Here is a 43,506-nt window from a genome sequence, read left to right as displayed (position 1 = left end):
AAATTTTTTATCTTGAGTAGAGCCGAAAACAAAAAGTTAACCGTCCTCCTCAAAATGGAAAAGGGAATGGAGAAATCTCCATTCCCTCTTCCATGCTGTGATTCCTATTGATTGGCCAGAAGTTCACACACCAGATCAGTATACGCCGTGGGATCATCCAGCGAAAAACCTGCGATCAGCTCTGCCTGGCTATACAGCACCTGGCTTAACTTAGCCGCACGCTCCTTGTCCCCGTCCACAAAAGCTTTTTGCAAAGCCTTAAACATCGGATGGCCGGCGTTAAATTCCAGGACCCGCTCTGCTTTGATAACTGGTTCATTCTTCATCTGAGCAAAATACTTTTCCATCTCCAGTGTAATGCCGCCTTCACTGGAGAGGCAGACCGGATGGGTTCCCGGTTTGGTGGAAACCTTCGCTTCCTTGATCTTTCCATCCAAACTTTCTTTGACAAAATCGAGGAGCTCCTGATTCTCTTTGGTTTGTTCCTCCGCTGCCTTCTGATCGTTCTCATCCGCAATATCATCACTGCTGACCGATTTAATTTCTTTACCGCTTTCCTCGTGAAGCATCTGCATCACAAAGTCATCCACTTCATCGGTAAGATATAGTACCTCATAGCCTTTGGCCTTAACCGCTTCTGTCTGAGGCAGACGGTCTACTTTGGCAATGGTCTCTCCACAGGCATAGTAAATGTATTTTTGATCTTCCTTCATCCGGGATACATATTCCCCTAAGGTAGACAGTTTTTGCTCTGTGGAAGAATAGAAAAGCAGAAGATCCTTGAGCATCTCTTTATGGGTACCATAATCACTGGCAACACCGTATTTCAGCTGGATTCCGAAATTCTTGAAAAATTCCTCATATTTTTCCCGGTCATTTTCCAGCATCTTTGTTAGTTCCCGTTTGATCTTTTTCTCAATGCTGGAGGCAATCACCTGGACCTGGCGGTCCTGCTGCAGCATTTCACGGGAAATATTCAGTGACAGGTCCTGAGAATCCACCACACCGCGGACAAAGCGGAAATGCTCTGGCAGCAGATCAGCACATTTCTCCATAATCATGACACCGCTGGAATAGAGCTGCAGCCCTTTTTCGTAGTCTTTGGTAAAATAATCCCGCGGCATATGCGAAGGGATGAAAAGCAGCGCCTCATAGGAAACGACGCCCTCCGTACTAATATGGATGGTCTTAAGTGGGTCCGCATAGTCAAGGAAACGTTCCTTATAGAACTGGTTGTAGTCCTCGTCGGACACCTCGCCCTTTTTCTTATGCCAGATAGGCACCATATCGTTAATGGTTTCCATCTCCTGATAGGTCTCATATTCTGGCGCTTTGCCCTTGTCATCCTCGTCTTTCTTTTCAATCGGACGGCTTTTTGTTACCATCATCCGAATGGGATAGCGGATATAGTTGGAATATTTTTTAATCAGCTCCCGCAGAGGATATTCCTCCAGATACTGAGAATATTTCTCATCCTCTGTGTCGGCCTTGATCTTCATGATAATATCCGTGCCCACTGTGTCCTTTTCACATTCGGTGATGGTATAACCGTCAGCACCGGAGGATTCCCATCGATAGGCAGTGTCACTGCCATAGGCCCGGCTGATAACGGTTACCGTGTCGCTGACCATAAAAGCGGAGTAAAATCCTACGCCAAATTGGCCGATGATATCAATATCGTCGTTTTTCTGCTCGTCTTTTTCGAGGTTTTCCTTAAACTGCAGAGAACCACTTTTGGCGATGACACCCAGGTTTTCCTCCAAAGCCTGTTTGTCCATGCCGATACCATTATCGGATACCATCAAAGTGCGAGCCTCTTTATCCTGTTGGATGGTGATGGCAAAATCACCGCGGCTCATACCTACGTTTTCGTCGGTCAAAGACAGATAGCACAGTTTGTCAATGGCGTCACTGGCATTGGAAATCAGTTCCCGCAGAAAAATTTCCCGGTTGGTATAAATAGAATGGATCATCAGATCCAAAAGGCGTTTAGATTCCGCCTTAAACTGTTTTTTGGCCATGGTTGGTCTCCCCTTTTATTGTATTAGCAATCACATGCTTAGAGTGCTAATATAAACTATACACTATACCTATCCGGTGTTTCATTAATAAATTGTGAACTTTTTGTGCCTGTTGCAAAACAATCTACAATCTTGCAAGACGTAGCTTAAAAATCTAACCCTTACTAAAAAAGGCGGCCAGCTGGCCACCTTTTTCATTGCTATTCCTTCACATTGATATGGATGCTGCCTAAATCCGCTTGAAGATCCAGGTCGTTTTCCGCCCCTGTGTCAAAGGTCAAACCACCCTGTTCTTCCCCATTCATATAGATTTCCCCCATCTCACAGTGGACATCATAGTTGTATTCATTCTTTCCCAAGGTGGTGGTAACATGGATGCTGCCCATCTCAGCATCAATTCCCGTACGGCCTCGAAGGGTACCCTCGACAACCACAGAACCATTATCCGCTTCAATCTGTAGTCCATCCGATTCCAGGCCCTGAATATCCACTTCTCCCATGCTGCAGGAAATCTCAGACTGCCGCAGCAGGCTGTTACGGATACTCAGACTGCCCAAATCTCCTTGAAAGTTCATTTGATTGGCAGTGATACCGCTCAATTGCGCTTCTCCAAGTTCGCACTGAATTTCCAGCGAGCCCACCGTACCGTTTGATATATTCAAGGAACCACTATCATGGTGAATTGTTAATTTCTCGGCCTCTATGTTTTCATAAACGCCATATCCAAGATCGAGGGAAAAGTCCGCTGTCTTCGCCTTTATATCCTTTACCGTCAGCTCACCCAAGCTGTTTTCTACCTGCACCGTATTAAACTGGGTTCCCTCTGGATAATAAATTGCAAGATAGGTCTTCTGCCGGTTCATCCATCCAAACAGGTCTAGGTTAAAGTGGATTCCCCCATTCGACCCTTGGGTCACATGAAGCGCGCCGTCTTTCACTTCACAGGATAGCTCTCCATCAGAACGGTTGAGCTGATACTCCACACCGTAATGGTCGGAGGGCACAAGACGGATCTCACTCACCCCTGCGTCAACATAAAGTGATTCAAAGGACTCCAGCACTTTTTGATCCTGAATCGTTTCTTCTTTTCCCATATCCATTACTTTTGTTTCGGCAACCTGAATTCCGTTGCCACCAATTACCACACCTGTACTGGCCCCGGCCACAATGGAAATTCCCATGGTAACAACTCCAACAGCGGACAGAATCCCGCCGATAATCAACAGATATTTAGAACTCTTTTTCATTGTACCTCCCCCTTTCTCGTCAGTCTACGGAACATTCTTACAACCCCATGCCAACTGATCACCATCAAACGCTTAACCGGGACAAAGAGGAGCAGTCCAATACCCGCGGCCAGAAGCCCTTCCCCCAGGACCATAAAGCCTGTGGGAATATTGATCAGCATTACGGCAATACCACCCAGGAAATAAATGACACCTCCTGCCATAAGGGATACCGGAATTATAAAAATCGCAAACAAAACCGCGGCAAACGCTATCAATAGGATAAGGATAATGGGACACAGGATGATACCTAGGATTATTTTTACTGCTAACGGCATCCCTTTCTTTTTGGGATACATCATCGGTGCTTCTGCGCCATTCTTGTAATAATAATCGGCGACAATCTCCGCTCCCAACTTCTCTGGCGATCCTAATTCCTCCAATACCTTTTGTTCATTTTCAATGCCAGCATCTGCAAAATAATCCCGGTAATAGGCCAGCGCATTCTCTCTTTCCCCTGGCGGCAGCTGCCGAAGCTGTACATCCAGCCTTCTCAAAAAATCACTTGCACTCATGATTGATTCCTCCACTCAAAACAAGATCTACTTTTTCCTTATACTCGCTCCAGTCCCGCATATATTGTTCAAGGCGCTGTTTTCCCTCTTCGGTAATCCGATAGTACCGCCGGTTGCGGCCCTGACAGGGCTGATCATATGTGGTCAGGCAGTTGTCCTTTTGCAGCCGCCGCAGCACCGGATACAAGGTGGATTCCGATATCTCGATGATGCTGCGGATATTTTGGGTCAAAATATATCCGTAGGTATCCCCTCGGGCCAGTACTGCCAACACACACGCCTCTAGAAGGGAAGCCCCCAACTGAAACGCCATGTCCTCACCTCTATTCTTATATCACTTTCTATATTATATTTAATATAATATAATTTGTCAATCTATATTATATTAAGCTATAAAAAAGCCCGGGATCATAGGATCCCGGGCTTTTTTATAGCTCTTCTGATGTATTAACTGTGGAAACGGTGAACTTATTCCGATCCCCCCGATATCTGGCAATAGAGTATTCCACCGGCCGGTCATAACAGTTATAGCCTGTCGTTCGAAACTGCAAAACCGCATGTCCTCGTTTGATCCGAAGGTGACGGGATTCAAAGGGCCCCGCGTTAATAGCTTCTATGGTTCTTTTGGCACGAACTACCTCTGTCTGAGGGTCAAGACTGGTAAACTCTGTCAAGGACCGCACCGACATGTCCATCTTCAGGATCGGAGCGCACAATTCATAAGGCAGATAGGTATCCACAATGACAATGGGATCCGATCCTGCATAGCGGAGACGGGACAGCTTGATGACCTTATCATCCTCGGTAATCTCCAACGCCTTCATAATGGAGTCTGTTGGATTTATCACCTCAAATTCCAACACTTCGGTTTTAGGTTCCAAACCGGCACGAGCCATTTGGGAACGGAAGTTATCCAGCTTATAAACAAATTCCTGGGAAATCTTCGGCTTGGATACAAATGTTCCCTTACTTTTAAGCCGGCAGAGATATCCTTCATTGACAAGTTCCAAAATCGCTTGCCGCACTGTGGAACGGCTGACCTTATACATTTGGGAAAACTCAACTTCAGTGGGAATCAGATCTCCCGTCTGCAAATTTCCGGATAAAATTTCGCTGAGGATGATTTCCTTGATCTGAAAATACAAAGGAACCGGACTTGTTTTGTCAATATGGTGCTTCACAAAGTCGATCAAACCAATTCCTCCCTTTCATCAAAAAAACATACAGATATATCAAATCACTTCCATACATATCATACAACTATTGTAAAAACTCAGTGGATTTGCGACTTTTTTATTATAACACTTGTATATTTTTACTGTCAATTTTTCTTCCGCTACTCTATAAAAAATCCCGACATATACGTCGGGATTTTACAATGATTTACAATGCAAAAATTAAAAAATACTGTTGAGGAATTCCCTGGTTCTTGCTTCCCGAGGATTGCCAAAAATCTGCTCCGGCGTGCCACTTTCCAATATCTCACCATTGTGCATAAAGAGGACCTGATTGGAAACCTCCCGTGCAAACGCCATCTCATGGGTCACAATAATCATGGTCATGTGCTCCTGGGCCAATTGTTTCATTACCGCCAGAACCTCGCCTGTCAGCTCCGGGTCTAGGGCGGAAGTGGGTTCGTCAAACAGGATGATCTCGGGTTTCATCATTAAAGAACGGGCGATCTCCACCCGCTGCTTCTGACCGCCAGAAAGATTAGAGGGATAAGCATCGATTTTGTCCGCCAGTCCCACCTTGGTCAACAAATTAATACACTGTTCCAATGCCTCTTCTTTCGGCATTTTCTTTACTGTCATCGCTGGCATCAATAAGTTCTGCTTAACCGTCATATGCGGGAACAGATTGAAAGATTGGAACACCATCCCCATCTTCCGGGTGATCTGCTTCACCTGGGCTGAGGGTGCATAATGTCCGTCGCGGATCATATCCTCACCATCTACAGTGACTGTACCACCATCAATCTGTTCCAGGTTAATAAGACAGCGGAGAATTGTACTCTTTCCCGAACCGCTGGAACCAATAATGGAAACTACATCGCCCTTATCCACATGAAAACTAATATTTTTTAGGACTTCTAATTTACCAAAAGACTTCTTCAGTCCCTGTATCTCAATTAACGCCATGACATCTGTTCCTTTCTTCCACAAGCCTATTTAAAACTGAATTTTTTCTCCACCTTTTTGAAGAAAAAGGTGAGCAGCATTACCATCACCAGATAAATAATCGCCGCTAGAATAAATGGAATCGTTGTCATATCCCGGCTTACCGCAAGCTTTGCGTAGTGAAGCACTTCGGGTACAGAAACCGCGTATAACAGAGATGTATCCTTCACCAAGGTAATAGATTCGTTAGCAATAGAAGGCAGGGCCACTCGGATCATTTGGGGGATAATCACCTTCACAGTTGTCTGCACCTTGCTCAGGCCCAGCACCTTACATGCCTCATACTGGCCTTTGTCAATTGCCAAGAGGCCTCCGCGATAAATCTCTGCAAAATAGGCCGCATAATTGAGGACAAATCCGATACAGGCGGCTGTAAAACGGCCAAATTTCAAATATTCGCCAATCACTGGTAGAATGGGGAGTCCAAAATAAATAAAGAACAACTGAAGCAGCAATGGCGTTCCCCGCATTAGCGTAATGTATGCATTGCCGATCCATCGAAGCACACGAAACCGGCTGCGCACCATCCCTGTAAACACAAAGCCCAAAGGCATCGCCAGGATTATGACAATAAAGAAGAGCAGTATTGTTGTCTGCGCACCGAGCAAAAGTGGTTGCGTCAGTGTCCATATATATTGCAAATCCAAAATATTCCCTCCTGCAAAGGCGTCCGTACCGCCGCTGTTTTTCTGCTATTCGTTCTAAAATGATACCATGTTATCAAACGAAAGCCACTGGGAATATCATACCATAAAAGATAAAAAAACAAAACCGGTTTTGTAAAAAAACCGGTTTTGTTTTCACACTTTGTCACATTTATAGGAGATGAGGTTATTTGAGGACAATATCCTTTCCAAACCATTTCTCAGAGATTTCAGCTGCGGTGCCTTCGGCAACAACCTCATCAAAGGCCTCCTGAACCTGCTGTGCAAATTCAGTATTATCTTTTTTAAAGCCGATAGCGTATTCCTCTTCCTGCAGAGACTCTTCAATAATGGTGAAGTTTTCCGGTTCCATCTCTACATAATAACGTGCAACGACTTCATCGATAATAACCGCATCAATTCTGCCGATCTTCAGATCATTCAGGGCAGAGACATAGTCGGCCATGGAAACAACCTCAGCTACCTCATCTTTAATGGGGTCATTGTTCAGTGCCAGCTCACCAGAAGAATCTGTCTGAACTGCAACAATCTTTCCTGCCAAATCTGCTTTTGTCGCAATGGGAGAATCCTTCGCAACAACAATCAGCTGGTTGTTTGCCATGTAGGGACGGAGGAGCAGCATATTTTCTTCTCTTTCCTCAGTTACTGTCATTCCATTCCAAATGCAATCAATGTTGCCGTTGTTGAGCTCCATCTCCTTGGCAGCCCAATCGATAGGCTGTAGCTTCAATTCCAGGCCCAATTTTTTGGCAACCTCTTTTGCCATGTCGATATCGAATCCGACAATTTCGTTATCTTCGCTCATAAATCCCATAGGCGGGAAGGAAACGTCCAAACCCACAATGAATTCTGTCTTTTCACCGTTCTGAGCGCCAGATTCGCTTTGGGACTGTGAACTGCTATCAGATTGGGAATCCCCTGCTGTAGAGCTTTCCCCCTGCGAGGCGCATCCGGCAAATACGGTAATGCACATAAGCATCGCTAACAAAAACACACCAATTTTTTTCATATTCTTTTCCCCTTCCTGCTCAGATGTCATCCTCCAAGCACGTGACTTATTATATACTTTATCGTGCTAAAATGCTACCTTGGCAATTTGAAAATATTCCTCAAATATTAAAAATACCGCTTAGTTTCTCTTTTTTTCACTGTTTTACTCAGTATTTCTTTTTTTACCTCCTATAAATAAAAAGGGACGCTCAAGCGTCCCTTTTTATGCAAAACAGCTTATTTTAGAAGTAATTGGCCGGATTCATATAGCGTCCGTTAATACGGATCTCGAAGTGCAGGTGTCGGCCATAGGCGTTACCAGTCTGGCCAACCTGACCAATCACCTGGCCTTGGCTTACCTGCTGTCCCGCTGTAACATAAAGGGCATTACAATGGGCATACAGCGTATAGACACCATTGCCATGATCGATCAGAATATGCCGTCCATAGCCTGTCGTCTGATTTCTCGCGTAGACAACCGTTCCTGCCATACTCGCATAAACTGGTCCATTGCCGGTTCCTGCGATATCAATAGCATAATGGCCTGCATAGCCGCCGTAACCACAGCTAATATAACCACCATTGGCTGGCCACAAAAATCCGCTAGCCGAGGCGGAACCAGAGCTGGAACTAAAGTTATTGCTGTTACTGTAGGAGGTCAAATTGCTGGCGCTGCCCACAATGACCTCTTGGGTCACAGGTTCCTCAATAGTTGTGGATTCAATAACCTCTCGGTCGACCTCAACTCCATCTACGTAGGTAACATTGGCAGTAACTTCAGCAGTACCGTTTTCACCCGCCGTTTTCACCTCGGAATAGCCTCGATAGTAGCGGTTGTCCTCGGTTTCCTCTGTCTGATAAGGAATCTCTTCCATATAGGTTTCAGTACGTGTTACCTGTACCCCAAGGAAAGGCTCCGATTTAGAAATGAGCACCTCCTGGCCGATCAGAAGAGATTCTTCAATGCCAGGATTCAGCGCTGTCAACTCTGTCAGGGATAGATCATTTTTCTCCGCAATGCCCCACGGATCGTCACCTTCCACTACCTCGTAGACCTTTTCTCCTTCTACATCGGAGGTAATGACCGTTTCGATATTCTTTAGATCAACAATGCTAGATTCAGGATACAACCCATCCTTTGTCTCGACATCGCGAATAAAGTCGACTTCCTCATTTTCCGCACCCGTCCTATACTGGGCTAACATGCCGTCAAGGAGATTTTCCAATTCCGCGCCCTTTTGGGTCGCTCCCATAAATTTCCCATCAACATAAAGCCCGGTAGCCTGATTAATGACGCTTCCAGAGGCGGCGATAATATTGTCGCACATTTTATCTACCGACAACACCTGCGTCGGTTCCACTACTTCTAATGTAAATTTAGGCGTCGTATTGATGGGGTCTTGATCTTCCTCATACACAATACGGCCCTGCATCATTTTTTCCGCCTGATCAAAGGAATCCTCGTTTTCAATATACCCCATTTCCATTCCCTGATATTCTACGTTGAGTGCGTAATCAAGGTTGGAAAAATAGGAAATTGTATAAACGAGCAGAAATGCCGCGCAAATTGGCGCCGCGTAATTCAAGAAGCCTTTGATGATGCGCATGTTGGCCCGCGCACCGCAGAAGAATACATAGAAGAACTCGCCAACAGCCCCTAAAAAGCCTTTCTGCCGATAGGCACCGGATACTTGGTTCTTAATGAGAACGCAGGAAGAACCCAGCTTTTTAAAGGGGAAGGTAAAATTCCTCCATATCCGTCTCCAGCCGATCCGAAAACGGTCTTTAAAACCGGCAAAAAAGTCTCGGTTAGCGTGGACAGCACGGAAAAATCCCTCGCGGTATTTGCTCTTCAGTTTTCTCAGAAAACGGAAAAACTGACAGCCAACAACATAAGACAGTTTATAAAAATACTGAAAAAGTGTCGAAAAAAATGCAGATAATATCGAAGCTGTCTTCTTTTCTGTTACGCTTTTTCTGTCGCGTACAGTTTTTTTCTTCTCTGTACAACCACAGTTTCTGCGTATCACAAACATCGCTCCTTTCTTATTTGCTACGAAGCCTGCACCTTCGTTTGAGCAGTTCTGAGAACTCCTCATTTCATCCACTCATCTGTGAACGATCATATTTTATTATACATAAATTCGTAAGAATTGCAAGGATTTTAGCCATTTTGAAACCTTTTGTACAACATTATTCATATAATTAATAAAAATTACAGAAATATTTTCATACATATTTTATATAAAATATGTATTATATTTTAATAACATCTTATGTCTGGATTCATTTTTCGGTTTATTTTTTGTCAAAAATATAACAAAATTCACTAATCCTAAGCGATTCCTACTATCTCTTCCATCACATTGTTCTCACCAGCCTTATGGAGATTTAGCCGCAATTCATTGGGCCTTATTAACCATACCACGGTCATGTGACAATTTTGTGACGGTTCCCAGAAAATACCGAAGCAAGAATGATTGTTATGTATCCTAACAATAACAGGACCCTTACCTGTTTCGGCAAGGGCCCTGCGGTTGACTATTTATGTGTTATAAAACTTTGGAAAGAAAATCGCGCAGACGGGGATGTTGAGGATTAGCAAAAAATGCTTCTGGTTCCTGCTGCTCTAAAATGAGGCCACCATCCATAAACAGCACCCTGGTTCCCACCTCACGGGCAAAGCCCATTTCATGGGTGACGACTACCATGGTCATCCCTTCCCGTGCCAGCTCTTTCATTAATTCCAGTACTTCTCCTACCATTTCCGGGTCCAAAGCAGAGGTGGGTTCATCAAACAGCATGACGTCGGGATTCATAGCCAAAGATCGGACAATGGCAATACGCTGCTTCTGCCCGCCGGAAAGTTGAGGTGGATAAGCATCCGCTTTATCGGACAAACCGATTCTCTCCAGCAATTTCAGCGCTGCTTCTTTTGCCTCTTCCGGTTTTTGCAGCCCCAGTTTGATAGGCGCCAAAGTAATATTCTCCGCTACCGTCAAATGAGGGAACAGGTTGAAATGCTGGAACACCATTCCCATTTTCTGGCGCAGTTTGTTAATATCACATTTGGGATCTGTAATCTCCTGCCCCTCAAACCAAATCTGTCCCTTTGTGGGCCTTTCTAGAAGATTTAGGCAGCGCAAAAAAGTACTTTTTCCCGAGCCAGAAGGCCCTACGATGACCACTTTTTCGCCCTTTGCAATCTCTTCATCGATACCTTTGAGCACAAGATTGCTTCCGAATGCCTTCTCCAATCCTTTAACGCTGATCATTCTTCGCCATCCTCCTCTCAAAGTGCCTGAGTACACGGGTCATACCAATGACCAGAATTAAATAAACAATGGCTGTGGCATACAGGGGGACATTGTTATAGGTTCGGCCACGGATCAAATTCGCCGCCGATGTAATATCCATCAGGGCAATATATCCAGCAATAGAGGTTTCCTTCAGCAAAGCTATGAATTCATTGCCCAATGCTGGGAGGATATTCTTGATTGCTTGTGGCAGTACAATATACCGCATAGTCATACTCTGGGTAAGGCCCAAAGAACGGCCAGCCTCCGTTTGGCCCCGATCCACCGCCAGAATACCAGAGCGGATAATCTCTGCCACATAGGCGCCGGAATTGATACCAAAAGTAAGAATCGCCACCGGGATTGCCTCGGTAATAAAAGCAAAGATGGAAAAATACATGATCAACAACTGTACCACAATCGGTGTGCCTCTGATCACTGTCAAATACAGATCGCAGATAAAATTAAGCCAGCCCAACTTTTTATTTTGGGCGGCGGCTACCTTCGCAATAGCCACCAGCAAGCCGATTGCCACACCAATCAAGGTCGCAAATACAGCAATTACCAATGTATTTCCTAACCCCTGTAATAACAGTTGCCAGCGATTTTCTTCAATCAGCCCTTCATATAGATAATCCCCTATGGAGGCAAAAAATTCTAGCATGGCGTCCTCCTCAACTCATTCTTGTCATTTCACCTAATCCATAATAAAACAACCGAACGGCAGCGGGCACAAATTCCCGCTGCCGTTGATTTTCCACAAGTAAGAGCAGCTATTTATGCGGCTGCACCCATATGATTGAGCACATACTCATCAATTTTGCCCTCATCCATCAACCGCTGCAAGGTAGCATTGATGGCTTCCAAAAGGGTGTCATTGCCTTTCTGTACCGCAATGGCATATTTTTCCTCAGTCAAAGGCTCAGCAATCAGCTCCAGATCGTCATTTTGCGCTACGATAGACTCCGCCGGAAGCTGATCGATGATTACACCGTCGATTCTACCATTTTTCAGGTCGTTAGCCGCTTCCAACGCAGTCTTATACTTCTTGACCTGATCTTCTGCCATACCGTTGTCATCTACACAGAAGAATTCGCCAGTTGTGCCAGCCTGTACGCCAATAGTCAGATCAGGAATCTGATCCGCAGTGATCCCACTATCCTTCTGGATAATCAAATACTGGGAAGACGTTACATATTCAATGGAAAAGTCCACCTTCTCCTGGCGATCGGGTTTGATGGTGATACCCGCTGCGCCGAAAGAACCTTTTCCAGATTTTACTGCATCAATAATACCGTCAAAGTCCATATTGACAACTTCCAGCTCAACACCCAGATCTTTGGCAATTTCGTTGGCAATATCTACATCAACGCCAACAAACTCATTATTCTCCACATACTCAAAGGGCGGAAAAGCAGCGTTGGTCAACATAACCAGCTTACCGTCCTTTTGAATTTGCTCCACAGTTGGTGTTTTTTTACATCCCGCCAGCGACAATACCATAAGAACTGCCAAGGCCAGCGCAAGAATTCTCTTCATAAAATACCCCTCCAAAATGTTACAAAAAACAATAAATTATTTGATGCTTAATATTATACAATCCCTGTGGAAAAAATCAAGGGGTTCATGCAAATAAATTCAGAAAAACTTCGATTTTATACATCATTATTGCATAAATATTCTTTTAGCAGCAAATTCATCATATCTTCTTCCAACGGCGCTGTCACCTCGACCCAATTCCGCAAAAACGGCTGAAAAAACTTCATCCAACCGCAATGGAGCGCTTGTCTTCCTATATCATCCCGTTTTCCCCCATAAAGGTCATCTCCCGCTAATGGGTGGCCTAGATAGGCGGTGTGTACCCGAATCTGGTGGGTCCTCCCGGTCTCCAATTCACACGAAATGAAACTATATTTATTATTTTTGCATAAACACTCATAGTGGGTGCAGGCGGTGCGTCCATCCGGCCGTACCGCTCGGCGCACCTTGCTTCCTGACTCCATACCAATAGGGGCATTAATGATGCCTCTTTTCCCTTCTAAAGCTCCTGAGACAATGGCCATATACCTTTTTTGTACCTGACGGGGATCCAGAGAAGCGGCCAGTACATGTTTTGCGCAGAGGACCAAACCAGAGGTATCCTTGTCCAGACGGTTAATGGGATGAAAGACCGGAGTAAAACCCAGCCTTTTTTCCATAATATGAGCCCACACATTGCCTAAAGTTGCCTCCTGATGTTGGTGAGCCGGATGAACCGGCATGTGGGCAGGTTTATTAAAGATAAGGAAATCCTCATCCTCATATATGATGGGGACGGGCAGGGTACATTGGGCCAGCACCGTCTCCTCCCGAGGAAGCTGAAGGCGAAGAATGCTCCCCTCCTTCACCCGATCAATGACCCGAGCAGGCTTGCCGTCTAGCTGAATTCCATTCTCTGTATTTTTCAGCATTTTTATGACGGTGGAGGATATATGAAATTGCGAGCGAAGCAGATCATAAATCTTCTTCCCGTGTTGTTCCTTTGTCATCATCCATTCCACAATTTTCATATCCTCACCTCCAAAAAAAGCCGGCGGAAAACGGCTGTTTTCCGCCGGCTTTTGCCTCGATCTATTTATTTGACTTCTACAATCCAATTGTAGCGATCCGGAATTCTACCCCACTGAATGCCAGTTAATTCATCGTAAAGTTTTTGAGAAATCTCACCAATTTCATTGTTGTTAATATCCATGACAAGATCTCCCCATTTAATATGGCCAATGGGAGAAATAACCGCCGCTGTGCCAGTGCCGAAAGCCTCATTCAGTTTTCCAGCTTTGTAGGCATCAGCAACCTCTTGGATAGAGAGACGGCGTTCAGCTACCTTATAGCCCATATCCTTCAGCATCTCAATGCAGGATTTTCTGGTAATTCCCGGCAGGATGGAGCCAACCAACGCAGGAGTAATAACCTCTCCATCAATGACAAAGAAGACATTCATGGAGCCAACTTCTTCAATATATTTTTTCTCCACGCCATCCAGCCAAAGCACCTGAGAATAATTCTGGTCATTTGCCTCAACCTGGGCTTTGAGAGAAGCAGCGTAATTGCCTCCTGTCTTCGCCATACCTGTACCGCCCCGGACTGCTCGGACGTAATTGTTCTCTACATACAGCTTTACCGGATTCAGTCCCTCTTTATAGTAAGGGCCAGAGGGCGACAGGATAATAACAAAAAGATATTTATTTGCGGTGCGGACACCCAAATGAGCGTCTGTTGCGATGATAAAGGGACGAATGTACAAGGATGTATCCTTAATATGAGGAATCCAGTCTTTTTCAATTTTTAAAAGTTCGATGAGGGCCTTAAGGGCAAATTCCTCATCAATTTGAGGAATGCACAAACGCTCGTTAGAACGATTGAGCCGGGCAAAATTTTCCTGCGGTCTAAACAACAGAATTCTGCCATCCTCAGCCCGGTATGCTTTCATACCCTCAAAAACTTCCTGGCTATAATGTAGCGCCATTGCGGCTGGATCCAGCGGCAATGGGCCATAGGGGACGATGCGGGCATCATGCCAACCCTGCCCCTCATCGTAGTCCATCAAAAACATGTGGTCTGTAAAGATATTTCCAAAGCCCAATTTGGTCTCATCCTGAGGCTTCGGCTTGAGATTTTTCGACAATTCGATTCTCAAGTTTTCCATGTCCGTTTCCTTCTTTCTTCTATTTTACCCAGATTGCGGGTATTTTTACTCTGTACCGTTTTAAGTATACCAATCCCGTTGGCAGAAAGCAAGGGGATCCTCCACAAATGCACGGAATCCCCAGCAAAATGCCGGGGACCCCATCATTATGAAAAGCGAATCACATTAATAAGCGACGCCCTGTGCCATCATGGCATCTGCCACCTTAATAAAGCCGGCAATATTGGCACCCATGACCAAGTTGCCTTCTGCACCATATTCTTTGGATGCATTATAGGCGTTGTGGAAAATGTTGACCATGATGTCATGCAGCTTGGCATCCACTTCTTCGGAGGTCCAGCTGTAACGCATGGAGTTCTGGCACATCTCTAAACCGCTGGTGGCAACGCCGCCGGCATTGGCAGCCTTGGCCGGCCCAAAGAGAACGCCGTTTTTCTGGAAGACTTCCACAGCTTCCGGAGTGGAGGGCATGTTCGCGCCTTCGGCAACTGCCATGACGCCGTTGTTGACCAGCATCTGTGCCTCTTCCCCATTGATCTCATTCTGGGTTGCGCAGGGCAGAGCCACGTCGCATTTGATGCTCCAAATACCACGGCAGCCTTCGGTGTAGGTGGAACCAGGTACGCGTTTTGCATACTCGCTGATTCTTCCACGCTCTACCTCTTTGATCTGCTTAACAACATCCAGCTGAATGCCGTTGGGATCGTAAACATAACCGGAGGAATCAGAAAGGGCAACAACCTTTGCGCCATACTCCTGTGCCTTTTCGGTAGCGTAAATAGCCACGTTGCCAGAACCGGAGACGACAACAGTTTTATCTTTCAAGGTTTCATTCTTCATGCACTGGAGCATTTCCTTGGTGAAGTAGAGAAGTCCATAACCGGTGGCCTGGGTACGGATCAGAGAACCGCCATAGGAAAGGCCCTTGCCGGTGAGAACGCCTACAAACTCATTGCGCAGACGTTTGTACTGACCGTACAGGAAGCCGATTTCCCGTGCGCCAACGCCGATATCACCAGCCGGCACATCGGTGTCTGCACCAATGTGTTTGGAAAGCTCGGTCATAAAGCTCTGGCAGAAACGCATGATCTCGCCGTCAGACTTGCCCTTGGGATCGAAATCAGAACCGCCCTTGCCGCCGCCCATAGGAAGGCCGGTGAGGGAATTCTTAAAGATCTGCTCAAAGCCCAGGAATTTGATGATGGAGGCGCATACAGAGGGATGGAAACGCAGTCCGCCTTTGTACGGGCCGATCGCGGAGTTAAACTGGACGCGGAAACCACGGTTAACCTGAACCTTACCGCTGTCGTCAACCCAGGATACACGGAACTGGATAAATCTCTCCGGCTCCACAATACGATCGATCACGCCGGATTTAACGATGTCAGGGCGTTTTTCTACCACTGGCTCGAAAGATTCCAGAACTTCCTTGACAGCCTGCAAAAATTCGGGCTCGCCGCTGTTTCTTTTGCATACTGTTTCGTATACGTTATTGAGGTACTCACTTTTAAACGCCATAGCTTAGCTCCCCTTTATCAAATTTGGTTATTATTATAACTACTTTAACGCGATAATGCAAGAATTTTTTGCAACTTTTTTTTAAATTCATGCAGATTCTCAGGATTAATCCTCAATTTTTGCGAAGAATGTAAAGTTTTACACAATTTATATGCAAGATTAAATTTTTTCGTTTCACCTTACTCTGTGATTTCATAAAAATGAATCAAAATTCAAACGCAGCTTTCCGAGAAAACTTGTATAATTCCCCGACGTATGTTATCATATCATCCATGAGCAGGCAAGACAACGGCGGGAACAGGGCCGTAAGGCCGTTTCCGAGGAAAGTCCGAGCTCCAAAGGGCGGGATAGCTGCTAACGGCAGCCGGAGGCGACTCTAGGGAAAGTGCAACAGAGAGATACCGCCAAAGCGTGGTTTTCCCCGCTGGCAAGGGTGGAAAGGCGAGGTAAGAGCTCACCAGCGTCCAGGAGACTGGACGGCTATGTAAACCCTATCCGGAGCAACACCACAGGGAGGGCATCAAGCGCCGGCCCGGCGTGTCCTCGAGAAGGTGGCTGGAGCCTTATGGCGACGTAAGGCCTAGATAGATCGTTGTCAAATACAGAACTCGGCTTATATGCTTGGTCATGCTACAAAACAAAAAGGCGTCCGCTTAAGCGGGCGTCTTTTTGTTTTGGGAGATGTAAACACAATGCTGTATCAAGTAATTAGCCGATGTCAATTTTCCGGCTTTCAGGCTTTTGCTCTGCCAGTTTGGGCAGCGTCAGTTCCAAAATGCCGTTGTTATAGGCAGCCTTGATATTTGCCGCATCAATGGTGGAGACATCGAAACTTCTGACAAAGGAACCGTAGCTGCGCTCCCGGCGGATGTAATTGTCCTTCTTGTCTTCTGTATTGGCTTCGTGTTTGGCGCTGATGGTCAATGTATCGCCATTGATATCGATGTCAATATCTTTTTTATCGAAGCCTGGCAATTCGGCTTCCAGGAGATAATGGTCCCCTTTGTCCATAATATCGGTACGGAATGCGGAGATCTGATCTCCCATTTCACCGAAGAAGTCCTTCCCCCAGTCACCAAAGAAATTCATCATATCATTTCTTCTGCGTTCAAACGGTAACAGATCAAACATAAGTCATACCTCCATTTATATCATTTGGTTCTTTTATGATTTTGTCTTTCGGATGTCCTTCATCCTTTTGACAATTGTCATTATAGGCCCCACTTGTTACAAAACAACACATAAAATAAGAACAAACCTTTAATTTTAGCACTCATTCTATAAGAGTGCTAAAATTCGCAAAAATCAGCAAAACAAAAAGAAATCCAGAGGAAGACCAACGTCTCCCTCTGGATTCAAATCTGCTTTTTCATGTGAATGTGAGGACAGTATTCTTCATAGTACTCATCCCCATATGCTATGTAGCCGCACTTTTCATAAAAGCCACGAGCCTGCTGTTGAGCGCCGATCAGCGCTTGTTTTCCACCCAAGGAAACCGCCTTTTTCTCCAGCTCCTCCATGAGGATCCGGCCTAGGCCTTGTCCCCGCCATGGCTTGCGTACAGCGATGCGGCCAAATTTATAGCTGTTTTCTTCCCAAGGGAACATCCTCGCTGTGGCGACTGGCTGGTTTTCCTCGTCATAGATGACAAGATGCAGCGCTTTCACTTCCATATCGTCATATTCATCCTGAAATTTCTGCTCCTTGACAAAGACCTCATCCCGAATCATCTTTGCATCTTCCGGCAGATGGAGGTCCTCATACCATTTGGCTTTGAACATCCTGTCACATCCTTGCTCTATTTTGTCCTTTTTTATTATAGCAAATCTTCTTTAGATTGCCCAGACAAAATGTAGGATAGACATGGTCACCACTCCAGGCAGCCCTAAAAGAGCTGTCACCAGACAGGTGAACAGGTTGATTCCGATGGCAATGCCGGTGTATCCTGTCGTCAGGTGAATCGCTGCGAGGCCTAGGAATCCACAAAGGGCATGGGTAAAATAGGCGGAAACCGGGTTTTTTCTTCTGGAATACAAGGCCACCAGCATCCCTGCGGACAAAAAAATGGCGGCGATGAGGACGATTTCACTTATCCCATGAGCTATACACCCCTTCCAATTGAATTCCATGTTGGGCGGGGTCCCAGGTGATACCCTTGCGTTTGGCTTCCTTGATCAAATAGCGATATCGAGCGGCCAGAGCTTTGTTTTCATAGATACAAGCCTCCAGCAGGTCTTCGTCCTGTTCCTGATTAAAGCGCTGTTCCGCGCGATCAATCATTTCCAGCACGGCCTTGATATCCTCAATAATGCGGTTGGTTTCTTCTGCTCTGGGCGTGGATATTCCTTTGCTCCATGGCATGATTTTTGATCGGAGAATACCTTCCATGATACAAGCCCACCCTTCAATTTCATTGTATGTGGGTAGCCTTGGCTGATATGCAAAAATTATACAGGATCACTGTAAAAAACTTCCTAACAACAAAAGGCTCCGAACCCGGTCCGGAGCCTTTGCTTATACAAATTCAAAATCAATTTTTCCCGCCGATACATCGGCTCCCAGCACCTTGACCGTGACTGTATCTCCAATACGGTATCTTCTGGGGGACATCATATCCTTATATTCCATCCGCCCATCATACTGGAAGGTTTCGCCCAGGGTCTGAGCCCGTACCAGACCCTCCACAGTATTAGGCAGCATGACATAGATGCCGAAATTGGTGGTAGAGGAAACGACGCCCTCCAACTCTTCCCCTAAGTGACGGAGGATGTATTCCGCCTTATAACAGTCCTCACAGTCTCGCTCGATGGTCATAGCGATGAGTTCCCGCTCACTGGATTGATTGGCGGTGGGACCTGCCACCTTGCCAAAGCGCTTTTGCAGCTTTTCCTCACTGGAACCTGCCAAATATGCCGACATAACCCGATGGATAAACAGGTCCGGATAACGGCGGATAGGTGAGGTAAAGTGTGCATAGTTTTGAAGCACCAGGCCAAAATGCCCGATATTCTTTTCACTGTATTTTGCCTTGGACATGGTGCGCAGCATCTGGCTGTTCACAATCATTTGGTACTTGGTTCCCCGGACACCCTCCAGCACCTGAGCCAGACGGGTCGGAGAAACGCCAGGCTGGATGTCCCGCTTACTCTGTCCGATGGCAGCAAGCAACTCCGCGAGATTCTGGAGCTTGTCGGGAGAAGGCGGTTCATGAACCCGGAAGCAGAAGGGAAGGTGCTTTTCCAGCGCAAAGGTGGCTGCTGACTCGTTGGCCAGGAGCATCATCTCTTCAATTATATTCTCACTGCGCCCAGTCCCTCGGGGCTTGATTTCCTTGACATTCCGGTTTTCATCCAAAATAATCTTGGATTCACTGGTCTCCAGATCCATGGCCCCTCTTTCCCGCTTCTTTTTCAACCGGAGGCTGCACAACTGGTCAATCAGATGGATGGAGTCCATAACGGCACTGTATTTTTCCAGAATTTCCGGGGTTGCCTCTCCTGCCAGGATGGCGTTGATCTCGCTGTATACCCCCTTGACTCTGGAACGGATCAGTGTCTTTTTAAAATCAAAACTGACGAGATTCCCCTGGGTATCCAAATTCATAAAGCAAGAGAATGCCAGCCGGTCCTCCTCCTCGTTGAGGGAGCAAATCCCATTAGAAAGGGCCTTGGGCAGCATGGGGATCACCTGATCAGCGTAGTAGATGGAGGTGCCCCGGGCATAGGCTTCGTTATCCAGGGGGCTTTGAGGATGAACATAATAGCTTACATCCGCAATATGGACCCCCAGCTCCCAGCCATCCTTTGTTTTTTGGATGGAGACTGCATCATCCAGATCCTTGCTGTCCGCCGAGTCGATGGTAAAAATGATCTCGTCGCGCAGATCCAATCGGCTGGCCCGCTCTTTGGGGTGGATTCCAGCGTCGTTCAGCCGCTGCGCCGCCTCAGATACCACGGCCGGGAATTCTACGTTGATCTCATTTAACCGGATCAGGGATTTTGCACAGTTGTCCGCTTTCAGGGAAGAGCCAAAGACCTCTATGACCTTAGCTCTGTGATTATAGTGGCGGGAGCCCCTAGAGACAATTTCACAGAGGACCTTGTCCCCTGCTTTGTATCGGCTGGATTTTCCCGATACCAGCCGCACTGGGAACCCCAGCATCTTATCCGGCACCACCTCAAGAAAATCCTGGTTCTGTGAGACAACACCGGTAAAACGGCAGGCTGCTGCTTTGGCAATGGATACTACCTCACCTTCCCCCAAAGAGCCCTCTTTCCGAGAAGGATAGGTCCTTAGCAGCACCACATCTCCCGGCAAGGAACCCATGAGAGCCCGACCGGGAACAAATAGGTCACCGTCCGCACCCACAGGGCGGGCAAAGCCGTAGGTACTGTTGACCCTCACCACCTGCGCAGGCGTCAGTCCCACTTCCCTTGGAAGGACAAACCCTTTCCGTTTATAATATAGCTCCCCAGCCTCTACCAACTGGGTCAGTTCATGCTCAAATGCCTTTTCCCCTGTTTTGGGCACCTTGAGTTTTCTTGTGAGTTCTTCCACATTCACAGGATTTCGCTTTCCCTTGGCCACAATGCCAAGGATTTTTTCACCATATCCGGGTTGATCTATATTTTTCACCATATTTCCTCCACACCGGTCTCTCCGGCTTTGTCACGCGTCAATCTCTGTCTTCATTCTAGCCTATTACCTTTGAAAAGGCTATCATTTTCTTATGCTCAACACCAGTTTTCCCAAAATTTTACCCATTCATTATAAATTCTATAGAAAGACAGAGACGTAAAAAAACCCTGCGGATTTCGCAGGGTTTTTAACAGATCGTCTTCTACATGAAAACGGCGATTGCATTTACTGCAATGGTCACGATAACAAAAATAATCGCTACCACTCTTGTAATGCGTCTGAGCATAGCGTCATAGGTACGGCTGTTGTTCTTGCCAAGGTAAGAATCTGTCGCACCTGTCATCGCGTTCATTCCACTGGAATTACTCTCCTGGAGCAATACAACGATAATCAAAATAATGCTGGTAAGAATGAGCAGTATGCCACCGGCTATCTCAAGAGGTCCCATTGTATCACCTCCAAACCCCAATGCTACCGAAAGCTAACTTGTAATATAATAGCATAATTCTCTTTACTTTGCAAGAGAAAAACTCACTTTTTGATATTTTATCTGGGAGTCCTCCCATTTTTTACTTGACTAAAAAGCACGAGGAGACACATACTATTACTGGCCTTACACATCATCCACTGCGTTTGCACGATATGTAAAGCTATCATCGGGCGGATCCGGTTATGCCGGACCGTCCGATTTTTTTGTTAGAAGGTCAACTGCTCTCCCAAATCCTCTGCCTTTGGCAGTGCACCGGCAGCTGGGTAGTTCTTTGCCCGGTAGCGGTGGGGGCTTGTGAGCATATCGTCCTTGTATTCTACCGCTTGCTCCACAAAAGCATTTTTCCGCAGTGTCATTACCTGAACGCCTTGGGTGCTCTTGGTTGTCTTGACGGGAATCAGCGCAGTATTCACAAGAAGCATTCGCTGGCTGGACGCCTTGAGCAAGAGTTCGCGGTCCTCTTTGACATAGAAAACCGCCACAAGAGGCGACTTGTCACTGTATGCAGTTGTCAATTTCTTCCGGCGGGTTTTTGTTTCATAGGCGGAGAGAGGCACCTTGGCCGCCTTGCCGTTTTGGAAAACAAAAACCAAGTATCCGCTGTAATCGGTGGTGACGATCATGGCCGCCACACTCTCTCCCTCGTCCATTCCCAGACGAGCAGGGATATATTCACCCAGGACACTGGCTTTTTGGTCATCAAACTCACAGGCTCTGGTCTTGTAAACTTGCTGACGATCCGTAAAGAAGAGAAGCTCAGCCGTGTTCGTGCTCTCCACAGAAGTGCTGATAGCGTCGCCCTCTTTGAGCTTCTGTTCGCCGCCCATCCGCAGGGAAAGGGGGGTGATTTTCTTAAAATATCCCTCCTGGGTCAGGAAAAGGTTGACTGCATAGTCGGGAATTTCCTCCTCCACCTCGGTTTCCTCTGCTTCATCCACATAGATAATCATGGTCTTTCGAGGCTGAGTGTATTTTTTCTTGACCGCTTTCAGCTCCTCAATGATGACCGCCTTGATTTTTTTCTTATCCGCTAGGATCTCTTCTGTGCGCTTAATATCCGCTTTAAGATCCTCTACCTCCGCGGTCCGCTTGAGAATATATTCCCGGTTGAGGTGGCGCAGCTTAATTTCCGCCACAAATTCAGCCTGTACCTCGTCGATACCAAAGCCGATCATCAGGTTGGGAACAACTTCTTCCTCTTCCTCGGTTTCCCGGACAATCCTCACCGCCTTGTCAATATCGAGGAGGATCTTGGATAACCCCAAAAGCAGGTGGAGTTTATCCTGTTTCTTTTTGAGATCAAAGTAAAGCCTGCGCTTCACACATTCCAGCCGGAAGGCCACCCATTCTTCAATGAGTTCATAAACCCCCATGACCTTCGGTGTGCCGCCGATGAGCACATTAAAGTTAGCAGAAAAACTGTCTTCCAAGGGGGTCATCCGGAAAAGTTTCTGCATCAGCTTTTCCGCATCTACCCCTCGTTTCAGGTCGATGGTGATTTTCAGTCCCGACAGGTCCGTCTCGTCCCGCATGTCTGAGATCTCTCTGATCTTACCGGATTTGATCAGATCCACTACCTTGTCCATAATAGCCTCTACCGTGGTCGTAGGAGGAATCTCGGTAATTTCAATCCGGTTGCCGGACTTATCATAGGTATACCGGGCCCGTACCTTTATGGAGCCACGGCCGGTACGGTACATCCGTTCCAGTTCCTTCTCATCATAGCGCATGAACCCACCGCCGGGAAAATCCGGTCCCTTCAGGGTTTCAAACAGGTCATGCTCTGGATTTTTCATCAGGGCAATGGTGCTGTCACAAACCTCCCCCAGGTTAAAGGGGCAGATGGCGCTGGCCATTCCCACGGCGATACCCACGTTGGAGTTGACCAAAATGGAGGGAAAGGTAACCGGCAGAAGGGAGGGTTCCTTCATGGTGTTGTCGTAATTGTCTACCAGATCTACGGTATCCTTGTCAATATCAGCAAAAAGCTCGGCCGCAATTGGAGCCAGCTTGACCTCCGTATAGCGGGAGGCGGCATAAGCCATATCCCTCGAATATGCCTTGCCAAAGTTTCCTTTCGAATCAATATAAGGATGCAGCAGAGCTTCACATCCCCGGGTCATCCGGACCATAGTTTCATAAATGGCCTGATCACCATGGGGATTGAGCTTCATGGTTTGCCCTACTACATTGGCAGATTTGGTTCTCGCTCCGTTTAATAAGCCCATTTTATACATTGTATATAAAAGCTTCCGATGAGAAGGCTTAAATCCATCAATTTCCGGAATGGCGCGGGAGAGTATGACGCTCATGGCGTAGGGCATATAGTTTTTTTCCAGGGTGTCGGTAATGGACTGTTCCACCACTACCCCTGCATTTTCCAGGTGAGCCTTAGCGTTTGTCTTCGGCCTCTGGGGCATCTTTTTTTTGGGAGACATGTTGTTCCTCCGTCCGATGAAATTAAGAGACGTCCGCAGCGTCTAAATAGAGATATCCATACTGGGAGATAAAGTCCTTTCTTCCCGCTAGGTTTTCTCCCAGCAGCAGGTCGAACATCTCGCTGGTGGCCTTGGCGTCATCGGGACTGACCTTGATGAGCCTTCTGGTCTCCGGATTCATGGTGGTCAGCCACATCATATCCGGCTCATTTTCACCCAGCCCCTTAGAGCGCTGGATGGTGTACTTATTCTTCCCGATTTTCTCTAGGATCGACGCTTTTTCCGCCTCAGTATAGGCAAAATAAGTTTCCCCCTTGGAATTGATCTCATACAGCGGAGATTCCGCAATGAAAACATAGCCCTGCTCAATGAGGGTGGGGGTCAAGGTATAGAGCATGGTGAGAATCAGGGTCCGGATTTGGAAACCATCCACATCAGCATCGGTGCAGATGACAATCTTACTCCATCGGAGCCCTTCCAGGTCAAAGGAAGAGAGGTCTTTATTGGCCTTGCTCTTGACCTCGACCCCACAGCCTAGCACCTTGATAATATCAGTGATTATGTCATTTTTGAAGATCTTATCATACTCTGCTTTCAGGCAGTTGAGGATCTTTCCCCGCACCGGGATAATAGCCTGAAACTCGGCATCCCGCCCTAATTTACAAGCGCCCAAGGCGGAGTCTCCCTCCACGATGTAGATCTCCCGGCGGGAGGTATCTCTGGTGCGGCAGTCGACGAATTTCTGAACCCGGTTTGCCAGGTCAATGGTCCCTGCCAGCTTCTTTTTGATGTTGAGCCTTGTCTTTTCCGCATTCTCGCGGCTGCGCTTGTTGATCAGCACCTGTTCAGCGATCTTCGCCGCATCATCCGGATTCTCAATAAAGTAAATTTCCAGCTGGTGCTTGAGAAACTCGGTCATACAGTCATAGATAAATTTATTGGTGATGGCCTTTTTGGTCTGATTTTCGTAGGAGGTCTGGGTGGAGAAGGAGGAAGAAACCAGAATCAGGCATTCCTCCACATCCACAAAGGAGATTTTCCCCTCGTTTTTTAGGTACTTACCGCTCTGTTTGAGATAAGCATCAATTTGACTGACAAAGGCCTGCTTTACCGCCCGCTCCGGAGAGCCGCCATGTTCCAAATGGCTGGAATTGTGGTAATATTCGATCAGCTTGGTTCGGTTGGAAAAACAGCAGGCCACCTGCAGTTTCACCTTATATTCCGGTTTGTCCTCCCGGTCCCGGCCCTTTCTCTCCCCAGTCCAATACTGAACCGGGGTCAAGAAATTTTCGCCGGCAATCTCTTTGACATAGTCCACAATGCCTTCTTCATAAAGGAATTCCTGTTCGTCAAAGCCCTTGTCTGTCTGTACCCGCAGCACAAAACGAAGTCCGGCGTTGACCACTGCTTGACGCTTGAGTATTTCGGTGTAGTATTCATCGGGCACATCAATGTCGGTAAAAACGTCCAGATCCGGCTTCCATTTGATTCTGGTACCCGTCCGCTTTTTCTTTACCTCTTGTTTCTGTAGTCCTCCGACATTTTCGCCTCTTTCAAAATGCAGATTATATTGATATCCATCTCGGAAAATTTCCACATCCATATATTCCGACGCATACTGGGTCGCGCAGAGGCCCAGTCCATTGAGTCCCAGAGAGAATTCGTAACTTTCCCCTTCATTGGTTCTGTACTTTCCCCCTGCGTAGAGCTCGCAGAACACCAGCTCCCAGTTATATTTCTTCTCATTGTTGTTATAGTCCACCGGAATGCCTCGGCCAAAGTCCTCCACTTCCACCGAGTGATCCAGGTACTTGGTGATGATGATCTTGTCTCCGTGGCCTTCCCTGGCCTCATCGATGGAGTTGGAAAGGATCTCGAAGATGGAATGCTCACAGCCTTCAATACCATCGGAGCCAAAAATAACGGCAGGACGCTTACGCACCCGGTCAGCGCCTTTGAGAGCCTGGATGCTGTCGTTGCCGTACTCTGCTGTTTTTCTTGCCATGAATTTTAACCTCCCCGCCCCGGCAGCTTCCGGAGCAGCTTTCGCTTCTATCACTTGAAAGGATACCCACTTTTGTCACAAATACTTTTTATTTGTTTCAATGGTTCTTTTTTCATATCCTCATACAATTTATTTTTCATTGTAACCCAAAGTTTTCCATCCGTCAAATTCGCCGGTTACTCAGCAATACATAGGTTGTGGAAAGCACAAACAAAAACCGGCTGTTTTTTCAAACATCCGGTTTTTTGTCCCTTATTCCATCGGTTAAATGATAGGGGGCTCCCCTTCATGCCGCTGTCCCAAAACCTCACCAGCGTCAGCGCCCTCTTGGAAGGTGTCTCCGCCGTTTTCCTTCTTTGGCGCGCCGGTGGTGGTGAAATACTGCTCTGGATCGCCCTCAATAGCACCAAACTGAGGATCCTCCATCAGCTTTTTAAACTCAAGGCCTTCAATTTTCTCATGTTCAAAGAGATAGACTGCCACTTTATGGAGCTTATCCATATGAGTAGAGAGAATGTCCTTGGTGTTTTCATAGGCAGTATCGATAATCTCCCGGATCTCCGAGTCGATTTCCGCCGCCACATTCTCCGAGTAATCCCGGTTGTGGGCAATATCCATCCCCAGGAATACCTCGCCCTGGTCCTGGCCATAGACGATGGGTCCTAGCTTCTCACTGAAGCCGTAGCGGGTCACCATGCTCCGAGCAATGCTGGTGGCTCGCTCAATATCGTTGGAGGCGCCGGTGGAGATATCTTCCAGCACCAGTTTTTCCGCTACTCGTCCACCCAGCAGGGTCACAATCTGCTCCATCATTTCCTTTTTGCCTACATAGCTCTTATCCTCAGAAGGCAGGCTCATGGTATAGCCGCCAGCCATTCCTCGGGGAATAATGGAAATCTGATGAACAGGGTCCTGGGTAGGACAGTAGTAGGTACAGATGGCGTGGCCGGCCTCGTGATAAGAGGTGAGCTTCTTATCCTTGTCTGTAACTTTATGAGAGCGTTTTTCGGGGCCTGCTACCACCTTGATGGTCGCTTCCTCAATCTGCTCCATGGTGATGGCCTTGAGGTTCTTTCTCGCCGCCAGAAGCGCCGCCTCGTTAACCAGGTTCTCTAAATCTGCACCGGTGAAACCCGCTGTGGACTTGGCAATGACAGATAAATCCACATCCGGTCCAATGGGTTTATTGCGGGTATGCACCTTGAGGATATCCTCCCGCCCTTTGACGTCAGGGTACCCCACCACGATCTGCCGGTCAAAACGGCCAGGCCGCATGAGCGCCGGATCCAGAATATCCCGGCGGTTGGTGGCTGCAATAACAATGACGCCGGTATTCATCCCGAAGCCATCCATCTCCACCAGCAACTGGTTGAGGGTCTGCTCCCTTTCATCGTGGCCGCCGCCCAGGCCTGCACCTCTGTGCCGGCCCACCGCGTCGATCTCGTCAATAAATACAATGCTGGGAGCGTTCTTTTTCGCGTTTTCAAACAAGTCCCTAACACGGGAAGCACCTACACCTACAAACATCTCCACAAAGTCAGAGCCGGAGATGGAGAAGAAAGGTACGCCAGCCTCCCCGGCCACTGCCCGAGCCAGCAGGGTTTTACCTGTTCCCGGAGGCCCCATAAGCAGTACACCTTTGGGGATACGGGCACCCAGTTCGTTAAACTTGCGGGGATTTTTGAGAAATTCCACGATTTCCTGCAGCTCTGCCTTTTCTTCCTCGGCTCCTGCCACATCGGCAAAGGTGGTCTTGGGACCATCCGGCGGCTGCTTGACCTTGGCTTTGGAAAAGGTATTCATCTTCCCTGTTCCACCGCCGGCCTGGCGCATCATCATCACCCAGAAGATGACCAATGCTCCCACTAAAAGCAAGGAGGGCAGCATGGATAACCACCACGGAATTTCTGTGGCAGGTATCTGATCGAAGGTCATTTTCGCATCGGGATGCGCTTCGTTGTATGCTGCCACATGTTCTTTGATATCATCAAGGAACACGCCCACATTGGCAACTTTATAGATGATAGGGCTCTCCTGCCCTGCCACTTTGAGCGTTAGTTCCCCTGTACCAAAGTCAAGGGTATAGTCCGTTACCTGTTGTGTCTCAAAGAGATTGAGCACCTCACTATATCTCATTTGAGAAGTGGGTCTCATGGTATAGAGTACGGACATTGCTAAAATCAGCAAAACCAGTAAGGCAATATACAGCCCTATATTTCTGGGTTTTTTGGTTGCCAAATAGCGTCACTCCTTTTTCTTTCATTGTTCCATCCTTATGGGAAGAGTTCTGGCCAAAAGGCCTATATTGCTTGGCCGCATTTCTCCGAGAGTGCGGCTGCTATTTTTCATAAACGCAGGGTTTCAATACACCCACATAGGGTAGGTTGCGGTATTTTTCTGCATAGTCCAGTCCATATCCTACCACAAATTCATCCGGCACGTCAAAGCAGACATAGTCGGCCTGGATATCGGCCTGCCGGCGGGCAGGCTTATCTAAGAGGGTAGCAATCCGGATGCTTTTAGGGCCTCTCTTGGAGAGCATGTCGCGCAGGTAGCTCAGTGTCATACCGCTGTCCAAAATATCCTCTACAAGCAGCAGGTCAAGCCCTTCCAATGGGCGGTCCAGATCTTTGATAATCTTGACCTCTCCGGATGTCTTTACTCCGGAACCATAGCTGGAAACCGACATAAAATCAATGGCGGCATTGACCGTAATCGCTCGCATCAAGTCAGCCATGAACACTACAGAGCCTTTGAGCACACTGACCAGCAGCAGATTTTTATCCGCGTAGTCCTTGCTGATTTGCGCACCGATCTCCTGCACCTTCGCCGCGATTTCTTCTTCACTGAGCAATACCTTTAAAATGTCATCCTTCATGTCAAACCCCTCCGCCATTACGTTTCCTCTATCTCTATCCAAAGAATGCGCCGGGTTTTCTCAGAGACCCTCACCGTCTCATCACAGCCAAAGCCATAGACCCAGAGCACCTTTTTATCATCTGCCAAAAGAGGGATTCTATCCCTGCTCTCGGCCGGGATTCCCGCTTCTGCAAACAGTTTTTTCAGCGTCTTGGTAATGCCCCGGCCTGCAAGTCGGATACGATCTCCCGGTTTCCGCATTCTAATGCGTGCAGTAAGGCTTATTCTATCATAGTCCAGAGTATTTTTTAATACCTTTTGATGAAATTTTTTTAAATTCTCCAACTTTTCGCGATTAATTAACTCCAACCGCAGCTGTTTCCCGTCGCCAATGGGATATGTCCCCGGCAAAACCGGCACCGAAATATCCGGCACGGGGGGCAAAAATCGATGGATCCAAAACTTTCCGCCCTGGGACCGGCAATAAAGATGCCGCGACAGCTCCACCGTTCCTCCCGGCTTTAAGATCTTTTCAATCAGCTCCAGCTGGGTTCCCGAACAGGAGGCATCGGATTCCAGCAAAATTAAGCGGATGGCCCGGCCCCGGAGTGCCCCGGGGAGATTTGCAAGCTCTGCCGCACGGTAATATCTTCCCCCACTCGGGCTGATATCCTCTAACGCCGCATCTTCCACCGCTTTCCGGGCAGCGTCTTCCAAAAATGCTTCATCCTGCTGTAAGAGCCGCTGGGTTCTTCCAAAGCTCTTTTCAAATCCTGGGTGGATCTTGTAAAAGGCTGGTATCACATGGTGGCGGATATAGTTCCTGGTATAATCATCGGATAGGTTGGTGCTGTCGGTCACATAGGAAAGGCTGTGTTGCCTACAGTATTCCTCCACCTGCCTTCTCGTAAAGGACAGCAACGGCCGGAGAATATCTCCCCGCTGCAATGGAATGCCGCATAAACCCCGCAGCCCTGTACCCCGTGCCAAATGGAAAATAGCAGTTTCCATGCTGTCGGAAAGAGTATGCGCTGTGGCAACCCATGCATGATGTTCCTCAGCCAAAAACGAAAAAAAGGCGTAACGCTCTTCCCTCCCGCAAAGTTCCAAAGAAATCCCTAGTTCCTTTGCCTTAGAAATCACGTCAACGTCTTTGACAAACAGGGGAACTCCGAGGCCCTCGCACAGGCTGCGGACAAAATTCTCATCCCGGTCCGCTTCTTCTCCCCGGATGTGGTGATTGAGATGGCACGCCATCACCGCCATTCCCAATTGCTCCCGGATACTCAGCATCAGGTGCAGAAGGCAAACGGAATCCGCCCCTCCCGAAAGGGCGACAATGATTGCCTCTCTCTCGTGAAGAGCCGGATTCTTTTCAAGAATATCCAGCACCTTATGGTTCACTTCTAAACAACTCCAAATTTCCGAACCGGGTATATTGACCGTCCCATGCCAACTTAACAACGCCAGTTTCACCATGACGGTTTTTAGAGACAATACACTCCGCTACGTTCTGTTCCTCTGACTCCCGGTTGTAATAGGCATCCCGGTAAAGGAACAATACAATATCCGAGTCCTGTTCAATAGAACCCGACTCTCTCAGGTCCGCCAGAATGGGACGATGGTCCGTTCTCGCCTCAGGGCCTCGAGAAAGCTGGGACAAGGTGATAATCGGCACATCCAGTTCCTTGGCCATAATCTTCAGATTTCGGGTGATCTCTGAAATCTCCACCACCCGGTTGTCATTGCGTCGTCCCGAGCTCATCAGCTGGAGATAGTCGATAACCACGAGTCCCAAATCCTTAATCCGGCGGAGCTTAGCCTTCATCTGCGCCACCGTCATACCGGAGGTATCGTCGATATAGATCTTTGCCTTGGCAAGGTTCTGTGCCGTCATGGCCAGACGGACCCATTCTTCACTGGTCATATCACCGGTGCGCAGGGACATACTGGAAATCGACGCTTCTGAAGAAAGCATGCGGGATACCAGCTGCTCCTTGGTCATTTCCAGGGAAAAGATGGCCACCTTTTTCTTAGACTTCACAGCCACATTGGCGGCGATATTCAGCGCAAAGCTGGTCTTTCCCATGGCGGGCCGGGCTGCCAGCAAAATCAAATCCGATTTGTTGAGCCCTACAGTGATGTTATCCAGGCCTGTAAAGCCGGAGGGAACTCCCATAAACTCTGACTTATTCTCACCGGACAGCTTTTGAAGCCTGTCATAGGTTTCAATGATGATCTCATCAATCCGCTGTAAGCCCTGGGAATCCCGTCCCTGACGGATATCAAAAATCTTCTGCTCTGCATAGTCCAGTAGGTTGGAGGCATCCCCGTGGCCGCTTTGAGAATTTTCAATGATCTCCTGAGAAGCGGTGATCAACCGGCGCAGATAATACTTTTCCGCCACAATCTTTGCGTAGGCCTCCACATTGGTGGAGGTGGGGACAATCTGCGCTAAGGAAACCAGATACACCTTAGCGTCCTCATCGCTGTCGAAAATCTCATCGGATTTCACCGCTTCCAGCAATGTGACAAAGTCGATGGTCTGACCGGCGGTGAACATCCGCAGGATGGTGGAAAAAATCTGCCGGTTTTGCGGGCGGTAAAAGCAGTCGGGTGTGATGTATTCCAGCACCGAGGAAATACAAGAGGGATCGATCAAGATAGCCCCTAACACCGACTGTTCCGCCTCCAGGTTATAAGGGAGTTCCTGTCCAAAAAGTGCAGGCATCTCATCCATCTGCTTCACCTCCTCTGAGTATAACACTACATCTGCCCAGAATAAGCGCATCCGGTCATCAGCGGCCGGATGCACCAGAAAACTTCCTTTATGTTACTGCTCGTCAGAAACCTGCGCATACATTTTCGCGGAGATTCCCTGATAGAGCTTCACCTCAAATTCATAAGTACCAAAGGCTTTAATATCGCTGTCCAGAACAATTTTACGCTTTTCCACTTCAGCACCATACTGTTTGCTGATGGCTTCGGCGATCTCCTTTGCCGTGACAGAACCAAACAGCTTCCCACCGGCACCGGCCTTTGCCGTCAGCTTCACAGTCTTCCCATTGATGGCGTCGGCAGTTTCCTGGCAGGCTTTCTTCTCCATAGCAATCTTATGCTCCTGGGCCGCCTGCTTATTTTTGAGAACATTCATATTCTGGGCATTTGCCTCAATTGCCATCCCTCTTTTGAGCAGAAAATTGCGGGCGTAACCGTCGGATACGTTGACCACCTGCCCCTTTTTTCCGCTTCCCTGTACGTCTTGTGTCAAAATTACTTTCATAATACGTTCACGTCCTTTCGGATGATTTTATGAGATCAATTCGTTAGAAGAATAGGATATCTATTTCTCTTGGAGTAAAATTTCTTCTTTCGTCTTACGCGGGCGCTGAGGAGGAGACTCCGCGGGATAACCCACAGCAATGGCTGACACCAACTGCAGATCAGGATAACCTAGATGAGCACAGATTTCTTTTTCCGTATACTCAGTATCCCGGATCCAGACCGAGCCAAGGTTCAGGTTCACCGCTTCCAGACAAACATGTTCAATGGCAGCCCCAATGGAAAGGAAGTCTGATTGCAGCCAGATGTCATCCTTTTCCCAGAAGACCAGGAGAAGCAAGGGGGCGTTTTTTATAATTTGAGCGGACGCCTTTGAACTATTGACATACCCCGGCAACTCCACATCATTTTGTTGAAACAAATCCAACATAATATCTGCAACCTGGTCTTTAGATTCATGCTGTAAAACCATCCATTTCCATGGTTGTCTATTTTTGGCCGATTGACAGAGACGCGCACTTTCAATTAGCTTTTCAATTTTGCTTTCTTCCACACGTTGAGGCAGAAATTTTCGTATGCTGCGTCTTTGGGAAATCACCTGTTCCAGCTCCATCAGTCAGCTTCTCCTTTCCTCAATTATTACTTTGCTGCTGCGCCGCAAAGTAAGCGTCAATTGCCTCCAAGAGCATCTGTCTGGCATCTTCCATGGAAGTCGTATTGATCTGAGCTCCCGCCATGGTCAGATGGCCGCCACCGCCCAGCCGCTCCATCACCAGCTGGACATTCATCGCCCCCATACTCCGGGCAGAGAAAGAAATCCCTTTATCCGTCTCATAGGCAACAAAGGAAGCCACAACGTCATTGATTCCCAGCAGCTCATCTGCCGCCTGGGGGGCCACAATCCGCATATCTTCATCGTAAGGCCCACTGATACAGGCAATGGCGCATCCGCGGTAAACCTCAGCGCCTGCCACAACGCGGGCTTTCTTTTGGTATGCCTCCATCGAATCGGAGAACAGCTTTCGAACCTCTACAGTATCTGCGCCCAATCTTCGCAGATAGGCCGCCGCTTCGAAGGTTCTCACACCGGTTTTCATTACAAAATTTTTGGTATCCAGCATAATGCCGGCCAAAAGGGCTTCCGCCTCCAGCTTTCCAATGGCATTCTGATCTCCCAAATACTGGACCAGCTCAGAAACCATCTCAGACGCTGAGGAGGAATAGGGCTCATGATAGAAAATAACCGCATTGTCAATATGGCCTACCATCTTCCGATGGTGATCGATCACAACCACCGATTTACAGGCCTGATACAGCTCCTGGGATTCCAAGAAATGCTGGATATGGGTATCCACGATAATGAGCAGTGTCTTTTTGGTCACCGTTTCCATTATTTTTTCAGGCTCTGCAAACATATCTCCGCTGCCCTTTTCGATCATCCGGTCAACGAGAGGGGTGGCCAAGGATTTCTCCCGATGAATAGCCACCACCGCAGTTTTTCCCATATTGCGGATGACACGGCATAAGCCTATAGCCGCGCCTACACAATCCAGATCGGAGAACTGGTGTCCCATGAGAACGACGCTGTCGCTGTTTTCAATGAGCTCCGATAGGGCAGAAGCCACAATCCTGGTCTTGACCTTGGTTCGCTTCTCAATGCCCTTGGATACGCCACCGTAAAATTCGAAGCCCTTCTGGGTCTTCAGTGCCGCCTGGTCACCGCCGCGTCCTAAGGCCATATCCAGAGCCTGCTTTGCCATATTTTCCGCCTCGGAAAGGCTGTCTCCATCCCTTCCGATACCAATGCTCAAGGTCGCCGGCATCCGATCACCGGCTACGATTGAACGGACTTTATCCAGAATATCAAATTTGCTGTCGATGATGCGGCGCATATAGCGCTCCTCCACCACCGCCACAAATTTATCCTTTTCCAGTTTGCGTAGGAGTCCAGCTGTGTCTCCGATAAAATTCTCAATCGCTCGTTCAATCTCACTGATGACCTGAACTTTCTCGCTGTCCTTGGCGTTTTGGAGAAGTTCCTCATAGTTATCAATGACGATGAGCATGACGGAAGGACGGGTCAGTTCATACTCCTTGGCAATGCTGATCAGGGTGGTCTGGTCCACAAAATAATACATGCTGATGACATGGCCATCCTCTTCCGCCTCACAGCGGAATACCCGGTAGCTGCGCCCATCATAGTTGAGATAGGCCCCATCATCGGTACGTAGTTTTGGATTCTCCGGGTCTTTGATGATATCGGTAACCGCTATACCGATCATATCCTTCCCCTTAGCCACCTTGTCCCGAAAGATGTTATTGTACCACGCAATTTCATTGCCCTGCATCGAAACCATGACCGGGATGGGGAATTCCACCAAAGAACTTTTCTGCGCTGTGGTCAGGGTGTTGCCCAGCTGTTGCAGATAAAGGTGGAGATCCTTTTGGATCCCTACGATCCGCACGATGATAAAAATAAAAGCTACCAGCACAACAGCCAGCTCCACATAAAACAGCCGGATATCCACAAAAAATGTCGCTATTACAAGGCCTGCGCAGAGAATCATCAACAGATATATCAGCGGCCGGTAAAGCCCTACCTTTTCCTTCATGCCATCGCCCCTTTACTGTTTGCTCTCCCCGCATCAAATGCAGGATATTGTCATTAAGTTTCCTGGATTATAGGCAAAATCATGGGGCTTCGCTTGGTCTTATGATATAAGAAGTCAGAAACCGCATCCTTAACCCGTGTTTTCATGGTACCCCATTCCCGGATGTTGTGTTCCCGACAACTTTCCAGGACCTCGGTTACAATTTTGCGCACCTCATTCATCATGTCCTCTGCCTCCCGGACATAGACAAAACCGCGGGACACCACATCAGGCCCAGCCACCACCTGACCGCTTTCCCGGTCAATGGTGGCGACAATAACCAGCAATCCGTCCTCTGACAGATGCCGCCGGTCACGGAGTACAATGGAACCTACATCCCCTACGCCAAGGCCATCCACCATGACCTTGCCGGCCGGGACAGTTCCTGCAATTTTGGCGTCCACCCCGTCTAGCTCAATGATCTTGCCCAGTTCCGGCAGGATAATATGATCCCTGGGGATTCCCATACTCAGGGCAGTTTCCGCATGTTTTTTCAGGTGCTTATACTCGCCATGAACCGGGATGAAAAATTTTGGCCGGGTCAGGGCCATCATCAGCTTTTGTTCATCCTGGCAGGCGTGGCCCGAAACGTGGACCTCGTACATTTTTTCATAGATCACATCCGCACCCAACCGCATGAGCTCGTTAACCACCCGGTTAACAGTTTTCTCATTGCCCGGAATGGGGTTGGCGGAAATGATAATAAAGTCCCGGGAAGAGATGGACACCTTCCGGTGATCCCCCATGGCCATTCTGGATAGGGCGGACATGGGTTCTCCCTGGCTGCCGGTAGTAATCAGCACAATCTGATCATCCCGATAGCGGGGCAGCATATCAATATCAATGAGGATACCGTCTGGAATGGACAGATAGCCTAATTCCATGGCTTTTCCTACCACGTTGACCATGCTGCGGCCGGAAATCGCAATCTTTCTTTTGTAACGGACAGCAGCGTTGACAATCTGCTGCACCCGATGGATGTTGGAAGCGAAGGTCGCAATGATAATCCGCTGTTTTTCCGCCCGTTTGAAAAGGGGTTCAAAGGACTCTCCCACCTTACTCTCGGTCTCCGAACTGCCAGGCCGTTCTGAGTTGGTGGAGTCGGAAAGCAGCGCCAGCACACCACGGCTACCCAGTTCTCCAAACCGGGCCAGGTCGATGATCTCCGTTTCAATGGGAGTATAATCTACCTTGAAATCCCCGGTCTGAACCACAACGCCTGCCGGGGTGTGGATGGCCAGTGCGCAAGCATCGGCAATGGAGTGGTTGACATGGATGAATTCTACCGCCATGCACCCCACCTTGACAATATCCCGGGGCTTGACTACATTGAGTTTTGCCTTGCCTAGGAGGCCGTGCTCCTTGAGTTTCCCCTCCACCAGCCCCAGGGTCAGCTTTGTGCCATAGACGGGGATGTTGACGCTTTTGAGCAGATAGGGCAGTCCTCCAATATGGTCTTCATGTCCGTGGGTAATCATAATGCCCCGGATCTTATCCTTGTTCTTTTCCACATAGGTAAAATCAGGAATGACCACGTCGATGCCCGGCATTTCCTCATCAGGGAAAGCAAGTCCGCAGTCGACAATAAATGCGTCGTTGCCGCATTCGTACATGGTCATGTTTTTTCCGATTTCCAGGAGTCCTCCCAATGGGATAATCCGCAGCGGTGTCCGCCGAATCTCCTTCTTGGCAGTTTTCTTGCCGGACTTGGTATTCTTTGCCGGCTGTTTCTTAGGCCGCCCTAAAATGTTTTCTTCCAGCGATTCCAACACACCTGTTTTCGCAGTGTCAAGTTTGGTGTAGAGCTTTGTATCTTTTGCTTTCGCCCCACCTTGTGCTTTGGTGGTAGGCTTCGCCTTAGCCCCCGCCCCAGCTTTGGAAGCATTGGATGCGGCAGCTCTGGGCGCAGTCGTTTTCGCTGGTTTTTTTGCCGATCCACCAGCCTTGAAAAAGGACCTGCGCGCAGTTTTGTTGTTTTCATCGTTCACGCTTTGTAACCTCCATTGTCTCAAAGCAGCTCTGTCTCAACGCACCAAAGCATAAACCCCTCCGGCCACAATCCAAGCCAAAAGGGTGCCAAATCATTCTTTTTCTATTATCTTCTATTCTTTTCATCGTGTCTTACATGAGCCAAAGCATGCTTTTGATCCTCGCAAAGGATCATTTCATTATTCTTTGGTATATTTTCCGCTTTCCATGATTTCTCAGTCCCGGCCTGCTTGATTCTGTTCTTGTTCGCCGGGTCAAAAAACGTAGCCGTTCATCCACAGAGGACATTACAGTCCTAGAGGAATCCACATTTTCCTCTGGCTCTTTGACAAAATATCCTCAGCGAATCTCAATATACTCTTTTTAATTGTAAGCTTTCTCCCCCTGCATGTCAAGTTTCTTCTTGTTCAGCAGCTTTTCAAACCCATCGCAGAGTTCTTTTGCCGTCTCGCTGTTGGCAGCTTCCGCCATAATTTTGATATGATTTCCCAGCTTGCTGGGCTGTAATAAAACAATGCCATCGGGCTTTTGGATCACGATTCCTTCGGTGAAGTCCTCTCCATCTGCGGCAATCTTTTCCTCCCGCAATTCCTTCCGCAATGCTCCAGCAGTCCCCTTCCAAGGGATGCTTTTTTCTTCTAAGCTAAAATCGGGCACGCTGGCAGCGGCAGCAGCCGGTGACATCCGCTGGACGTGAAGAAGGGACAAAAATTTCACCACCAGCATCAGGGGATCCCTTGTCCAGTGCTGGGCATAAGCAAGTTCTCTAGCCTCCAGATCGCTTTGATCCGCTGGACATCTATAGTATCGACGCAATACCTTTCCCTGGCGTTTGGCTACCTGATCCAATACCCGCGGTGCGTCAAAGCAGACCGAAATCTCTTTGCCCTGCTGCATTTCATAGGCCGCGCACACACATAACAGATGAAGGCTGTCAAAGCTAATATCTCCGCAGACGACCTTTGCCCTCTCTCCGTCAGGGCTGATTTCCACTACAGGAATTCCTTCCTGGCCGCTTTGCTGGGCTCCCAGTTTCTGCAGCACCTCCCACATCATCTGATGGATCTTTGTATTTTCGCACCGCAACTGCAACTGCATCCCCATCAGCCCATAGGGCGCAAAACGGTACAGCTCATTTTTATAAATGGCACTGACGCCGGACATATCCACCACCTGGGCATATTTCTCGGGTGGTGTCCGACGGAAATCTCCATTTCTCAAACAGTGTTCAACTGCCCGTTCCAGCTGTCTGGGGGCGCTGATTCCCCCTTCCGCCACCATCCGGATCACTGCTTTTTCCTTTACCTGGATGAAAAACCCCATTTTTATGGAAGAAAAAGAGCAGCAAAAGTTAAATTGCGGGCCAAAACACTCCCCAAAATCAAACACCTGGCCTCCTGCCCCCAGAATCCCGGCCGCCATAGCCTCTGCCAAAGCCTTCGCACAATGGCTGGCGCTAATGCCAATGGCAATCTTACCGCTTCCTTCCACCGTGGCGGCGGCAGCGCCTAGCCTGGCGCAAAATTCCGGGGTAATTTCTACCCCGATATGGCCTACAATGCCCTCATCGTCAAAATAAGCTTTGCGGACCCGGCCTGTCTTCAGCTTGCCGGAAAAATGGGCGCCGTCTTCCACCCATTTTCCCGGCCAGATCTTAGCTTCCTGGTGGAGCACCGCTCCCTCACCGATAACGGTCCCAGCGCCTACTACGGCATTTTCGAACACCATAGCCCTCGGTTTGACAGACGCCCCGTCACAGACAATGCCACCGGCTACCACGGACTTTCTCCCCACAAAGCTTTCCGGCAGGAGAATCCCACCGGTAATCCGGCTGTTTCTTCCCACCGCGCATCCATGATCCAGGACGGAGAGCCCCTCAACCAAGGCACCGTCTGCAATATTGACGCCCTCGCCGATATAGCAGGGCGGTGTCAGATGATAATCCCCTACCGGTCGAGCACGGGCAATAATGTTGCCCTCTTCATCCCGTTCCCCATCCAGCCGGCAGTTTACCCTGCCCAGCAGAATGTCCTGCTGACACCTGACAAAATCGTTTATCTCTTCTATCTTGCACCAGTATCCTGTATCTTCCCACACCATAATATTTTTCTCCAATGCCAGCATCTGAGGGAGCAAGTCTTTTTCAAAATCATATTCCCTCCCTTCGGGGATCAGCTCCAGACACTGAGGATTGACAAGGTAAACACCGGTATTGGCAATATCGGTTACCGCCTGTGCAAAGCCCGGCTTTTCCAAAAGTCCCCGGACTCTTCCTGTTTCCTCCCGGTCAATCAGCTCGTACTCACATGGATTTTCCACCGATTTCCCGATGATGGTCAAATCCGCTCCTGCCTGCCGGTGGAATTTCACGGCATGGCTCAGATCAAAGTCACAAATAGCGTTCTCACTGATGACAAGCAGCGGATCCTTTTCTGACAACTCCAGTTTTCTCGCCGCCAGCTTCACACTTCCCGCCGTACCTAGGGGAGCATCTTCCCGGAAAAAATCAATCTGCAATCCCCGGTATCTTCGGGTATGAAAATAATCTTCCACCACTTCAGGGAGGTAGCGAAGGGCGATCACCGATCTCTGATATCCATGTTCAATTAGCAAATCCATAAGATAAGAAATAACGGGCTTTCCACATAGTCTCACCATAGTTTGGGGCAGGTTGCATGTCAGAGGCCTGAGCCCTTTTCCCTCTCCGCCTGCCATAATCACTGCGTTCATACTGCTGCTCCTCTCATCGGCCAGTCTTTCTGCATCCAATTTTGTGCAGTTGGTTTTACTAGTATTGGCAGCAGCCTGGGTGATCTATGCTCATGATCCAGAAAAAAGGAGGATGCCTCAGGGTCATTCCCTGAAAGCTGAGGAAAAGGGGACCATTTTAGTGAAAAACGGCGTTTCCCCCTTGTAGAAAAGCCCCTAAAGAGGTATAATTTAACATACCTGTCATAGATAATGATATTCAAATTTTTCATTGGGAGAATAGAATGAAAAACGACCTAACCAAAGTCAATATTTATACTGACGGCGCTTGTTCCGGGAATCCAGGCCCTGGAGGATGGGGCGCTATCTTGGAGTGCGGCGGCGTCACCAAGGAGCTTTCCGGAGGGGCCGCGGAAACCACCAATAACCGGATGGAACTCACCGCCGCCATCGAAGCTCTATCCGCCCTGAAACGTCCCTGCCAGGTTACCCTGACCACCGATTCCCAGTATTTGAAAAACGGCATGGATCTGGGATGGGCTAAAAAGTGGAAGAAAAACGGCTGGACCCGGGGAAAAAATCAGCCTGCCCTCAACCCTGATCTGTGGGACAAGCTGCTCCAGCTTTTTGAAATTCATCAGGTAAAAATTGTATGGGTCAAGGGCCATGCAGGGCATCCTATGAATGAACGGTGTGATGAGCTGGCTGTGGCCCAAAGTCAAAAATATCGGAAATAAATGCAAATAGGGTATTGTAATTCCTACTACTTTAGTATATATTATAGTTGTAAGGTTCTTGTGGCAAAATAATGGAATATTTACAGCATAGAAGCTGCCCCACAGGCAGCGGTAGGAAAGGAACAACAAAGATGAAAAAATTTGTTTACGCGGATAACGCCGCGACAACCAAAATAACGCAGCCCGTTCTCGACGCTATGCTTCCGTGGCTAACCGAGGGCTATGGGAACGCATCCAGCATCTATTCCAAAGGGCGGGAGGCTCTCAAGGCACTAAACAGCGCCCGGGAAACTGTAGCTGGTTGTCTGGGAGCAAAGCCAGAGGAAATCTTCTTCACCTCCGGCGGCTCAGAGGCTGACAACTGGGCCATCAAGGGCGTGGCCCACACCATGGCCAAAAAGGGAAAAAAGCATCTTATCACCTCTGTATTCGAGCATCACGCAGTCCTTCACACGATGGATGCCCTGCGCAAAGAGGGATTTGAAATCACCGAGCTTCCAGTCACTCCACAGGGACTTGTCCGGGTGGAGGATGTAGCCGCCGCGATCCGGGAAGATACGGCCCTTGTCACCATCATGTACGCCAACAATGAAATCGGAACCATCCAGCCCATTGCCGAAATCGGTAAGGTTTGCCACGAAAAAGGAGTGCTCTTTCACACCGACGCGGTACAAGCCGTGGGCAATGTCCCCATTGATGTAAAAGAGCAGAACATCGATCTGCTTTCCCTCTCTGGACATAAGCTCCACGGACCCAAAGGCGTAGGCGCCCTGTATATCCGCCGGGGGATCGTCATTCCTAACCTCATCGACGGCGGCGCTCAAGAAAAGTCCAAACGGGCAGGGACAGAAAATGTTGCCGGTATTGTTGGACTTGCTACGGCAATGGAAATCGCATGCAACGGCATTGAGGAGCGGGCCTCAAAGGTCAAACAGATGCGGGATCGTCTCATTGACGGGTTACTGCAAATCCCCCGCTGCCGCCTAAACGGCGACCGAGAGAGACGGCTGCCGGGCAATGTAAATATCTCCTTTGAAGGAGTAGAAGGAGAATCCCTTCTTCTATGGTTGGACCAAAATGGTATCTGCGCCTCCTCTGGTTCGGCCTGCACCTCCGGTTCTCTGGATCCCAGCCATGTGCTGATTGCCATCGGGCTGCCTCATGAAGTGGCTCATGGTTCCCTGCGGTTGACTCTGGGAGAATTTAATACCCCTGAAGATGTAGACTATATCCTGGAGGTAGTTCCAGGCGTCATCGAAAAACTGCGGGCCATGTCCCCCCTCTGGGAGCGGATTATTGCCCAGGAGAAATAAATCCTCAAAACATAAGAAAGGACGAGTGTTATGTTGTATTCAGATAAAGTCATGGAGCACTTCACCAATCCCCACAATGTGGGCGAACTTCCCGATGCCAACGGCGTCGGTGAGGTAGGAAACGCCAAGTGCGGCGATATTATGAAAATGTATCTGAAAATCGAGGGCGGCACCATCATCGATGTGAAATTTAAAACCTTTGGCTGCGGTGCTGCCATTGCTACCAGCTCTATTGCCACCGACATGATCAAGGGGAAATCTATTGAGGACGCGCTGAAACTGACCAACAAAGCGGTAGTAGAAGCGCTGGACGGGCTTCCCCCAGCGAAAATCCACTGCTCCGTGTTGGCGGAGCAGGCTGTCAAAGCGGCCCTGGCAGATTATTACAACCGGCAGGGCATTGATCCCACCCCTATCGTAGGGGATATCGGTGAGTGTGAAGCCTGCCATGTCTAACAAACGAATTTTAGTTGCGCTCAGCGGAGGGGTGGACTCCTCCGCTTGCGTTTTTTTGCTGCAGAAGGCGGGCTACGATGTCTCCGCTGTTGTGTTGGATCTCTCACCGCCCCATGCCCAAACTGTGGTGGCCGCGAGAGAAACCGCTGCCGCTCTCGGCATTCCCCTCTATGTGGCGAAGGATTACGCCCGCTTTGAGACAAATGTTATCCGACCCTTTGCCGACGCTTACCGGGCTGGAAAAACTCCGAATCCCTGTGTCATTTGCAATCCCACCACCAAGTTTGCCCTCTTGTTAGAAAAAGCGGACGAACTGGGCATTGAACTGGTGGCAACCGGTCACTATGCCAGTGTAGAGGAGCGAAATGGCCGTTATCTTCTCAAAAAAGCCGGATGTCTGGAGCGGGATCAGTCCTATATGCTCTATCGGCTGGGTCAGCAACAGCTCTCCCGGCTGATTCTCCCCCTCCATAGCCTTCCTAAATCCCAGGTACGCGCTATTGCAGAGGAAGCCGGGCTCTCCTGTGCCAGCAAGCCGGACAGCCAGGAGATCTGTTTTATCCCCGACAACGACTATGCCGCTTATGTGGAGGCTCTCACCGGTCCCATGGCGGAAGGGGATTTTATCTCTCCGGAAGGCCAGGTTTGCGGCCGTCATAAAGGGCTGCTCCATTATACCGTGGGTCAGCGCAAAGGATTGGGGATCGCTTTAGGCCGCCCGGTCTTCGTGAGAGAAATTGACCCTGTCGACAACGTCATTCGCCTAGCATACGCCGGCGGAGAATATGCCAAAGGAGTCGCCCTATCCGCGCTCAATTGGATCGGGATGGATGGGCTGTCTTCTCCCCTTCGAGCCGGAGTTAAAATCCGATCCATGGCAAAGGAAGCCGATGCCACCATCACCCCTCTGGCGGAAGGCAGGGTACAAGTGGAATTTGACACACCCCAGCGTGCCCCTGCCCCAGGTCAGTCCTGTGTTTTTTACGACGGGGACTACGTTATCGGCGGCGGCTTTATCGATACTTCTTTTTAGATATAAAAATGTCCTTGGACTTTAAAGTCCAGGGACATTTCTTTTTTCCTATGAAGCACTTTTTCCGTTTTGGGCCATATTTTCAATGGCTCTGGCTCCCCGAGAACATTTGCGGTAGAAATAGACTAAAGGGCCGAAAATCCCGATTAAAACCACCGGGAAAAACCATCCACCCAAGCTCTTCTCCTGCCCTCCAGCGATAACCACCAGGTAAAAGAAAACACAGGCAATCACCAATTTCATTACAATGAGCATTGAAAGGGTGGTGCTGTAAACAAAATTCCGATTTGCTTCTGTCACCGGCACCGGAGTGTTCCAAACCTTCGGGAAAAGCGTCACAACGGTGAGCAGCAGATATAAGCCGGCCTGAACAAGCCACAGAATCCATAAGGAATCCTTGCTTCCCCAAGCATCTGCCTCACCAGAAAATCCATAGTGGGTGGGGATTCTCTCCGGTATGCCAGGCCAGCGAAGCCAAAGTCCTAATGCTGTGAAAAACAGTACTACTAGACAGAGAATTTCTCCCACCATCTGTGCTTTGGTATAGGAAACTTTCCGACTCATATGATCCACCTTCTCACAGATAGAAATATATTATCTTTGTGTTGGCACCATCATACGCCATTACCTTGAAAAAAGCAACCCATTTGTATACTATTTTTGCAGTCAAGACCACCCCTAAGAGGGGTGGCTTGAAGCGCGGCCTAGAAGGCCGAAAAACCAAGCCAGCGCCTAAATGACGCTGGCTTG

General features: G+C 48.4%; 37 protein-coding genes and 1 other RNA gene. 5 read left to right on the top strand and 33 right to left on the bottom strand.

Annotated features, from left to right (window positions below; all coding sequences use genetic code 11):
- Positions 1-104 precede the first annotated feature (104 nt).
- From htpG to gdhA, 15 genes are all read right to left on the bottom strand, one after another.
- Positions 105-2,021 carry a molecular chaperone HtpG gene (gene htpG, locus ACZ25G_RS05975; RefSeq protein WP_463681855.1) on the bottom strand — a complete coding sequence of 639 codons (1,917 nt, stop codon included), beginning with the start codon at positions 2,019-2,021 and terminating at the stop codon, positions 105-107.
- A 200-nt stretch (positions 2,022-2,221) separates the two neighbouring features.
- On the bottom strand, positions 2,222-3,268 hold the full coding sequence (locus tag ACZ25G_RS05970; RefSeq protein WP_342681218.1) for a DUF4097 family beta strand repeat-containing protein: 1,047 nt from the start codon (positions 3,266-3,268) through the stop codon (positions 2,222-2,224).
- Entirely contained in the window at positions 3,265-3,822 is a 558-nt protein-coding gene (locus tag ACZ25G_RS05965; RefSeq protein WP_342681219.1) for a DUF1700 domain-containing protein, read from the bottom strand. Before ACZ25G_RS05965 ends, ACZ25G_RS05970 begins: the two co-directional genes overlap by 4 nt.
- Entirely contained in the window at positions 3,809-4,135 is a 327-nt protein-coding gene (locus tag ACZ25G_RS05960; protein WP_191483068.1) for a helix-turn-helix transcriptional regulator, read from the bottom strand. Before ACZ25G_RS05960 ends, ACZ25G_RS05965 begins: the two co-directional genes overlap by 14 nt.
- Before the next feature lie 115 nt (positions 4,136-4,250).
- Positions 4,251-5,015 carry a GntR family transcriptional regulator gene (locus ACZ25G_RS05955; RefSeq protein WP_224771635.1) on the bottom strand — a complete coding sequence of 255 codons (765 nt, stop codon included), beginning with the start codon at positions 5,013-5,015 and terminating at the stop codon, positions 4,251-4,253.
- Between the two features lie 204 nt (positions 5,016-5,219).
- Entirely contained in the window at positions 5,220-5,963 is a 744-nt protein-coding gene (locus ACZ25G_RS05950) for an amino acid ABC transporter ATP-binding protein (RefSeq protein WP_463681854.1), read from the bottom strand.
- 26 nt (positions 5,964-5,989) lie between these two features.
- Positions 5,990-6,649, bottom strand: coding sequence for an amino acid ABC transporter permease (locus tag ACZ25G_RS05945; protein WP_191483066.1), 660 nt, complete (start codon positions 6,647-6,649; stop codon positions 5,990-5,992).
- Positions 6,650-6,833: 184 nt separating this feature from the next.
- A complete protein-coding gene (locus ACZ25G_RS05940) occupies positions 6,834-7,676 on the bottom strand; it encodes a transporter substrate-binding domain-containing protein (RefSeq protein WP_191483065.1) in 843 nt (280 codons plus the stop codon).
- A gap of 223 nt (positions 7,677-7,899) precedes the next feature.
- Positions 7,900-9,264 (bottom strand): peptidoglycan DD-metalloendopeptidase family protein, encoded by a 1,365-nt coding sequence (locus ACZ25G_RS05935; protein ID WP_463681853.1) that lies wholly within the window; start codon positions 9,262-9,264, stop codon positions 7,900-7,902.
- Between the two features lie 945 nt (positions 9,265-10,209).
- Positions 10,210-10,932: an amino acid ABC transporter ATP-binding protein gene (locus ACZ25G_RS05930; RefSeq protein WP_191483063.1), complete on the bottom strand. Its 723-nt coding sequence runs from the start codon at positions 10,930-10,932 to the stop codon at positions 10,210-10,212.
- On the bottom strand, positions 10,919-11,617 hold the full coding sequence (locus ACZ25G_RS05925) for an amino acid ABC transporter permease (RefSeq protein WP_191483062.1): 699 nt from the start codon (positions 11,615-11,617) through the stop codon (positions 10,919-10,921). Before ACZ25G_RS05925 ends, ACZ25G_RS05930 begins: the two co-directional genes overlap by 14 nt.
- A gap of 113 nt (positions 11,618-11,730) precedes the next feature.
- The gene (locus ACZ25G_RS05920; RefSeq protein ID WP_191483061.1) at positions 11,731-12,492 is read right to left on the bottom strand and encodes a transporter substrate-binding domain-containing protein; all 762 of its coding nucleotides are present in this window, start codon (positions 12,490-12,492) and stop codon (positions 11,731-11,733) included.
- A gap of 116 nt (positions 12,493-12,608) precedes the next feature.
- Positions 12,609-13,502 (bottom strand): RluA family pseudouridine synthase, encoded by an 894-nt coding sequence (locus ACZ25G_RS05915; protein WP_463681852.1) that lies wholly within the window; start codon positions 13,500-13,502, stop codon positions 12,609-12,611.
- A gap of 65 nt (positions 13,503-13,567) precedes the next feature.
- Positions 13,568-14,638: a branched-chain amino acid aminotransferase gene (locus ACZ25G_RS05910; protein WP_191509721.1), complete on the bottom strand. Its 1,071-nt coding sequence runs from the start codon at positions 14,636-14,638 to the stop codon at positions 13,568-13,570.
- A 165-nt stretch (positions 14,639-14,803) separates the two neighbouring features.
- Complete coding sequence (gdhA, locus tag ACZ25G_RS05905) at positions 14,804-16,156, bottom strand: NADP-specific glutamate dehydrogenase (RefSeq protein ID WP_463681851.1); 1,353 nt, start codon at positions 16,154-16,156, stop codon at positions 14,804-14,806.
- A 273-nt stretch (positions 16,157-16,429) separates the two neighbouring features.
- Between gdhA and rnpB the strand changes: the two genes are divergently transcribed.
- Positions 16,430-16,788, top strand: an RNA gene (rnpB, locus tag ACZ25G_RS05900) — RNase P RNA component class A.
- Positions 16,789-16,864: 76 nt separating this feature from the next.
- Here rnpB and ACZ25G_RS05895 read toward each other — a convergent pair.
- From ACZ25G_RS05895 to ACZ25G_RS05815, 17 genes are all read right to left on the bottom strand, one after another.
- Positions 16,865-17,287: an Hsp20/alpha crystallin family protein gene (locus ACZ25G_RS05895; protein WP_191509722.1), complete on the bottom strand. Its 423-nt coding sequence runs from the start codon at positions 17,285-17,287 to the stop codon at positions 16,865-16,867.
- A 224-nt stretch (positions 17,288-17,511) separates the two neighbouring features.
- Entirely contained in the window at positions 17,512-17,937 is a 426-nt protein-coding gene (locus tag ACZ25G_RS05890) for a GNAT family N-acetyltransferase (protein WP_191509723.1), read from the bottom strand.
- A 51-nt stretch (positions 17,938-17,988) separates the two neighbouring features.
- Complete coding sequence (locus tag ACZ25G_RS05885) at positions 17,989-18,285, bottom strand: pro-sigmaK processing inhibitor BofA family protein (protein WP_463681850.1); 297 nt, start codon at positions 18,283-18,285, stop codon at positions 17,989-17,991.
- Positions 18,242-18,544: a DUF2508 family protein gene (locus ACZ25G_RS05880; RefSeq protein WP_191509725.1), complete on the bottom strand. Its 303-nt coding sequence runs from the start codon at positions 18,542-18,544 to the stop codon at positions 18,242-18,244. Before ACZ25G_RS05880 ends, ACZ25G_RS05885 begins: the two co-directional genes overlap by 44 nt.
- A gap of 126 nt (positions 18,545-18,670) precedes the next feature.
- Positions 18,671-20,791: a ribonuclease R gene (rnr, locus tag ACZ25G_RS05875; protein ID WP_463681849.1), complete on the bottom strand. Its 2,121-nt coding sequence runs from the start codon at positions 20,789-20,791 to the stop codon at positions 18,671-18,673.
- A gap of 205 nt (positions 20,792-20,996) precedes the next feature.
- Positions 20,997-21,242 (bottom strand): preprotein translocase subunit SecG, encoded by a 246-nt coding sequence (secG, locus tag ACZ25G_RS05870; protein ID WP_191509727.1) that lies wholly within the window; start codon positions 21,240-21,242, stop codon positions 20,997-20,999.
- Positions 21,243-21,490: 248 nt separating this feature from the next.
- Positions 21,491-23,722, bottom strand: coding sequence for a DNA gyrase subunit A (locus tag ACZ25G_RS05865; protein WP_463681848.1), 2,232 nt, complete (start codon positions 23,720-23,722; stop codon positions 21,491-21,493).
- Positions 23,723-23,744: 22 nt separating this feature from the next.
- A complete protein-coding gene (locus ACZ25G_RS05860) occupies positions 23,745-25,727 on the bottom strand; it encodes a toprim domain-containing protein (protein WP_191509729.1) in 1,983 nt (660 codons plus the stop codon).
- A gap of 264 nt (positions 25,728-25,991) precedes the next feature.
- Positions 25,992-27,965: an ATP-dependent zinc metalloprotease FtsH gene (ftsH, locus tag ACZ25G_RS05855; protein ID WP_463681847.1), complete on the bottom strand. Its 1,974-nt coding sequence runs from the start codon at positions 27,963-27,965 to the stop codon at positions 25,992-25,994.
- A 100-nt stretch (positions 27,966-28,065) separates the two neighbouring features.
- Positions 28,066-28,605 carry a hypoxanthine phosphoribosyltransferase gene (gene hpt, locus ACZ25G_RS05850; protein WP_191509731.1) on the bottom strand — a complete coding sequence of 180 codons (540 nt, stop codon included), beginning with the start codon at positions 28,603-28,605 and terminating at the stop codon, positions 28,066-28,068.
- Positions 28,606-28,622: 17 nt separating this feature from the next.
- The gene (gene tilS, locus ACZ25G_RS05845) at positions 28,623-29,990 is read right to left on the bottom strand and encodes a tRNA lysidine(34) synthetase TilS (protein WP_463681846.1); all 1,368 of its coding nucleotides are present in this window, start codon (positions 29,988-29,990) and stop codon (positions 28,623-28,625) included.
- A complete protein-coding gene (gene dnaB, locus ACZ25G_RS05840; RefSeq protein WP_191509733.1) occupies positions 29,980-31,326 on the bottom strand; it encodes a replicative DNA helicase in 1,347 nt (448 codons plus the stop codon). Before dnaB ends, tilS begins: the two co-directional genes overlap by 11 nt.
- A gap of 93 nt (positions 31,327-31,419) precedes the next feature.
- Complete coding sequence (gene rplI / locus ACZ25G_RS05835) at positions 31,420-31,869, bottom strand: 50S ribosomal protein L9 (RefSeq protein ID WP_191482906.1); 450 nt, start codon at positions 31,867-31,869, stop codon at positions 31,420-31,422.
- A gap of 60 nt (positions 31,870-31,929) precedes the next feature.
- On the bottom strand, positions 31,930-32,481 hold the full coding sequence (locus ACZ25G_RS05830) for a nitroreductase family protein (RefSeq protein WP_463681845.1): 552 nt from the start codon (positions 32,479-32,481) through the stop codon (positions 31,930-31,932).
- Positions 32,482-32,500: 19 nt separating this feature from the next.
- Positions 32,501-34,480 (bottom strand): DHH family phosphoesterase, encoded by a 1,980-nt coding sequence (locus ACZ25G_RS05825; protein ID WP_463681844.1) that lies wholly within the window; start codon positions 34,478-34,480, stop codon positions 32,501-32,503.
- 53 nt (positions 34,481-34,533) lie between these two features.
- A complete protein-coding gene (locus ACZ25G_RS05820) occupies positions 34,534-36,507 on the bottom strand; it encodes a ribonuclease J (RefSeq protein ID WP_463681843.1) in 1,974 nt (657 codons plus the stop codon).
- A 364-nt stretch (positions 36,508-36,871) separates the two neighbouring features.
- On the bottom strand, positions 36,872-39,238 hold the full coding sequence (locus ACZ25G_RS05815; protein ID WP_463681842.1) for a sugar phosphate nucleotidyltransferase: 2,367 nt from the start codon (positions 39,236-39,238) through the stop codon (positions 36,872-36,874).
- Between the two features lie 263 nt (positions 39,239-39,501).
- Here ACZ25G_RS05815 and rnhA point away from each other — a divergent pair, with 263 nt between their 5' ends.
- The 4 genes from rnhA (at position 39,502) to mnmA (ending at position 42,756) form a co-directional block, all read left to right on the top strand.
- Positions 39,502-39,954, top strand: coding sequence for a ribonuclease HI (rnhA, locus tag ACZ25G_RS05810; protein ID WP_342681240.1), 453 nt, complete (start codon positions 39,502-39,504; stop codon positions 39,952-39,954).
- Between the two features lie 131 nt (positions 39,955-40,085).
- The gene (nifS, locus tag ACZ25G_RS05805) at positions 40,086-41,267 is read left to right on the top strand and encodes a cysteine desulfurase NifS (RefSeq protein WP_463681841.1); all 1,182 of its coding nucleotides are present in this window, start codon (positions 40,086-40,088) and stop codon (positions 41,265-41,267) included.
- Between the two features lie 30 nt (positions 41,268-41,297).
- Positions 41,298-41,723, top strand: a complete 426-nt coding sequence (nifU, locus tag ACZ25G_RS05800) for a Fe-S cluster assembly scaffold protein NifU (RefSeq protein WP_342681242.1) — start codon at positions 41,298-41,300, stop codon at positions 41,721-41,723.
- Positions 41,716-42,756, top strand: a complete 1,041-nt coding sequence (mnmA, locus tag ACZ25G_RS05795; protein WP_463681840.1) for a tRNA 2-thiouridine(34) synthase MnmA — start codon at positions 41,716-41,718, stop codon at positions 42,754-42,756. Before nifU ends, mnmA begins: the two co-directional genes overlap by 8 nt.
- A 48-nt stretch (positions 42,757-42,804) precedes the next feature.
- On the opposite strand, the gene ACZ25G_RS05790 is transcribed toward mnmA, so the two are convergent.
- On the bottom strand, positions 42,805-43,320 hold the full coding sequence (locus tag ACZ25G_RS05790; RefSeq protein ID WP_463681839.1) for a DUF1648 domain-containing protein: 516 nt from the start codon (positions 43,318-43,320) through the stop codon (positions 42,805-42,807).
- Between the last annotated feature and the right edge of the window lie 186 nt (positions 43,321-43,506).

It is taken from the genome of Zongyangia sp. (assembly GCF_965361945.1).
The sequence above is the reverse complement of the archived record's forward strand: the minus strand, read 5'-3'. Positions and strand labels throughout refer to the sequence as shown.

What these genes read in the sequence shown, in the direction of transcription:
- dnaB (WP_191509733.1), bottom strand. Translation starts at nt 31,326, where the DNA reads ATGGATGAGATGCCTGCACTTTTTGGACAGGAACTCCCTTATAACCTG.
- ACZ25G_RS05965 (WP_342681219.1), bottom strand. Translation starts at nt 3,822, where the DNA reads ATGAGTGCAAGTGATTTTTTGAGAAGGCTGGATGTACAGCTTCGGCAG.
- secG (WP_191509727.1), bottom strand. Translation starts at nt 21,242, where the DNA reads ATGGGACCTCTTGAGATAGCCGGTGGCATACTGCTCATTCTTACCAGC.
- ACZ25G_RS05895 (WP_191509722.1), bottom strand. Translation starts at nt 17,287, where the DNA reads ATGTTTGATCTGTTACCGTTTGAACGCAGAAGAAATGATATGATGAAT.
- ACZ25G_RS05910 (WP_191509721.1), bottom strand. Translation starts at nt 14,638, where the DNA reads ATGGAAAACTTGAGAATCGAATTGTCGAAAAATCTCAAGCCGAAGCCT.
- ACZ25G_RS05920 (WP_191483061.1), bottom strand. Translation starts at nt 12,492, where the DNA reads ATGAAGAGAATTCTTGCGCTGGCCTTGGCAGTTCTTATGGTATTGTCG.
- gdhA (WP_463681851.1), bottom strand. Translation starts at nt 16,156, where the DNA reads ATGGCGTTTAAAAGTGAGTACCTCAATAACGTATACGAAACAGTATGC.
- ACZ25G_RS05930 (WP_191483063.1), bottom strand. Translation starts at nt 10,932, where the DNA reads ATGATCAGCGTTAAAGGATTGGAGAAGGCATTCGGAAGCAATCTTGTG.
- ACZ25G_RS05950 (WP_463681854.1), bottom strand. Translation starts at nt 5,963, where the DNA reads ATGGCGTTAATTGAGATACAGGGACTGAAGAAGTCTTTTGGTAAATTA.
- htpG (WP_463681855.1), bottom strand. Translation starts at nt 2,021, where the DNA reads ATGGCCAAAAAACAGTTTAAGGCGGAATCTAAACGCCTTTTGGATCTG.
- ACZ25G_RS05790 (WP_463681839.1), bottom strand. Translation starts at nt 43,320, where the DNA reads ATGAGTCGGAAAGTTTCCTATACCAAAGCACAGATGGTGGGAGAAATT.
- rplI (WP_191482906.1), bottom strand. Translation starts at nt 31,869, where the DNA reads ATGAAAGTAATTTTGACACAAGACGTACAGGGAAGCGGAAAAAAGGGG.
- ACZ25G_RS05940 (WP_191483065.1), bottom strand. Translation starts at nt 7,676, where the DNA reads ATGAAAAAAATTGGTGTGTTTTTGTTAGCGATGCTTATGTGCATTACC.
- hpt (WP_191509731.1), bottom strand. Translation starts at nt 28,605, where the DNA reads ATGAAGGATGACATTTTAAAGGTATTGCTCAGTGAAGAAGAAATCGCG.
- ACZ25G_RS05890 (WP_191509723.1), bottom strand. Translation starts at nt 17,937, where the DNA reads ATGTTCAAAGCCAAATGGTATGAGGACCTCCATCTGCCGGAAGATGCA.
- mnmA (WP_463681840.1), top strand. Translation starts at nt 41,716, where the DNA reads ATGTCTAACAAACGAATTTTAGTTGCGCTCAGCGGAGGGGTGGACTCC.
- nifU (WP_342681242.1), top strand. Translation starts at nt 41,298, where the DNA reads ATGTTGTATTCAGATAAAGTCATGGAGCACTTCACCAATCCCCACAAT.
- ACZ25G_RS05860 (WP_191509729.1), bottom strand. Translation starts at nt 25,727, where the DNA reads ATGGCAAGAAAAACAGCAGAGTACGGCAACGACAGCATCCAGGCTCTC.
- ACZ25G_RS05970 (WP_342681218.1), bottom strand. Translation starts at nt 3,268, where the DNA reads ATGAAAAAGAGTTCTAAATATCTGTTGATTATCGGCGGGATTCTGTCC.
- ACZ25G_RS05885 (WP_463681850.1), bottom strand. Translation starts at nt 18,285, where the DNA reads ATGGAATTCAATTGGAAGGGGTGTATAGCTCATGGGATAAGTGAAATC.
- ACZ25G_RS05915 (WP_463681852.1), bottom strand. Translation starts at nt 13,502, where the DNA reads ATGAAAATTGTGGAATGGATGATGACAAAGGAACAACACGGGAAGAAG.
- ACZ25G_RS05865 (WP_463681848.1), bottom strand. Translation starts at nt 23,722, where the DNA reads ATGTCTCCCAAAAAAAAGATGCCCCAGAGGCCGAAGACAAACGCTAAG.
- rnhA (WP_342681240.1), top strand. Translation starts at nt 39,502, where the DNA reads ATGAAAAACGACCTAACCAAAGTCAATATTTATACTGACGGCGCTTGT.
- ACZ25G_RS05830 (WP_463681845.1), bottom strand. Translation starts at nt 32,481, where the DNA reads ATGGAGCTGGAACAGGTGATTTCCCAAAGACGCAGCATACGAAAATTT.
- ACZ25G_RS05815 (WP_463681842.1), bottom strand. Translation starts at nt 39,238, where the DNA reads ATGAACGCAGTGATTATGGCAGGCGGAGAGGGAAAAGGGCTCAGGCCT.
- ACZ25G_RS05960 (WP_191483068.1), bottom strand. Translation starts at nt 4,135, where the DNA reads ATGGCGTTTCAGTTGGGGGCTTCCCTTCTAGAGGCGTGTGTGTTGGCA.
- nifS (WP_463681841.1), top strand. Translation starts at nt 40,086, where the DNA reads ATGAAAAAATTTGTTTACGCGGATAACGCCGCGACAACCAAAATAACG.
- ACZ25G_RS05935 (WP_463681853.1), bottom strand. Translation starts at nt 9,264, where the DNA reads ATGCGCATCATCAAAGGCTTCTTGAATTACGCGGCGCCAATTTGCGCG.
- ACZ25G_RS05925 (WP_191483062.1), bottom strand. Translation starts at nt 11,617, where the DNA reads ATGCTAGAATTTTTTGCCTCCATAGGGGATTATCTATATGAAGGGCTG.
- ACZ25G_RS05880 (WP_191509725.1), bottom strand. Translation starts at nt 18,544, where the DNA reads ATGGAAGGTATTCTCCGATCAAAAATCATGCCATGGAGCAAAGGAATA.
- ACZ25G_RS05825 (WP_463681844.1), bottom strand. Translation starts at nt 34,480, where the DNA reads ATGAAGGAAAAGGTAGGGCTTTACCGGCCGCTGATATATCTGTTGATG.